Raw genomic sequence first — 55,925 nt, 5'->3', positions numbered from 1 at the left:
AGTCATAGAAAGATAAAATATGACAATTTAATATTTAAATACTAGTCATTTTTTTCCTTATTGCCTTCTATCAAACTTCGAATAAATACTAAAAACAAACCCAGTCCAATAAAACCAAAAGTAAAAGTTGCAAGAAAGCTAATCCCAATAATTAGTGTTTTAAAACCAGAGGCAATACTCTGGGCAAACGGTGAAGAATAATTAGGAGAATGAATAGAAAAATATATAACTATCTTTTTACTAATAAAAAGGCTTAAGAGGCTAAAAGACAAGCTTGTAATGGAACCTGAAAGAAAGCTTAAGGGGCCTTTCTTTGGTTGAGGACTAGAGGTATCTAAAGGACTTGATGAAGGATTAGCTAATTCATCAGATTCATTTTTAAACCCATTACTAGGTGAATTCATTTCTTAATTCAACTCCATTAGACATCATTGAACATGCCCAAGCTGATAAACCAGCCCTTTCAAATTCATTAACATGTTCTTTTAATACTCTATTTGCTTGGTCATAATTTTGAAACAAGGCAAAACAACTTGGACCAGAACCACTCATTGAAACGAGTCGGGAACAAGGTAACCGAGACAATAAATTCAATGACTTTTCAACCCCTGGTGTCATAGGGCGAACGCTTTTTTGTAAATCATTTTGTATTTCTTTACGATTATCGAAAATCGACTGATCAGACCAGTCATTAGATCTGATGAAGTTTCTCTTGATTTCAAAATCCCTATCATCTTCAAGATAGCTATCACCGTAATGTTCTTTATATGTTTTATATGCAACTGGAGTAGAGACTTGTATTGAAGGGTCTTTAACCAAAATAAGACCCAACTGAATCTGATCGAGTTGTAATTTTTCTAAAATCTCACCTCTACCAAAACATATCTGCCTTCCTCCTGATATGCAAAATGGGATATCTGATCCTATTTCTTCTGATAAGTGTTCTAATTCCTGAGTCTTAAGATTTAACTTCCATAGTTTATTTAATCCAAGCAATGTTGCGGCTGCGTCTGTAGATCCACCTGCCAACCCTGCTCCAATAGGGATGTTTTTTTCAAGTTCAATATCAACGCCTAAGTGATTATTTCCTACTTTATTTCTCAACAGCCTTGCAGCTTTTATTATTAGATTGTCATCACCATTACTAATCTCATTATTATTAGATTTAAGGTTAATATTATTATCTGCTCTTTTTATCATTTTCACTCGATCACTTAAATTAATACTTTGCATAACCATTGCTAATTCATGAAAGCCATCGCTCCTAATACCTAAAACCTCTAAATGTAGATTAATTTTTGCATGTGCTACTGCAATAAGAAAATCTTCATTTGATTTAGAAGGGACCATTTTCAATAACACAAGTTTCTTTTAATGTTTTTGCCAAGGCGAACCAGTTGGAAGGTGAAATTTCCTGTGGTCTTTGATCAAGACTAATACCTCTATAGGCAAGAAAATCCTTTATTTGATCGCTGGAAGTAACAAAACTTCCAATCGTGTTTCGTAATTTTTTTCTTCTACCAGCAAAAGCATGTTTCAAAAGTTTCTCTAATAAATTGCCTATCTCATAAAAATCTGGCTCAATAGATACAAAGGGCTTAATCATGACTACTTTGGAATCCACCTTAGGTGCTGGTTGAAAACATTTAGAAGGAACATCACATACGTCCTGACATTTAGCTAAGAGCTGGATCCGTACACTTAAAGCACTAAAATTACTGGTCCCAGGTCTAGCCAAAAGTCTTTGTGCAACTTCTTTTTGCATAAGTAAAACTAAAGTTTCAAAAGTATTGTCAGGTGCTTTTCTTAATTCACCAATAAATCTTTTTAATATTGGACCAGTGATGTTGTAAGGAATATTAGCTACAACTTTGTTGATAATGAGTCCATTCTCAGTTTCCAGTGGGACAGACAAAACATCTCCCTCTCTCAAACTAAATTTATCTTGATGACTAAATCGTTTTTTTAAACCAACGACTAAATCTCTATCTAGCTCAATTGCTTGGATGAATCTTGCTTTGGATTCAATTAATTTTTCAGTTAAAGCACCTTTACCTGGACCAACTTCTAATACGCAATCTTCAGGGTTCAATTCGGCCGCCTTGACTATTTGATCCAAAACACCCTGATCTTTCAACCAATGTTGTCCAAAGCGTTTTCTTGGGATGTGTCTAAAATCATTCAAAATGTTATTTCCCATACGCATAAACTACAAACCACATTAGAAACGATCACATATTTCACTCAAATAAAAATAAATTATTTAAAATATACTCACCAGAAGATCTTCAATCAATATACATTTTTCAAAATGACTTTTGATAGCCATAGCCTTGAGCGCCTAAAAGAGCTAGGACGAAAACTTCCAAAAGAGATATCAAAACCTCAATCAAATGAATTAAAAAATCTCAAAGAAACAAAAAATAAAAAATTACACCCTGTTGAGACCGAAACCAACCCTGAACAACTTTTTCGAGAGTTGATGGAAATAACTCCAGATGGAAACGTACCACCTCATTTATTAGAAAGACTAAAAAAACTTGAATCAAATAATGTTAAAATTTCTTCCAATTCAGATCCACAGACTTATGAAAATTCTGAAGATCTTTTAGCTGAAGATGCCCTAAACCTATATACACAATTTCAACAATTTTTACTCGAAGATGATATCGATTAGAAATATCTTTATGATTAATATTTCACACTATAAAATCATTGCTGTAGGAAAAATAAAAAAATTATGGATTCAAGAAGGTATAGAAATGTACCGAAAAAGATTACCTGGTTTAGAAATTGTAGAAATAAAGGAGAAGAACAAAAGAAAAGAAGAACATACAATTAAAGAAATCATTGGCAAAAATGAAACTCTCGTAACTCTTAATGAAAATGGTCAATCTTTTACATCAACACAGCTAGCGACAAAACTTCTTAATTCTTACAATCAAAAAATTTTTTTTGTTATTGGAGGTGCTTCGGGCCTTTCCCCTTCCATCAATAATTCCGCCTCTTGGCAATTAAGTCTTTCACCATTAACTTTTCCGCATGAAATTGCCCGCCTTTTACTAATAGAACAACTCTACCGGGCAAAAAACATTACCCAAGGAGGCCCTTACCACAAGGGATAAACAGATCCGAAGGACAAAGGTAGTTCAAATGTACTATACTGCATAGTACTGGTTTGGGTCTATGGGTTCAAATCGCTCTTGCTCTTTATCAAAGGAAGGTTTGTCGTCACTATTAATTCCATTAGTAAAAGAAACTATTTCTGCAGGTTTTCCTTCTCCTGCGGAAGACTACATAGAGCTCGGTATCGATCTAAACAAATACTTAATCAAGAATCCAATAAGTACGTTCTTTCTACGTGTAAGCGGCAATTCAATGAATAACGCAGGAATTTATAACAACGATTTATTAATAATAGATCGCAGTATAAACCCAAATCCTGGACATATTGTAGTTGCTCTCTTGGATGGAGAATTCACATTAAAAAGACTTATCAAAAAGCAAGATAGTTATTATCTAAAAGCAGATAAAGAAAATTATCCAGCAATAAACTTATATGAATATATAGATATACAAATATGGGGAGTAGCGATTTATTCGATACATGAATTACAGCAATCAAAAGTCTAATTATGTCCAAAGTAATACTTCAAATTGATGGGAATAATTTCTATGCTTCGTGTGAACAAATGATCGATCCTTCCGTAAAAGGAAAGGGATTAGTGGTACTTTCAAATAATGATGGATGCATAATAGCTCGCAGTTCAGAGGCTAGAAGAATGGGGATTCCTATGGGACAACCTTATTTCAAGTTAAAGAATAAATTAAATCAATTAAATATAAATGTGAGAAGTTCAAATTACGAACTGTACGGTGATACCAGTAATCGATTAATGCAGCTACTAAGAAAAAATTGTGAAGAACTGGAAATTTACTCTATAGATGAAGCATTTGGAACTATAAAACGTCCAAAAGAAAAGTGCTTATACAAATGGGGAAAAGATTTACGAGCTTTGGTTTATCAAAACATAGGAATACCAATATCTATTGGTATTGGTGAGACAAAAGTTCTATCAAAAATTTCTAATCATCTAGCAAAAAAGATACAAACGAATTCAGGTATATTTGATATAGGTCTTGTTGAAAATAAAGATCATTATCTTGATCTAATTAATGTAGATAAAGTTTGGGGTATCGGCAAAAGGATGTCTAAATGGCTAAAAGACAGAGGCATAGCTAATGCGAGAGAACTTAGAGATATGTCAAGCGAACAAATCAAAGGAAAGTATGGTGTAGTTGGTCTACGCATTCAAAATGAATTAAAAGGAAAGCTCTGTATCCCTATAAAAGAGACCTCATTAGATCGAAAAGAAATATGCGTAAGCAGGAGTTTTTCGTACCCCATAGATAGCTTAGATGATTTGAGCCAAGCAATTATTAAATACGTTTTAATCGCAAGTGCTAAGTTGCGAAAACATAATCAACTATCTTCAGCTATTACGGTTTTTACGAATACAAATACTCATTCAAAAGATTTTTTTAGGAGTGAAGCAACACAAAAAATAAGCGTTCCAACTTCTAACTCAAAGATCATGATTGAAAAAAGTCTATTACTAACAAAAGAAATTTTTAAACCATATAAGAAATTTATAAAAGCTGGTGTAATATTGCATAAACTTCAAAGCAATCAATATAAACAAAGCCTAATATTTGATGCACAGAATATTAAAGAAGAACTATATTTACAGAGGCTGGATAATGTAATAGATAATATTAATTCGAAAAATGGTATAGATACAATAAATTGGGGATCAACAATGATGGATAAAGAATGGACACCACGAAGAAAAAAACTATCTAGTATAAAAACAACAAATATGGAAAATATTCCAACTATACATGCTAATTAGGAGTTAGTATAATATTTAACAATGATGCTACATATTACAAATAAAGCATTAATTTATAGTAAATTAAAATGAATAATAATTGGAAAATATAAAGATAATGGAGTTCATAGATTTTTTAGATAAAATAGAAGTAGAAATACTACAAATAGTTGAAAAAGCAGGATATGAAACAGCAGAAAACACAAAACTGTGTTTATTAGGTAAAAACTATGCTGGTTTTTTAATTAAGAAAAAAAAAGAAATAGTCATTTGTACAAGTAACGCAAAAAAAAAAGAGGGGTATACAATTCTAAAAATGAACAAAAAGGATATTTATGAAAGGACAGCCTTACGTATAAAAAAAGCTTTCAGGCATGAATCTGTTCATGTTGCGCAAGAATGTAATGATGGAAACTTGTTAAAAATAGAAGGAAAACAATCAATCAACCCTTCGAAGATCAATGCTTTACATGGATCTATGAGAATATCTGGAGAGGAAGAAAAAGAAAGACAAGCATATATATTAGAAGATAAACCAAAATTAATAAAAAATGAATTGAGAAAATATTGTCTATAATATTTAAGTTATATCAATTTTCTCTAAGTAATTGAACAGAGTTTAATTTACTACTGAAAATCAAAACCATTCCTTGCTCCAAAGATGAAAGGCCAATATAAGTCTTAACAGCTTGAGAATTCACCAGAGCAGTTCCACATGTTTCAAGAATAAGGAGAGGTATAGTGGAGGTCGATCCCTGCATTCTCTGAAGATCGAGAGATTGTTGGACAGCTAAATTTGCTTTAATAAATCCAATTTTATTAATAAAATCCAACCAAAGATCATTAGATAAAGAACATTGATCAAAATTAAAAGATGTGATATTTTTCATTAATAAAAAAACATATATAATTATTTATAACATCGTTGTTGATCTAAATTTAATATATGTTTTCTCTCAGCGTAGTAAAGTTGCTGAAAATTTATAGCATCATTATTTAATTCTTCAAACATGTTAATAACCTTCTGCTCCATATCAGTTGAATCACTAGGCTCAGAATTTTCTCGAACAATAAGAGAGGCAATACAGTTTTCAAGAGTTTGTAAACGTTGAGTACTCCATGCATCAATCAAATGTCTACAACGTTTTAAAGATTTTTGCTTTTCAAGAGCGGCGAGAGCTCCACGAATGAAAGATTCGGGATCAATTAGTGTTGCCAAGCGAAGCTCATTAGCCTCTAGAAAAGGAGTAAGTTTAGGAAGATGTTCATTATTATTGGATAGAAAGCTATCTAACAAGTTTTTAATTAAATCAACATCAGCTAAAATATTATTAGAATCATTACAACGATTTATCTTCTCAACAATTTCAGTACCAAACTTATTTTCCTCAATGTTACTTATAGTAGACCATATTGCACGATGATGATTAATTGCAAAATCATCTAAGTCCCTTAGACGAAGTTCATAACGAATAAGAGATCTATAATTAGGACAATGTATATAAGTAAAAAGTATATCTGCCTCACTCCTTTCTCTAAGACTAATTTCTTGAGGTTTATCAATCTTCTTAGAGCGTCCGTGCCATCTCTGACCACTAATTTGATTACGTAAATCTTCCTCTAGTTGAAGAGCAAATCTAGCTTGACCTCCACTAAGACGCTGAGCAACCTTCTGCAGATAATGGGTTCTTATCGCCGTTTGAGGTAACTTTCCAAGAAGGCTTACCAAGTTGCTAACGGCTTCCTGAAATTGATCAGATTTACTTAAATCTAAATCCTTCATAGATTGATCAATTTGCCAATCCATCCAAAGAGGTGCTTTTGCCGCTAATGCTTCATATTCGGATGGAGAATTGTCCTTAAGGAACTCATCTGGATCTTTGCCTGAAGGTAATTGAAGGACTCTTAAATCTAGTTGACCTTGAATAGCAAGGTTTTCTACCTCGCTAATAGCTCTATTAGCTGCACGAATTCCAGCATTATCAGCGTCGAAATTTAAAAGGATCTTTTTCCCATCGGTAGCACGAGAGAGAAGCGTTAATTGATTTCGACTTAGTGCTGTTCCCAAAGAGGCGACAACATTAGTAATACCAGAATCATGGAGTGCCATCACATCAAAATATCCTTCTACTACAACTGCATAATCATTTTTCCTAATGGAAAGAGCTGATTTATCTAAACCAAAAAGATTTTTACCCTTTTCAAAGATTTCAGTCTCAGGTGAATTTAAATACTTGGGTTCTGAACCATCAAGACTTCTTCCTCCGAAACCAATAACTCTTTTTTGCCTGTCGTGAATAGGAACAATTATACGATTGCGAAATCTGTCGTAGAAACCATTCCCACCCTTTCGAGGAACAATTAATCCAGCAGATTCAAGAATTTCAACACTGACTTTTTCAATATCTACAAAATATTTGAGTAATGAGTCCCAATTATCTGGTGCAAATCCAAGCTCAAAATTGATTAAAGTACCATCACTCAAACGACGTTTTTTCTTAAGATAGTTAAGCGCATTTTCTCCACAGGGAGAATTTAATTGATTTCTAAACCAACCAGTAGCAATTTTCAAGATACGATAAAGGGTATCTCTACGTGAGAGCTGTTGCTTAAGTCTTTCTTGTTGAGGCCCTTCAACTGTGTCTATAGGTACTTGATATTTTTTAGCCAGTTCAAGAACAACATCGCTAAAACTTTGTCTCTGAAACTCCATTAAAAATTTAATGGCATTTCCACCAGCTCCACAGGAAAAACAATAATAAAATTGCTTTCCAGGAATTACTGACATTGAAGGTTTACTATCATCATGAAAAGGACATATTCCAACATATTCTTTACCTTTTTTCTTTAAGACAACATGTTCACCAACTACATCAACAATATCCACACGCTCTTTGACAGACTCAATTGTCCTAGGATGTAGTCGAGCAGAAGCCATATGATAATTTTAATTCATGTTTAAGTATTTAGTTAAGAGATTTAGAAATTGAGAAAAAAACTACTTATAGATAAATTTAAATTAGAAAAGAATTTAAAAGGTATCAGATTTTTAATAGGAAGTGGTTTGGCATTTAGCCTAATGAGTGTTTGTGTTAAGGCTATTGGAGGAAGAATACCTATTTCAGAACTTGTTTTGGCTAGGGCTACTATCAGTATAATAATAACAAGATTCTTCTTATATAAAAATAAAATCAACCCCTGGGGATATCAGAAAAGACTATTAATCATGAGGGGATTACTAGGCTCACTTGCACTATTTTGTATCTTCAAAGCCCTAGTAATATTACCCATAGCAACAGCAACAGTAATACAATACATTTATCCTACTTTTACAGTGATAAGTGCATACATAATATTAAAAGAATTTATATCAAGGAGAATAGTATATTCAATCATTATTGGTTGGATAGGAATTGTTTTAGTTAGTCAACCAGAATTAACAAGTAACAATAATATTAAAGAAACAATATTAGCAATAATCATTGCAATATTTGGCGCATTGATGACATCATTAGCTTATATATGTGTAAGAAAGCTTTCTTCAATAGAACACCCTCTTGTTATTATTTACTACTTTCCATTGGTTTCTATCCCTTTATCTATACCTTTTGTTATTAATGATTTTGTATTACCAACGGGAACAGATTGGTTTTGGATAATAGGTATTGGTATTTTTACACAGATTGGTCAACTTTTCATAACAGAGGGATTAACCCTGCTTCCTGCTGGTCAAGCAACTTCCCTAAATTATTCCCAAGTTATCTTTGCAAGTATATGGGGAGTGTTTATATTCCAAGAAACAATAACAAGTTCAGTTTACGTAGGTGGTTTTTGCGTCCTTATTTCCACTATTATTAGTATAAGTGCATCTAAAACGACACAAGCAAAAATATGAATTGTAAATCTCTAATTCTTTCAATAGTTTTTATTTGCACTGGATCAACATCGATACTTGCAGATGAGTTTCAGAGAGGTTACTCATCAAGTAGAACTTGTACGAGAAACGAATACAGAGAAGAATATATTCCAGGAACAAGAAATGATCCTGGATATGTCAAAAAATGGGAGGAAACGGTGGAAGTCCCATGCCCAGGTGAAGGGTCAATAATCAAATACAAAGAAGTTGATAAAAATGATTGCTCTGAAGGCAAAATTGCAGGAGGTATTTTAGGAGCTGGCTTTGCCACCGCCATATCCAGAGGAAAAGATCGTTGGTGGGCAATTCCTGCTGGTCTAGTAGGGGGTTCAATCGTTGGATGTGAGATTGATGGTGGTTGAGTATATTTTTAATACTCTGAAATTCAATCAAAATAAATAATGATTAGCTGGTTAAAAGGTGAAATAATTCATACTTGGAAAATATCCTCTAAAAAAGGAATTGTTCTAAATGTTGGTGGAGTTGGTTATGAAATACAATTATTACCAACACAATTATGTAAAGAAGAAGATTCTAATGAGATTGAATTATGGATTCACAAAATAGATCGTGATGATGGCACAAGTTTATATGGTTTTATAGATGTTAATCAAAGAGATTTATTTCGTGAGATTATCAGTGTAAATGGAATAGGTCCACAAATAGGAATGGCATTACTAGAAGACTTTGGGGTTACTCAATTAGTTAATGCAATAGAAAATAAAGAATCTAATTTATTAACTAAAACGCAAGGTATAGGTAAGCGAATCGCAGAGAGATTAATAGTTGAGCTAAGAAACAAACTTCAAAGATTTACAGATAACGATATTACAAGTCATTACGACAAAAAAGACATAGAGCCTAATCAATTTTCTAAATATATAGATGAAATATATTTAATTCTAAGTTCACTTGGATATGTAGATAATGAAATAAAAGATTCAATCAAAATAATAACAACAAACGAAAAAGAAAATTCTTCCTTATTAAATTCCCTAACTGCAGAAGAAAAGGCAGAGCAAATGGATAAACATCTCAAAGAGATTCTTATGAAATTGAGTGAAAAGAGTACTTGATAGAAGGTAAGGGATTAAATTACAATAGATATAAAAGAAAAGCTAAACAAATGTCACTTAGCACAGAAGAGAAACAAAATCTAATCAACACACATCAAGTACATCCAACTGATACTGGTTCAGTAGAAGTTCAAGTTGCGATGCTTACTACTAGGATCTCAAAATTAAGCACACATCTTCAGGGCAACATACATGATTTCTCCTCAAGACAAGGCTTGCTCAAAATGATTGGACAAAGAAAAAGACTTTTAGGTTACGTAAAAACCAAAAGTGAAAAAAGATATACAGAGCTCATAGAAAAATTAGCTATTAGAGGATAATTACTGTTATTAGACTACTTAAAGCTAATGAAAGGTTCGAAAAAGAACAAAAAGGACCAACCCAAAGAAGTCAAAATAGGTTTTTCCAGCAATAACTCGGCTCCAAAAATAGTTTCTAAAAAATTTGCAAAAAGTACTATCAAGAAATCAGGAATACCAAGCTATGTTGCAAATAGAATGGCAAGAAGAATAGCTTTTACCACAGGTATTCCAACGCTAAGTGGCATGGGCGTATTTATTGGGAGTTATTTTTTAATAAGCAAAGGTATTGCTGAAATATCTCCAACACTCACTCTTGTAAGTTCAGCGCTTTGTTTCCTTGTAGGCTTATTAGGGTTAAGTTATGGAATACTCTCAGCGAGTTGGGATTTAAATCCAGGAAGTTTTCTTGGCTTTGAAAACATAAAGCCAAACATAAAAAGGATGAAAGATGCATTCAAAACAAGTCAAGCAGATATTTCTAGTTAAAAATAAAATTTAAATCACAAGACTTTTACTTGATCTTGCAATGAAGGAATTCTTAGACAGTGAATCCAAAGCTCGATCAGTATCCTTAACGCAAAATTGATCACCCAATCTTACATACCTAGTACTATTATTGTCCTTGAGACATGCTACTACAGGGATTCGTACACCTAATTCATTTCTGTCAGGTCTGTTTTTTGAAAGGCATTCTCTTAATTTATGCTGAATATTGATATCTGTAGCTTGATCAGGACGAAGATCAATCAAAAGAAATCTTAAGTCATCAATTTCACGACAATCATCAATAAGCAATTGAACAGTTTCATCTCTCCTATCTACGCTGCCCCATATCAATAATCTCGTTTCAATCATCAAATGATCAGATAATCTTTCAAAACTTTTTGGAAAAACAACCGCTTCACAAGAACCAGTTAAATCTTCGAGCTTAATAATAGCCATCCTGTCACCTTTTCTAGTTGTGACTTCTCTTATCTCTGGAATCATTGCTATGACACTGACCTTGGACTTATCTTTCTGCTCTTCTAAAGAACCAAGGCTAATAGGAGCAATCAATTTTGCAGGTTCTGAAAGTTGCTTCAAAGGATGATCAGATAGATAGAAGCCAACATGCTCTTTTTCTAATTTAAGTTTGTCTGAAGGAAGATACTCGTTGACCTGCTTCGCCTTTGGAGCAGATAAATAATCATCAGTTGGAGATGATTCATTATTTGTTGAAGTAACAAGATCGAAAAGATTACCTTGGCCGCTTGTTCTATCTTTTGCTCTAGAAGAAGCCCATTCGATAGTTAAATCCAAATCAGCAATAAGCTGCGCGCGATTTGCATTTTCATCAAGACAATCAAGTGCTCCACTATGAATCAAAGCTTCGAGTCCTCTTCGATTAACAGAACTAAGTGAAATTCGATCACAGAAGTGTGCTAAAGAGGTAAATTCTCCATCTTCATCTCTAGAGGTAATAATCTTTCTAATTGCTCCATCTCCTAAATTTTTGACAGCTGAAAAACCAAAAAGAATTGAATTATCTTTTGGAGTGAAATCAACACCAGAAGTATTGATATTTGGAGGCATTACGTTTATGCCCATTGAATTGCAGTTGGAAATATATCTTTGAATCTTGTCAACCGAGCCAGCATTGACTGTAAGCAATGCCGCCATATAAGCAACAGGATAATGTGCTTTTAAATAAGCTGTCTGATAAGTAACCGCACCATAAGCAGTTGAATGACTTTTGTTAAAGCAATATTCAGCAAATAAAACCATTTGATCAAATAACTGTTCAGCGATGACATCTGTAACGCCATTTTTAACAGCTCCATCAACAAAGAGGGTTCTGTGGCGCTGCATTTCGGATACCTTTTTCTTACCCATCGCCCTTCTCAATAAATCTGCTTGCCCAAGTGAATATCCGGCTAAATCCTGAGCAATCTTCATGATCTGCTCTTGATAAACCATGATTCCATAAGTCTCACTTAAAATAGGTTCAAGTGAATGATGTTGAAAATCAATACTCTCCTTTCCATGTTTTCTATTTATAAATTTAGGAATCAATCCTGCATCAAGAGGACCTGGGCGATAAAGAGCAAGAATTGAAGAAATATCCTCAAGAGATGAGGGCTTTAAATCCTTTACTATCTGCCTCATTCCACTAGATTCAAGTTGGAAAATCCCTTCTAAATCTCCCCTAGAAAGTAGTTCGAATGTTTTTTCATCTGTGAAAGGCAAAGAATCAGGATCTAATCTCTTACCAATTGATTTCTCAACTAAATTGATTGTCTTTTCGATCATTGTAAGATTTCTAAGTCCTAAAAAGTCCATCTTCAAAAGACCAAGTGATTCAATATCTTCCATAAAATATTGAGTGATTATTTGTCCATCATTGTTTCTTTGAAGAGGAACTAAATTATCAAGTGAATTAGCCGCAATAACTACACCTGCTGCATGCACACCAAAAGTCTTATTTGTCCCTTCAATCCTCATTGCCATATCAACCCATTTCTTTACTTTTGAATCATTATTGTATTTTTCATAGAATTCTTTATTAGGAGAATCTTTTGAAATCATAGCTGACAATTTTGCAGGCTTACCCCTTACAACTGGAATTAATTTCGCTAAGCGGTCTGCATCCCCATAGGGAATATCAAGTACGCGAGCAACATCTTTCAAAACAGCCTTGGATGTCATTCTGTTAAATGTAATTATCTGTGCAACTTTATCTTCACCATACTTTTTAGTTACATAATCTATTACTTCGCCACGTCTTTCAATACAAAAATCAGTATCAATATCAGGCATTGACTTTCTCTCAGGATTGAGAAATCTTTCAAATAACAAACCATTTTCTACTGGGTCAATATTAGTTATATGAAGAGAAAAAGCGACTAAAGAGCCAGCTGCTGAACCCCTCCCAGGGCCTACAGGAATATTTTTATCTCTTGCAAATCTTATATAATCCCATACAACAAGAAAATATGTAGGAAAACCCATTTGGTCAATTACGCTTAACTCATAATCAAGTCTTTCTTTATAAGAGCTTGGAAAATTTTCAAACTTAGAAATATCTAAAATTTCTTTTAAACCGTTGATAGTTATCTCTTTAAGATATTCGATTGGTTTATAGCCATCAGGTATAGGAAAATTTGGCATCTTATAGTTCCCTAAGATCGTATATTCTTCTACTTTGTTTGATAGTTTGACTGTATTTTCTATTGCACTATTTATTACATTATTTTCTATATGATCAGTAAATAGACTTCTCATTTCCTGCTCAGACTTAATATATTCAGTACCTGTATATCTTAATCTTTTGTGATCACTTATTAATTTTCCAGTCAAAACACAAATCAATGCATCATGAGCTTCAATATCATTACTTGATACATAATGTGCATCATTAGTAGCAATAATTTGGATACCAAGTTCTTCAGATATTTTGACTATTTCACTATTAACAATTCTATCCTCAATTGATCCATGATCTTGAATTTCTAGATAAAAATCATCACCCAAAATTTCTTTGTACCAAGCGGCTACTTCTCTAGCAACATCATTTCTTCCTTTTAAAATAGCTTGTGGGATTTCTCCACCCAAGCAAGCTGTTGAGCAAATTAATCCCTCACTGTATTTTTTAAATAAAGACTTATCTATACATGGTCTTGAGAAGATCCCTCTTCCCCTAACACCATTTAAATGACTAAGTGTCGTTAATTTAACAAGATTTTCATAACCAATTTGATTTTTCGCAACAACAACAAGATGGTATCTTTTCTCTTTTTTGGGCTGAGGGTCATCAATTGAACCATTGATAACGTACATCTCATTCCCAATAATTGGCTTTATATTTTCGGCCTTACATAACTTCAATAATTCAATCGCGCCATACATTACTCCATGATCAGTCAGGGCTAGAGCTGGCATCCCCAATTCCTTTGCCCTTTGAACCATCAAAGGAAGCTGACTAGCTCCATCAAGAAGGCTGTAGTCACTATGGTTATGAATAGGAACAAAAGCCATTAATATCACACGAAACTACACTGCATATAGTGTAGCGACAATTATATCCTCCACATGAAGTGGATTAAAGTTTATAACGTGAAATCTGTATTAGGCCTCTTTTTATAAACCTCAGCAGCTTTCTCAAATTGACTAGCTACTTGAAGAAGCTTACCTTCTTCAAAAACATTACCGATTAGCTGTAACCCTATTGGCAGGCCAGAATTATCAAACCCACATGGCAGGCTAATAGCAGGCAAACCAGCTAAATTAGCTGGAATAGTTAACAAATCCGATAAGTACATAGCCATAGGGTTATCAATATTATCTCCAGAACCGAAAGCAGTGGTAGGAGCTGTTGGGGCCAGCAGAACATCTACCTTTTTGAAAGCATCATCAAAGTCTTTACGTATTAAAGTTCTAACTTGCTGGGCCTTCTTGTAGTAAGCCTCAACATAACCAGCGGAAAGCGCATAGGTTCCTATAAGAATTCTTCGTTTAACTTCACTTCCAAAACCAAGCGCTCGACTTTTGGTTGTCATTTCAATGAGAGATTGTTCATCTTCAGAGCGGAATCCATATTTGACACCGTCATATCTTGCTAAATTCGCCGAAGCTTCAGACGGGGCAATAACATAATAAGTAGCAATTCCATCATTGAAACGAGGACAAGAAACATTAACAATTTCTGCACCTAAGTGTTCTAGTAGCGAGGCAGAGCCAAGAACAGATTCTTTAACATCGGTGGCTAAACCTTCATGATCAAAGCAATTATCAATTAAACCTATTTTCATTCCCTTAATTGACTTAGAAAGGGTCTCCAAATAATTGGGAACAGGAATATCGACAGTAGTTGAATCAAAATCATCTTTGCCTGATATAACTTGCAAAATTTCAGCTGCATCAGAAACATTATTAGCAAATGGACCAACCTGATCTAAAGAACTAGCAAAAGCTATTAATCCCCATCTACTTACTCGTCCGTAAGTGGGCTTCATACCAACAACGCCACAAAATGAAGCTGGTTGTCGAATTGACCCGCCAGTATCAGAACCCAGAGATCCGTAACATAATCCGGCAGCAACAGAAGCTGCACTACCACCAGAACTTCCTCCAGGAACTTTAGTTATGTTCCATGGATTCAATGTAGGACCAAAGGCAGAGGTTTCTGTAGAGCTCCCCATCGCAAATTCATCCATATTTGTTTTGCCAATAAGTATTGCTCCTTCGTTCAAAAGCTTTTTAGTAACTGTTGACTCGTATGGGGGGACAAAGTTGTCCAAAATCTTGCTTGCACAAGTTGTCTTGATTCCTTTCGTACAAAGGTTGTCTTTTATCGCAATGGGTATTCCTGACAAAGGCGGTAAATGGTCGCCAGATGCTATTTGTTTATCGATATATTCAGCTTTGCTTAGCGCAAGCTCAGTGTTAACAGTTAAAAAGGTATTCAGAGTTGGATCTAATTCGTTTATTCGGTTTATTTTTTCTTGAACAAGCTCTTTGGAAGAAACCTCACCACTTTTCAATTTCTGGCGCAAGTCTTCAAAAGTCATTACTAAATTATAAAAAATATTTTTAAGCCTATGACGTTAGAGGCTCATTACGGCGACACCTAATTAAACTATGACTTATTTTTTGGGGAGACTCTGCGGAAAGATCCTCAACAAATCCATTTAAACTGACCTTCAAGCTGCGACGAGTCAGAAATGGACCAAACCAATATGTCACCTCAGGATGAAGAGTCTCAACCTTCGCCCACCAGGCCAAGCCAAAACTATTACCTAAGCTTCGAAGAGCCCTAATGGGACCCATAAGTAAACTGCGTTTAATTTACTATACTTTCTTAATCAGATATTTAACAAATAAATATGGAATATTATGTTCACTTGATGATGAAACATATATCAGAAGAGAAAGAATGTTGGGTATAAAAAGCTGTGAGTAATGTAATTAATAATCTAATTTGATTATGAAGTTATAAAGATACTAATACAACTATAAAAAATATACACTTGTTTAAGGTGTTATTTTTAAAAAGATTTAGTTATTATTTTCAGTTGAAATCTGAGGTTTCAATAATCTAGGTGAAGGGTCTTGTCCAGAAATTGAGCGCATCCATCTCGATCTAGCCACTTCATATAAGAAAATAGACGTAGCGACTGACGCATTAAGGCTTGTAGTGACTCCCTTAAGAGGAATCCTTACTAACTGATCACACAACCTTCTTGTTATTAGAGAAATTCCTTTGTCTTCAGACCCAACTACTACAACTAAAGGACCTTCAAATTTGATTTCAGACAAAGTAGATGTTCCCTCCTCAGCAAGGCCAACAACGGTATAACCTTCATCTTTCAATTTTTCTAAAGACCTATTTAAATTAACAACTCTTGCTACCGGCAAATGTTCCAGAGCTCCTGCGGCAACTTTTGCGACAGATCCTGTTAAACCTGCACTTCTTCTTTGTGGAAGGATTAAGCCTTGAGCACCGAGGGCTTCGGCAGATCGAATTATTGCCCCAAGATTCTGAGGATCAGTTAAGCCATCTAAAGCCAATAGCAATGATGAATCACCAAAAGCTTTGCAAGCATCAATTAAATTCTTTAAATCATGTGTTTTTGATGCGGCAATTTGTAAAACTATTCCTTGATGAACTGCGCCATTGGTGAGCTGACCAATCCTTGACCATGAAACTTCTTCAACTAAGACACCAGATGCTTTTTGATCTTTGAGAAGTTGAAAAAACTTTGGTGTACTTCGTAATTCAGAGGTACACCAAATCCTATGAATTGGCCTGCCGCCCATAAGCGCTGACTCAGTTGAATGACGGCCCCAAATCAGATCATCACTTAATGTTTTGGTATAGCTTTGAGAATATGAGAGAGGTTCTATGCTTTCTTCACTTCTATAACTGCTAGCTTCCTGAGAATTTTTATTCTTGTACGAAGCGTTGGTCGATTTTCTCTCAAATCGATTAGATCCTCTGTAATTATTGTTATCCTGAAAATTTTGATTTCTGTCTGAAGGGTTGGTCGATTTTCTCTCGAATCGATTATATGCTCTGTAATTGTTGGTTTCCTGAGAGTCTTGATTTCTGTACGAACGGTTGGCCGATTTCCTCTCGAATCGATTAGATCCTCTGTAAATATTGGTATCCTGAGAGTTTTGATTTCTGTTTGAAGGGTTGGTCGATTTTCTTTCGAATCGATTAGATCCTCTGTAGTTGGAATTTGTCTCGTTACGACTTCTTGATCTTTCAGAAGATTCTTTGTCTAATGAATATTGATTTAATGGATCTGAAGAAAGACGATTTGTTTTGTTATGGTTTCTTCTTCGATCATTGTAGTTTGAATTTTGGGAGTCATTATCTTGGCGAGAAAAATTACTACTTCGTTTATTAGATGAAGAGTTTTTTGAATTCCTTCTGTCTTTATTAAAGCGATAACTCATTTTATAAGAAATATTTTTTAGTTAATGGGTCGATCAAGAAGATCGAATAAATCTGCAAGACGATTTGGATTTTTCAAAAACAACCAACCAACAATAGTCTCAAATCCGGTCGCAATTGCATATGTGGCTGCATCTACATTTTTAGGACCTCTTCCAGCTTTGTTTCTACCTTTTCTAAGGAAATCCTTTTCAGTATCAGTGAGGAAAGGCTCTATTTTTGTGATTGCCTTAGCTTGACTGGATGCGTTTACCTCTTTAACAACGGCATTGTGCAGATCCTTAGAGCGCATTGGAATACTGCAATATCTCAACCTTTGATGCATTTCCCACACAGCATCTCCCAACCAAGCTAGTTGCAAAGGACCCAAGCCATCGGGAGAAATGGTTGATTTGTAAGAGCGAATCCAATCAGTCAAGCTGATAATCTACCAATTGCAGTATTTAGATCAGGTGCAACATGAAGGTATTCCTCTAAGCGAACAAGTTTAATTGTTTGAATAACTCTTGGATTTCCTACAACATTAAAGGATCTTTTTGAATTAGTACATTTCTTAGCAGCTTGAACCATTGCACCTAAGCCACAAGAATCAATGAAATCGATATTAGTTAAATCAATTACAACTGATAGTTGATTAGAAGCTAAAACTTCATTGATATAAGTTGTGAATTGTTTCTCTGAATAAGCATCTAGTTGACCAGTGAAATTAATCACTAAACAACCATTTTGCTGTTTAGAACCACCTCTAAGAGAAACAGTAAGTCTTTTTAATTCAGTTATGGGATTAGTCCCCTATGACTTCATGATGGAAGTGTAGTGATAGAAACCAAATTAATCCACGATTCTTCGTCGTTCTTCTATTAAGGTTACGAAATGATTAAAATGATGATCAGCATCATGCGGACCAGGGCTCGCTTCGGGGTGATACTGAACACCAAAGAAAGGCCTGTCAATTACAGAAATTGCAGCGACTGTTTGGTCATTTAAATTTAATCTGGTGATTTTTATTTTTTTGGAATTCAAAGATTCTGAATTCAAAGCAAATCCATGGTTTTGACTAGTAATTTCAACTTTTCCATTCAATCCACATGGATGATTTAGTCCTCTGTGTCCATAAGAAAGTTTAAAAGTTTTACCACCTAAAGCCAATCCAAGGATCTGATGGCCTAGGCAGATTCCAAAAACAGGTAGTTTTTTATATTCAATTAAATTTTTAGCAAGATTAATACCACTATCGACTGTGGATGGATCACCTGGACCATTTGAAAGAAAAACACCTTCAGGTGATAAAGCTAAAACATCGGCCATTTCAGCATTTGCAGGTAAGACAGTTACCTCACAACCATGAGCAACTAACCGGTCCAATATCGATTTCTTTATCCCAAAATCTATAGCAACAACTTTGTATGGAATAGTTTGAGTATTTTTAATTCTCATATCAAATGCAACAGGACAAGTTGAATTAGCTTGAAAAGCAGTTTTTGTAGTTACTTTATCGACAAGATTCAGACCACTCATTGAAGGAGATTTTTTTAAAAGTGAAAATAATTCAGCTATTGAATATTTGGACTCTGATGAAATAATTCCATTCAAAGAGCCAGACTCTCTTATATGTCTAACAAGTGATCTTGTATCTATTCCATGGATTCCAACAACATTTTCATCCTTTAACCAATTTTCAAACGAAATTTCATGTCTCCAGTTACTGGGAGTGTTTGATATTTGACGAGCAATAACACCTTTAACTGAAGGATGTGATGATTCATTATCCTCAAAATTGACTCCTGTATTACCAATCTCTGGATAGGTAAAAGTAATAAGTTGACCATAGTAACTTGGATCAGTTATGACCTCCTGATAACCTGTCATACCTGTATTAAATACGACTTCACCAGAAATAGTTCCAAGCGCACCAAAAGATAATCCTTCAAAATAGATCCCATCCTCTAATAACAAAATCGCAGAGCTATCAGTATCGAAAAACATAAGGAATAAGGCTTATCAGTTAAAAGGATTAAATGGCTAAAAAATCTCTTAATTGCTCGAAAAGGAGCCATGACTTATCTGTATTCAAACAAACTAATGCTCGTTTAACACCTGAAGATAAATCATCCTCAACTCCTGATACCCATAAAACAAGAGCAGTATTTAATGCTACGACTTCTTTGTGATATTTATTTCCTTCTCCATTAAGTAAAGACTTTAAGATTTGAGAATTAGTTTTCAAATCATCACCTTTCAATCTTTCATTGGAGATTTCAGTAAGTCCAAGATCACTAGGGTTAATAATTTCAGTTTTAATAACATCTTTGTCTAAGAACCTAAATTCATTAGCCCCAGCTAGTGAAGCCTCATCAAGACCACCTGCTCCATGAACAACTACAGCTCTTTTAAGTCCCATTCCTTTTAAAGCTAGCGACATTGGATCAAGCAAATCAGCTTTGGCTACTCCCAATACTTGAGACTTTGGTCTAAGTGGGTTAACTAATGGACCCAGTAAATTAAAGATGGTTCTAACTCCTAAGCTTTTTCTTAAAGGAGCAAGATTTACCAATGAAGGATGCCAAGAAGGAGCAAAAAGAAATGTAATACCTAACTTCTTTAAAGCTTCAAGAACTTTTCCGGAAGAAACATTTAAAGGTAATCCTAAATTTTCTAATACGTCTGCTGATCCAACCTTGCCGCTAGCACTTCGATTTCCATGTTTAGCGATTTTCACCCCTAAGGCCGCCGAGACAAAAGCAACTGCTGTAGAAATATTGAATGTGTTCGCTCCATCTCCACCAGTTCCGCATGTATCTACCAAATCAAAAGATGGTAGATCTGATGGTGTCGTTGAGGCATCTTGAAGAATTTTTGCCATTACCGAAAGTTCATTACCAGAAACCCCCTTTGCTCTAAAAGCTGCTAAGAATGCCCCTGTTTGAACTGGTTCAATTTTATTTTCGAGCCATGAATTCATTAAATAATTAGATTGCTCTTCAGTTAAATCATTGGAAGCAAGAAGTGATTCAAGAATTACTGGAAAAGTTATAGGATTTAGAATGGTCATTTATCAGAAAAAGTCCTAAGTGTTAAGCGTTCCAAGCAGAATATTTTTTATAACTTAATCATTAATATATCAACAATGGAAGTTGTTTAAATAAAAAAATAATTTCCTAACATTAAGATTCAGTGGAATCTGACGTATCAAATCCAGAACCGACGTTATCGGAACTTGAATGACTTGAAGGACGAAATCCCTCTGACCAAAGTTTCCTTGTTATTTCCTCTAATTTGTCACGATTAATGCTCCATTTTTTTAAAAGTTTTTCCATATCAGAATTAAGATCTTCAGCACCTCTGAAATCCTGATATCGAATTATTAATCTAGCTAGTTCAACAAAATTATTTGAGGTTGGAGAATCTATCGCACACAATCGATCAAGATTTTCACGATCTGTTGAATAAAGCGGATGATTTTGTGCCTCGTTCATAAATTAGTTAAATTGGATTTTGCTCACGTCCATGGGCTTATATTGCCTAGGTTAATGGGCATATTAATAAAAGAATGGCTGCATTAAGACTAGATCTAATAAAAAACTATTTGAGACCACATAAGAGGGATCTGATAATAGGTGCTTTCTGTCTGATTTTTGTAAATATTTTAAGCGTTGCTATTCCAATGGAAGTTAGAAATATCGTTGATGATCTAAAAGAAGGATTTACATTTTCATACGTCTTAAATAAGTCGACATGGTTAATACTTATGGCAACAGTGATGGGGGGAGCAAGATTGATATCTCGGCAGCTCGTGTTTGGGGTTGGAAGACAAGTAGAAGTTTCATTGAGACAAAAATTATTTGATCGAATGCTGGAACAAGACCCCGGATGGGTTCAAACCATAGGGACTGGAGAAGTCATAACAAGAGCTACTAGCGATTTAGAAAACATTCGAAGATTGCTAGGTTTTACGGTTCTTAGTCTTACAAACACATTATTGGCATACACCTTCACATTGCCAGCGATGCTGACAATTAATCCGCTATTAACCTTTTTTGCCATATCCGTCTATCCAGTTTTACTTGGCACCGTTGGATTGTTCGGTGGAAGAATGGTTAAACAAAGAAAGAGGCAACAACAAGCTTTATCCGAATTAAGTGAGTTAATTCAAGAAGATCTATCTGGCATTAGTGCCATTAAGATTTATGGTCAAGAACGAGCTGAACAAGAAGCATTCAAAAAATTAAACATCAGATACCGAGACGCCGCTATTAACCTTGCAAGAACTGCAAGTACTTTATTTCCACTACTTCAAGGTTTATCCTCAATATCTTTGCTTCTACTTATTGCAATTGGGAGTGGGCAACTTAGCAGCGGAAATCTTACTGTTGGAGGATTGGTAGCTTTAATTCTATATGTAGAAAGACTGGTTTTTCCAACAGCCTTATTAGGTTTTACACTTAATACTTTTCAATTGGGTCAAGTAAGTTTAGAGAGAGTAGAAGAGCTACTTAATCATGAACCAACAATCAAAGATAAAGATAATACTGTAAATATAACTAAACCTATTTCAGGAAAATTAGAAGCAAGAAATCTTTCAGTAAGTTATGAAGATTCTCATAGGAAAATACTAGATGAAATTTCTTTTAAAATAAACCCCGGAGAAATAGTCGCCTTGGTAGGTCCTGTAGGTTGCGGTAAAACGACCTTGGCAAGAGCTTTAGGGAGGATGATAAAAATTGATGAAGGATCTTTGTATTTAGACGATCATGATGTCATGGACTTAAAGCTGAAGCAGTTAAGAAGCAATATTGCTTTAGTACCTCAAGAGGGATATCTTTTCACAGAAACACTTTCAGAAAACATTAAATATGGGAATCCAAAAGCGTCCATAGATAAAGTCCAAGAATCAGCCTATGAAGCAAGAATGACAGATGATATAAAAGGTTTTCCTGATGGACTTAAAACACTTGTCGGAGAAAGAGGAATAACACTCAGCGGTGGACAAAGACAACGAACTGCTTTAAGTCGAGCATTATTGGTAGATTCAAAGATAATTGTTCTAGATGATGCTTTAGCAAGTGTGGACAATAAAACCGCGTCAGCAATACTTCAAACAATAAAAAATCAATATAGTAAAACAGTATTAATGATTAGTCATCAGCTTTCAGCTGCTGCTGCGTGTGACCGAATATTAGTAATGAATGATGGAAAAATTGTACAAGAAGGAAAACATCAATTCTTAATTAAGAAAGACGGTTTGTATAAAAGCATGTGGGAGAGAGAAAAAGCTAAAGAGCAAATTCAGTCAGATGATTAATCATTACTTATTGACTTTTTTTAATCAATTCAACCTGAATTAGATATAAGCTAAAAAAAACAATTATCTTAAATGAGATAATCATGAAATCATGAGCACATTAACAAAATATAAACTTATTTGCGACCTTGCATTTGGTGATATTTACATTCAAATCCTCGCATGGATGGGTGTAATTTTTGTAAGTCTAGCTGCAGGACTTGCACTAATGGGCTCATCAAGACCAGTTTTTGCTCTTTTAGGTGTAGGTTTAATACTTGTATTAAGCCTACCTTTCTTATTATTTGCATTTGTTACTACACTAATAAATCATATTAAAATAGAAACTATAAATTAAAGTTATGATTAAAAAGATAATTGAATATTTAACACTGATAATTGATAAGATATATTCTTATAAAAGTACAGAAAAACAAAAAAAGAAAGTGCAGCATACAATATTAAAAAATGATCTAACAGCAAAACCAAAAGATAATGAGCAAGAAGTACTTTTTGGATGTGGCTGTTTTTGGGGGGCAGAGAAAGGTTTCTGGAGGCTTCCAGGAGTTGTAACAACTGCAGTAGGGTATGCTGGCGGTGAGAAAGAAAAACCAAACTATAGGGAGGTATGTTCTGGCCTAACAGGTCATACCGAAGTAGTTAGAGTTGTTTGGAATAATAATGAAATTGATCTAAGCGACTTACTAAAATTATTTTGGGAATGCCATGACCCAACACAAGGCAATCGTCAGGGTAACGATAGCGGAAGCCAATACAGATCTGCAATTTATACGACAAGCAAAGAGCAACTAAGTAAAGCAATAGAAAGCAAAAATAGCTATCAAATAGAGCTACAAAATAATGGCTTTGGGTTAATTACTACAGAGATTGAGAACGATATTAAATTTTATTTTGCAGAGGACTATCACCAACAATATTTAGCGAAGCCTGGCAGTAGACCATATTGCTCTGCAATGCCGACAAAGGTAACATTTAAAAATTTTAGTGGGGCAAACTTTAAACTAAATGAAAAAATTTGGTCCAACTATAATTGGGACATAACTCATTGTATTCTTAGAGGAGATAATACACCTATTGAATCAAATTAATAATGAATGATCAATTACCAGATAGAACCATTTTGCTAATAATATTAGCTACTTTGCTATTAGTATTCTTTTTAGTGTTTAGTTTTAAATCTGAAAAAATTGAACAAGAAAAAACTATTCAATGGATGGATAGTTCTTTAAATACTGAATTAACCTATCCAAGTTAGAGAAAATATATTTTAACTTGGATTATACTTCTTAAAAAATATGAAAAATAATAAATTTGAAAAACATCTGGATAGAGCTCGGATAAACTTATACAATATTCTTGCAATTTTAATTGTAATTATTCCAGAATTCTTTGCTGAGTTAATCTACTCAATCGAATCATCACAACATAAAGCTATATTGCCAAATGAGGGAGAGGCCTGGGATAAAAATACTGAACTTAAACTTTCAAAGATGAATATTTACGAGTTAAGATTAATTGCTAAAAAGCTATCTATTCATGGATATTCTAATGAAGATAGGGATTCACTCATCAGACGTATAAATAGAAAATCTAAAAAAAGAATTAAATGGAAATCATTAAAAATTCAAAATATCAGCAAGCACTTGTGATAACTTTAAAATGCGGGACGTAGCGCAGTTTGGTAGCGCACCACTTTGGGGTAGTGGGGGTCGTGGGTTCAAATCCCGCCGTTCCGATAAAATTGAATTTATGACTAATCAGAGTCCTTTACTAAAGATTGGATTAATTTAGTTGTACTAATCAGAACTGCTAAAAAAACAAATACAGTTAGGAAAATAATTAACGCAAAGACTAATGGTGGTATATCAATCTCCCCAAAAGAAACAATAAATAAATCAACTAAAAAATTCATCAAAACCAAATAATTATCATAAAACTATACTAAACCAAAGAATATAGAAAAATAAGATTTATAAAGTTGTCAATATAAAAATGCCAAAAGCTAAACGATAATAAACAAAAACTAAAGTATTATTTTTAGATAGGAATTTAAGAAACAAATCAATAGAAAATATTGAAGAAAAGAAAGATGAAATGATGCCAATAATTATTGGTATAATCTCAACAACAGATAACACTCTAATTAAAGAAAATAGTTCTACAAGTCCTGAGATTGAAATAGCTGGAATACCAACTAGAAAAGAAAGTCTAGCTGCCGTTTTCCTCTCAATACCTGAAAACAAAGCAGAGGTTAGAGTTATACCAGATCTAGAAACTCCAGGGAATAAAGCCAAAGATTGAGCAAGGCCCAATTTAATAACATCATTTAAATTAATGTCCACAAATAACTTATTTCTTTTACCAAAAAATTCCGCAAGAGCTAGCAATAGTGCCATAACAATAGAAGTGATCGCTATGGAAAATAAATCTCTGAGATTCGAATCGGAATAGTTGGGCCAATATAGTTTAATAAGTAAGCCAAAAACTAATATTGGAATACTCGCTACAAAGATATAGATAAATAGTCTAGAATTTTCATCTTTGATACCTTTAGAAGGGTTAAACGTTGACAAGAAAGATTTAATAATTGAACTAATCTGATTTCGAAAATAATAAATGATAGCTAATGCGCTTCCTAATTGTATAGAAGCGGAAAAAGACACACCAAGATCATTCCAACCAAAAAGGTAAGGTACAACTTTTAAATGGGCAGTACTGCTAATTGGAAGAAATTCAGTAAAACCTTGAATAACACCTAAGAAAAATGATTTAAAGCAAATAAATAGATATTGACTAATTTCTTCAGGCATATTTAGAAGATAATAAAAACACAAGCTGGCTAAATATATAGAAATTTTCAATTAGTATAGATATGATTTCAAAAATAAAAATAAATCATGGGAAAAAAAATTATATTCTCATTAATTATTGCTCTAACCTCCTTGGCGGGTATACAAGGAAAGGCTGTAGCAGATTACTGGTTAGTAATAGGTAGCTATAGACAGGGACCTGGAGGAAAACCACAAGTAAGTGGCATTACAAGTCCATCATTATTTGCTATTCCAATTGGGACGAAAAAGATGTGTATGGAAGCTGGGAAAACAATTGAAAATGAAATCTACAAGCCTGTCTGGCAATTTGATAGCAAATGGACATGCATCAAAAATTCAAGCAATTAAAAGATACTTATATGTATAGCCAAAGGTCGATTGGAGAAAATTATCACCTCTGAACGTCATGAGCGCAACCATCTCCCTCATAGTCATCACTATTGTAATATCCATTCTTAGTGCCAAAAAATACTGTTGAAACGACAAAAGGCAGTGCAACAAAAATCAAAAAGCTAGATAAATTCAAATCAGATTAAATTTACAGTATTTATATAATCTAACAATTAAATCAAATCTATGTAAGAAACATTATGTATAAATCATTAATATATTTAATCAAAGAAAAGTAAGGATTAGGTAAACCGACTTAGAACAGGGTCTACAGCAAACTCAATAATAAAATAAGTCAATAAAATCCAAGAACACATAAAGAATACAAATAAAATTGGTCCCTTGAGAAAAGGTTGAAAATAATTATTCGGCCCATCTCCTTCTAGAAGAGTTCTGCATTCTTTTACTTGTGAGTTTGCAAGTCGATAATAATCTGAGCCAGGTAATCTATTATCAACATATATTTTCCTTATATTTTTAATCAGTGGTTCAGGGTTATCCGTATTTAGAAATGCAACCAATTCTCCTGGTCTTAAATTAATTCTTGTTCGTTCAAGGTTGTCTGTAAAACCAATATTGAATAAATCACCATTCTGAATCAAATAAACATATGAAGCCATTTTATAGGCATGTGAAAGATTAATATTTAATAATGATAGAGTGTAAATAGAAAAAAAGATAAAAGTTTAACAAAAGATAAAACAAACAACAAGAGGTATAATTTTTGATTAGTGTTAAGAATACAAAAAATTGTATTCTCTAGTCTTTAGAAAATTAATCCTACGATCTTGATTAATTCCAACTGTCGTATCTGAATTAATAAATGATAAAGATTGCTGTGGTATAGAGGTTTGAATCATTCGAATAAAATTACTTAAATTATTACCTTTAAGTCCTGAACCTTTTAATTTAATCATTTCTCCTTCTTGCTGTGATTTCCACAGAATTGTATTATCAAATTGAGAAGACTTAAGATGCCAAATCTTATCAAACTTGTTCCAAATTTTAGTATATTCAAAGAGTGATTCTTGAATCAAAATTCGATAATCTTTTTCACTCTGACTCAATGACAAATTAAATTCGTCCTCAGCCAAGTAATCTATTTTCGATAAATCTGAAAGAGGTTCACAACCTACGAACCATCCCTCCAAAATCAAAACTCTAGGTTCTGAATCACACCATCCAGATCTATCTCCTTTCCCATCTCTTAAAGACTTATCAAAAGTCGGACTATTTAAAACACCAGTTTTTAAGAAGACGTCTAATGATTGATTTAATAAATCTAAAGAGTGACTACCTGGAAAACCTCTAGGAACACTCCATGGATTATCAGTCATTGCGACGTCCATTTCTTGGCCAGGTAAATAAAAATCATCTAAAGATATAACCTTAATTTCTAAAGATAGTTCTCTCGCCACATTATCAACCCAAAGTCCAAGAGTAGATTTTCCAGAGCCAGGAAGACCTGAAAAACCAATTATTACTGGTTTATTAAAAGTATTTATATAATTTTCTAAAAGAGAAAAAAATGGAAATGCTAACGACCATTTCCAATCTGATTTTTGATTTGGTTTCCAATATTTATCAACAATTGATTGCACATTAACGTCAGACCATTTTTGATAAAAGAGCGTAGGGTTAATAGACAATCCCTCAAGAAATAGGCGATAACTATCAAGAGAAAAAAGGAAATCATCCCTTATATCCTCTGGGAAAATATGATAGAAATCATTATTAATATCATTATCTTTCATAATTCCTTAAATTCGTTAATAACATCCTCAACGCTATTTGCCCACCCCTCTGCGTGAGGAGCATTTGCTAGTCTAAAAGAGCCGTTATCAATACCATTCTGTAAATACTTATTTGGTCCATTTATGCCAGGAATAACAATAGATATGTCGGCATATTCAAGTAAAGGGAGATCATTTTGCGAATCCCCAAGTGCAATAATCTTTACATCATTATTCTGTAGATAAACCTTTAACTTATTAACAGCTTTACCTTTATGACTTTCACTGGAAAGCAAATGACTCATTCTATTTCCTTTAAAAACATGAACATTGTAGTAATCACAAATAAGTTTTACATTCTCAAAAATATCATCAGGAGGATTTAAGAAAGGAACACTCCAGCACCTATCTAGAGCTCTAGTAATACCTTGATCAGATAATCCAGTAAGTTCAAATATTTGATTTTTGCTTAAATCATTTAATGGGGTTAAGTGGTAGTTAACTTTTTTAGAGATATTAAATAATATAGTTTTTAATTCAATATAACTTTTTCCTAAGATCAATTCCCATTCCGACGAATTTTGTTCATAGCACCCATAAATAGCCGCTCCATTTTCGACAATAAAAGGATCTGACAATGCATTCTCTTTTCTAAAATGTCTAACTTCAGAAGCAGTTTTACTAGTACAAGGTATTACAGGAATATTCAATTCTGCCAATGTCTTTAAGGTTTTTTTGGCAGGAGTTATATCGTAATCTTCGTCCATTAAAGTTCCATCTAGATCTGTAACTATCCAATATTTAGAATTATTTTTCATAAGGCTAATCAGCTAATGTAAGCCAAACTACTTGATAAGGATTAAGCTTGAAAGTATCAGTATTCAAATAAGAACCTGTAATATTATCTAATAAACGTTTTTCAGGGATTAATTCTAATGAATTGATTTGATTTAATGGAGAAATACTTAAAATTTTATTAGACATATTACAAATAACATATACGCTATCTTCATCCAAACCTCTTTGAAGAATTACACAATTAGCTATATTCGTAGAGATACATTTCATACTCGCCTCCGGATGAAAAGCTTTAAGTCTTGACCTGACTTTAACTATATGAGTGAGGTATGAAATATTTTTACTAGCGGGTGAATCAAAGTTCTTAAGTACATCAAGTAATTGAGTAGCTTCAAATTTTTCTCGATTTAAATCTCTTCTTTGCCCTGTTTTCCTAAAAGAATCAATATCATTAGGAGAAGCTAATATAGATGGAAGATAAAAAGCTGGAACACCTTTTATAGATAAAGTAAAAAGTTGACTTAATAGAAAACGCTCAAATTGAAATACCGTATTATCAGAGCCAGTGTTTGACATCGCACTCCACCAACTAATGTTTAATTCATAAGGTTGATCTTCTCCATTTGACAGGCGACGATGACTAACTAATCCTCCTCGTTTCTCTGATTCAACTAAGAGATTATGTATTCTCTGATCGTCCATAATGCCTTCTAGTGCACGTAATCCAATACCATCGTGTGAAGAAGTGAAGTTGAGCAAAGAAGTGTGCCTTGGCAACTCATTCCACGTAGACAACCAACTCTTCAATAAATCGGTTTTACCGGTATAAATAGCTTCTAATAATAAAGGAGGTAGAGTAAAATTATAAGCAAGATTAGCTTCATTTCCTTCAATCAAATAAGAAAGGTTTTCTTCCTCTGGTACATTAGTCTCGGTAATTAATATTGCTGAAGGTTTTATAATCTTCAAACATTTATTTAACAGCTTAACTATTGAGTGTACTGGGTCTAAATGTAAACAAGTAGTATATGGCTCCTTCCAAATAAATGCAATTGCGTCAAGTCGAATCCAGTCAGCTCCATTAGTTGTGTATCTAACCAATAATTTTAAAAACTCTAAAAAGATATGTGGATTTCTCCAATCAACATCAATCTGATCTGGTCCAAAGGTTGTCCAAACACTCTTAAAGCCTTGTTTAGTATTGATATTGGTAAAGAGTGATGTATTTCTGGGTCTTGTCACATTTTCCCAAACATTAGTCTCAGAGGGAGAAACAATGTAAGACGAACCTGGATCCTCTGATTTTATAAATTGATGCACCCATGGATGAGAAGACGAGACATGATTTAAAACTAGATCTGCCATTATTTTGTGCTTACTTGATAAATCCTTTAAATCATTCCAATTGCCAAAGGTATCATCGATTTTTTCATGATTAGAAACAGCGAATCCTCCATCACTTGTAGAAGGAAGAAATGGTAAAACATGTATGACTGATGAAAGGCCACCTAATCTATTTTTTACGAATTCAGTTAATGTTTTTAAAGTTGATTCATCTTTCCTATAAATTGAATCAGGGTAAGTAATCAAAACAACACTTGAAGAATCCCAAATTGATTCGATCTCTAATTCATCAGTGCCCTTGTTAACACAAAATGGATCGAGAATCTGCAACAATTGCGACCACACTGAATTGATTTCTTGTTCAGAGTGCCCAGGATAAATTTCTCTGAGAGACAATCTCAGTTCGTCTAATTCACTATCCAACTCAGACACTCTTTAAAGAAAAACGATCATCTCTACCTCATCGTAGCTCCCACCTTGAATCTGTAAAACTTTTTTCTTGAATGGACTTTCAGCAGGGTTTAATCACAACTATTCATGAGTACGGATTAGCAAAAGATCCAGTATCTCAATTAAATAAAGACCTATTAAAACGGCCAACATCAATACTTATTCCATGCCTATTCGATGAGTTCAGTAGGCCAGCATTAAAACTTATAAGAAGCACTTTAAAAGAATTAAAAAATTTAAATCAACTAGTCATAGCCTTATCTGCAAGTAACAGTGAGGAGGTGGCCAAAGCAAGGGATTTCTTTAAAGAAATGCCATATCCAGTTCACGTCCAATGGACTAATAGTCCAGCGGTTATTGAATTGCTAAAAGACCAAGAGAAGAATGGACTAGATCTCTTAGGTGTGCCAGGGAAAGGATGGGCAGTATGGCAAGGAGTTGGTGTGGCAACAAAAAGCTCAGAGGTAGTAGCTCTTTTCGATGCTGATATCAGAACATTTAACTCCAATTATCCAGCAAGAATGTTGGGACCTTTATTAGAAAAATCAAATGGGATTTCTTATGTAAAAGCTTTTTACAGCCGCCTATCTCTGGAGACAAATGCTCTTCAAGGTAGAGCTACAAGATTATTTGTAGGTCCTCTTCTATCAAGTTTGGAGCAATTGATAGGTAATGCGCCATTCCTCCGATATTTACAATCTTTTCGATATCCATTAGCTGGAGAATTTGCTTTTACTACAGACTTAGCAATGAATTTAAGAATCCCATGTGACTGGGGGTTAGAGATAGGGCTACTCTCTGAGGTTTATAAAAACGTAAGGATATCAAGAATCGCACAAGTGGATCTCGGTATTTTCGACCACAAACACAAAGAAATTGGTTCAAAGCCTAATGAGGGCCTCCAAAAAATGTCTACAGAAATTCTATCCAGTGTTTTAAGAGGGTTAATGGAACATGAAGCAAGAACACTTACAAGTGCTCAATTAGCAAACTTGGAGGTTTTATATAGAAGAGCAGGAGAAGATAGAGTTAAACAATTTAGCTTAGATTCCTCAGTTAATGAATTACCTTACAGTAGACATAAAGAAGAACTGGCAGTTCATACTTTTGGAAAACTATTAAGGCCTGCCATCAATAAATTCCTTGAATCACCCGTAAAGCAGCAATTACCATGTTGGGCAAGAGTTCTAGACTGTGAGAGTAAATTACAAGATGATTTAGAAAAAGCAGGCTGCTCATAAAAAGCCTTTAACTAGTAATGAAATTCCAACAGAAAAAGAGACTAATTCAAAAACTACTTTAATAAACTTGGTCCCTTTAATTATTGAGAACTTAGCTCCTAGGTATCCACCTAAAAGAGAACCTAAAATCAATACGGGTAGATATTCCCAAATAATATTCCCAGTCATTCCTAAGGAGAAAGCTCCTATACCATTCCAAAAAATTCCAACAAAAATTAAGGTATAAGCAACAGCAACAGAAAAGGATAAATCAAATATAATTATCATCCAAATCGTCACAAATAATCCAGTACCAGAGGATAGATAACCATTAAGAAACCCAATTAAAAAAAGACCAAATGAGCCAACAAGTATCCTTAACTTATTAATTGATAATTTTTGATTTGAACTTCCAAGATTTTTCTTCTTTATAGAATAAAAACTAAGAAATAAAGTAAATAAGCCTAATAAAGTAGTAGAAAAACTACTAGGCAAAATGGATGACGTATAGGCACCTAATAAAACACCTGGTATGCCGGAAATTAATATCAAAAAAGCATAGTTAATTTTTAATCTACTTCGTTTTAGATGAGGAATGGAAGCACCTAAGCCTAGTGCAACGCTTGCAACCTTATGAGTTGCCAATGCTTTAGAGAACGGTAATCCTAAAAACAAAAGAGCTGGAAGTTGTATTAAACCTGAGCCTCCTCCAGATAAAGCAGAAAGAAAATTGGAGAAAAAAGATATAATTCCCAAAACGATTTGAGAAAAAATATCAATATTTAACATATAAATTAAACTGATTTATTTGTTAGAAAGTTTATTAATTATAAACTAATCTAGATATTCTTAATCATTTCTCTTCTTATTAGATCAATGCAATTTGGATGCTCATGAATGTATCTATTAAATTCCATTGCAAGTAATCTGGCTTCATATGCATCACAGGCATAAAAGCAATTCTCAAGACGTTGATTATCACAGCTTCTATAATGAACTGTGTAAGGCCTTAAACTTGAAAGTGGGATTTTAAATTGAGTTTGATTCATTTTCAATTTATATTCCTATTTCAGTTATGCATCCATTTGAAAAAATTATCTACGGATGTCTTGTAACCAATATAAATTAAAATTGATTTAAAACTTGAGTTTTGATTTAAACTTCGATTCATAACAGCTTAATTTAATTAGTAATGATTATTTTTATATCCAAAATATCTGAAATAGATCTAGGTTCAGCAGTCTTATCAACTTGTATCTTGGCTGGATACATAGCCACCGCTTTTGTCATTGTAAGAATAACGATAATTGGAATTAACTATATAAAAATAAATTTTTCAAAAGAAGAACGAGAGGATAGGGAGAAAAAGATAACAAAAAGTGAAACCAAAGGATTTTAATTAATCATGTAAATCCAAAATTCAAAAACAGGTTTCTAACGGATAAACAATTCTAGGCGATGAATAGTTAATTCATAGATACGTAAAATATGTTAATTTAGAAGAAAAAAGGCTAATCATAATGAAGATCAATCCTCTAATACCAGTTGGGTCAAGGATAAAAGTTGAAAAGTCTAAAATAGAAAGTGTACTCCCTGAAAAAATGTTAGATGATTTGCCTCAACTGATTAATGGAGAGGTTATTGATTATAAAATGACTGATGGAATGGATATTGGCTACGTATTAATAACTGAAGATAATAAAAAAATTTGGATTTTTACTAACGAATTAAATGAGAAAACAAAAAGGGAGTACAAAATAGAGGGTTCAAATAAAGCAACAAATTTAATAACTAAAGACCTTTTATCACGAGTAGATAAATTTGAATATGAGCTAAATGGTAACAGCAGTATTAAAAAATTAGCTAATCCCTTTAATCTAATTAGTTGGTTAATATTTACGCTAAAAGATATTTTATAAAATATTAATCAACTTGCCGTTTCATGATAAGAAATAACATTTCACCAATTTCTATTGTTTCAGAAAACTCCCATCTATCCAGTCCCTTTTTATTTAGAAATTTACTTAGTTGAATAGCAGGATGCTCGGAACCTTCATTTTCCTGATATTGATCCGGAAATTGATCTTTTAGAAAATCTGGACTAAGTGAACCTTTAAGTTTTTCACTTGCAGCCTCAGGATTGCTAGCTTCTTCACTTTTACTTGACGAATCGTCTACGTTGAGGTGGATTACTTGGTACTCCCACTTCATAAATATGATTTAAGGTAATATTTATTATACATAATTCAACTATAAGGAATATTGATGTATTCAGATTTCAAAAAAGTAATGAATCAGTAATTGAATCCAAAAAATATTAAAATGTATAAAAATGAATTTAAATTATCGTGGAAGGATTTGATCCGGCTATAAATTATGGTCCAAATGATGCAGGAATATCCGCAATAACAATATTTTTAGGAATTGTTGGTCTTATTGCTATTTCATGGCTATTTGGAAAATTATATGAACAATTAGCTAAATTATTTGAAGCTAATAAAAACAACGAATCTTAGATAAAGAATATTAAAGACATATATATCTATAAATTAAAATTATTTGAACGTAATTTATTTTGAATAATTTAATAATTCTATAAAGTTGTGAATTATTGCGAACTAAAATAACAAAACAATATTAGATGTAGTATTTTGCTAATTAATTATTAATCTTAACTTATGTTAGCTTCATTGATGGTTCATGATTGGGCGACACCATTAAATCTATCAGCCCCAATCGCTGGCATACTAACTATAGGTGGCTTTATGGGCTACTACAGTTTATCTAGGAAGTTTTAAAAGTCATCCCTTAAAGAGTGAAGAAAGATATTCATAACCTAAAAATGAATAAGTTAAGCTGGATAGAATTTGATGAATGCATAAATTCAATATATAAGCAATGCAAAAATAAAAATTTCGAAGGGGTTTATGGATTCCCTCGAGGTGGTTTATGCCTTGCAGTTGCATTAAGTCATTCGCTTGAGCTGCCATTATTAGACGAACCTAAAAACAATTCACTCATAATTGATGATATTTATGATACTGGTTATACACTTGAGAAAATAAAACATATAAAAGGTTCAGAGACTCATGTATGGGTGAGCAAAAAAAAACCCACCTGGTGGAATTCCTATAGATATATAGAAGATAACGAATGGATTATTTTCCCTTGGGAGTGTATAAATGCAGCAAAAAAAGATAGAGATTTATATTATAAATCTAGACCATAATCAATTTTTACCACATTAAATCATTAGAATTCTCTAGTCTGAATATCGAATCATCTGGCCTAAAACTCAATAATCCATCTAATTTAGTAGCGAATTCAAAGATATCACCTTTCAATCCTATATTAATATAATTATTATTTTTTTTTAATTTTTTTCTTAAATTTAATAAACCTATATATTTTTTCCATAGAAGTTTATTGCTATAATTATATGCCCATAGATCAAAGATATCCTCAATGAGGTTAATAGGAATCTCGGAAGAATAACCTGTATTGTAATTATCTAATTTATATTGATCATATTTTGAATCTAAACAAAGGATATCTAATGTTGTATTAATTGCAGCCTTAACCTCAATTGCCCCGTCAAGACCAAATAATTCTTTTCTATAGCACTCGAGTAATTTACTACTATGAGAATTAAAAATATTATCCTCCTCTGTAAAGTTAATAACCCAAAAACCAACACCTTCACTTACACCTGATGCCAAATATAGATTAACAGATTTAGTCATTAATTAAATTCTATAAAAGCTAGGCAATAAATAGGAGAGAGATAGGCTAATTTAATAAAAAGATAGCTATAAATAAAATAATAATCTTTATGTACTTAAATTGAAAAAAATATTTTTATTGCAAAAATAAAAATAACTTCCCAAATCAATGGAAAAAATAGTCTCGAGTAAATCCATCGGTTATCGAAAAAGCCTTGGCCCTGGAATCCTTTTAGCTGCGGCATGCATAGGCGGATCACATCTAATGTCATCGACTACAGCTGGAGCTAAATTTGGATTTTCGCTTATTGGCCTTATTTTATTGACAAATCTAGTTAAATATCCATTTTTACTTGTCGGAACAAGATTTACAGCTGTTACTGGATTATCACTTTTAGAGGGATTTCAAAAACGTAATAAATTTTATTTGCCTATATATTTAATTGTTGGATTGATTACTGGGACCTTTACTATTTCTGCCGTTAGTTTTGTTACAGGTCTCCTTTTAAAAAATATAGTAATATTTTCATCCTTCCCTCCTCTAGATTTAGCTATAGGTATATTAATAGTCTGTTCATTAATATTATTTATAGGCCAATATAAAGCTCTTGATAGGATATCTAAAATTCTTGTGTTTTTACTTACAGTACTAACATTTTTTGCTGTTATATCTTTACTTATTAAAGGCCCTGCTGGAGATGTCAATATTTCATTCTTTAATAGCAGTCCATCTCCCTGGACTCTCTCAAACCTTGGTTTTCTAATTCCTCTAATGGGTTGGATGCCTGGTCCAGTGGAGCTTTGTATATGGCCATCACTATGGATGTTTTCAAGAGCCAAAGACACGGATCACACCGCTACGTTAAAAGAAGCAGAATTCGATTTCAATCTTGGATATTTCATCACTGTTTTAACTGCAATTTTCTTTCTAATTCTTGGTGCATACACAATGTATGGCACTGGAGATGAAATGCTTACAGGATCAGGAGTTACTTTTGCTCAGAATTTAATCCGCTTGTATACAGAATCCATTGGTGGGTGGGCAAAGTGGATAATTGTACCTGCAGCTTTTGCTGCAATGTTTAGCACCACGCTTACATGTCTAGACGCATACCCCAGGAGTATCTCATCAGCTCATGGTTTGATAGCTCGCTCAGACAAGGGAAATAGCTCTACTTTGAGTGAAAAAAAACGTCTCAAAAAATGGATCATTTTTCATGTTTTTGCATCACTATGTGCACTTCTTATTGCCAAATCTGGAGGAATTGGAGTTAAAGACTATGTCTTCGGTGCTATGACCGGTAGTTTCCTGACAGCTCCTTTGTTTGCCTGGATGGCTATGGATACTATGAATAGCTCATTAGTAAAAAGTCAATTTCGTTATGGAATTGTTCTAAAAACAGTTTGCTGGTTTGGGATTTCATTCCTCTCAGTCTTTAGTTTATTATTCATATTTAACTCATTCTTTGGTATTGGCCAATAAGCTAATAATTTATAATTTCGTTAAAATAAAAAATAGTTAATGAAATTAATTAAATAATTAACTTGAGGCAGAAGTATAATGTTTAAGAGCAAATTTCCAGAAGAGTCTGCTAAAAATAAAAAATAAACTACTTAATATTAGGCCAAAAAATAAAATATTAAATTTTAGTTCTCCAAGAATTGCCTCAGCAGGAAAAGTGGTTAAAAAAGCTACAGGTAAAACCAAAGTAAATATAAATCTCAAAATCACAGGATAAGCTGAAATAGGGTATCTACCTGCAGCTAACAAAGCTCTAAGAACTTCTGTAGCATTCCATGTCTTAACAAACCAAATACTTGATGCAGCAATTAGAAACCAAACAGAATAAAGAATAATAAAACCAATCAATAAGGAAATAATGAATACAAATAATGAGTAAATTGAAAAAGTTGAACCTGATTGGATAGCTGCCCAAAAAACAATTGAAAGTCCTAAAATAATTTCAGGCAATCCTGCAAAAGAAAACTTTTTAACTGATAGCCAAAATTGACTATCAATTGGTTTTAATAAAACATAATCGAGAGTACCCTCTCTAACGTAATTAACGATTTCGGTTAAATTTGGTCGTAAAAGAGCATTCGTTAAACCATCAAGAAATGTATAAACACCCTGAATAACTAAGGCTGATTCCCAAGTCCAATCTCCTAATTGCCTTCCTCCAGTAAAAAAAAGGGATAATATAAATACACTTCCCAAAAGAGTTCCCAACATAGCTAGCAACTCAATCAAAAAATTTAATTGATATTCAAGTTGAGAAGCAAATGCTGTAGACCAAAATAATCTGATTGTTTTTAAGTAACGCTGCATATTAGGCTCCCATTGCTGTATATCTTTTTACACCAAGTTTCCAAAGAATATTTACAGAAGGTACCAGTATTGAGATCCACAAAAGCTGAGCTAAAAAGCCGTTAAAAATATCAACTGGCATCCCTGATAAAATCTTTGCTGGAAAATTAATTAGATAGGGAAATGGTGTTAGCTTTGCTATTTTTAGAACGTTAGAAGGAAAGGCTGATAAGGGGACTAATAAACCAGAGAGAAAAAGATATGGAACAAATATTAATCTCTCAAGAGCACTAGATTTTTCAGTCCAAAAGCAAAGTGCAGCGACTAAACTTTGAAGCAGAAAAGCAATCGTAAACGCAAAGTGAGTTGATAAGTACGCAAAAAACAATTGAGGTAGTGAGGGAAGCCAAAAAGATGATGGGTTTAATATAAAAAAAGTAATAGCTATGGCTATTGCGAAAGGAAGTCTTGTTGCCTGCTCTGCCAAATGAGAAGCTACATATCTAAATAGAGGGTGCAAAGGCTGCAGCAAATATGGAGATAATCGTCCAGAAAGAGAATCTTCCTCAAACGAGAAGACAACCCAAACAACTGAAAATTGCCTAACTAGAAAAGCACTTAAAAAATATCTTGCCAACCCTATATCATTTAGACCAAATGAATTGCCAACATCATTTTGACTCCAAAGAGAAAACATAATAAATGGTAGAACTCCAGAAAGAGCCCACAAAGCTATTTCGATGCGATATTCCAACATGTATGCATATTGCGTTGTAAGTAAGGTCTTAATAACCTTGAAAGACAATCCAAATATTCTCAATTGACTTCACCTTTAATAAATAATTCTCCAATTAATTGATCAATAGGAGGATCACTAATCTCTAAATCGATAATATCGAAATCAGTTAATAGATTACTTACTACATCTGTCAATTTGTCCCTTGAAACTAATAAACATACAAAACGATCATTTAAATCTTGAATCTCACCATATTTTTCAAATTGTTCACTTTCACATGGATTTTTCAATTCAACTTTTACCTCTCTTGAGGGAGATAATGAATTAGCTAGGGAATCAAGGTCACCATCATAAAAAAGCTTTCCTTTATGAATACAAATAACTCTTGGACATAATGCTGTTATGTCAGCCATGTAATGACTAGTCAGCAATATTGTCGCTCCAGTTCTTTTGTTGTATTCAGATAAAAAACTACGAACTCTAGCTTGAGCATTTACATCTAGACCAAGAGTAGGTTCATCTAAAAAAAGGACAGATGGTTTATGCAATAAGGCAGCAAGAATTTCAGATTTCATTCGTTGTCCTAACGACAACTTTCTTACAGGTCTTGTGAGTTCTTCTCCTAATTCAAGCATTTCTGCCAGTTCATTAATTCTTACTTTTGCTTCGTGGTCAGACAAACCATATACAGCTGCGTTTACATACAAAGAGTCCATGGGAGGAAGGTCCCAAATCAACTGCTGCTTTTGCCCCATAACCAAAGTTATCTCCTTAAGAAAAGCCGTTTGCCTTCTTTGAGGAGAGAAACCACCAACATCAACTAACCCTGTCGATGGATGAATAAGACCACACATCATTTTCAATAATGTGGTCTTACCAGCTCCATTAGCCCCAAGAAATCCGACTACCTCTCCCGGTGAGATTTTAAAACTAATATCAGTAACGGCAGGGACGTCATAAGTCTTTCGGTCGAAAAAATGTTTAAGAGTACCCTTAAACCCAGGCTGTTTGTTTGCAACTCGATAATATTTACTCAGCTGATCTACAACGATCAAGTCACTAGGATTATTGTGCAATTAATTTTCAAATGCTTCAACATTAAGATAAAACATTTTTGCCTACATAGTCGATAAAATCAAAGTAGTTAAAAATCTATAGGTTTTTAAAAATAATGGATGAACAAAAATATGTAATAGCGATAGCTCTTGCAGAGCAAAATAATAAAAGATTAATGCCTCTTGGAGGAAAGACTTTTTCTGGAGTTGATACTTTAAGTCAATCGTCTAAAAAAGAAGTCGAAAAGATAATACTTGATTTATTACTAAGGATATTTCAAAGAACTACTGAAGGTAGTCTTAAAATATCAAACGATGAAACTGGATTATTACTAGCAGAAATTAGTTTTGAAAGTATGCATAATAATATTCCAGTAATTAAATCAAATTGGATTAATAGTGGAGATACAGATACTTTATTAGAAAAATTAAAATCAATATGTTCAAATCTTTGGAGTATTGAATTTAAAAAACATGACGGAATAATATTCAACAACCTAAAAAATAAAAATTAGCTAGAAATTTTCATTTGAGTTTTTTCGGCTTTACGTATAATCTTCTTTGCCTCATCGCGAGAAAGACAAGACTCAGCTTTGCTTTGTAACTTTATTAATTTTGCATGTTGCTTTCCTAGCTTCATAACTTAACCTAAATAATTTTTAGCTTTTTTTTTAACTTAGCATATAGTTATCAATTTGTAAACAAATGAGTTATATAAATCTAATATTAGCAGTAATTCTAGCCTTCTTTTTTTGCTCCAGAGATGTATCTATGCAGTACCGAAACATCTAATTCACCTAACCCAGCCTGCATTAATCTTTGCTCAATCTCTTTTACTTTAGAAGCTATGGGTAAATCAATATTTATAGATTTAGCCAGATCAATAGCAATAGTTAAATCCTTATGATGCAACTCTAATTTGAATCCCAAGGGATGTTTATCAATCAACATAGCTTTTGATCTATTTTCTAATGGCCATGAATTAGCTGCTCCAACTTTTAAAGCAGCAACCACATTATCCATGGGCAAATCAAGCAATTTCCCTAATTCCATTGCCTCGGCTACTGCTGCATATGTCCCTGCGACTAATATTTGATTAAGAGCTTTGACTTGTTGACCTTTACCTACGCCATTAAAGTAATTAATTGATTTGCCTAGGACTTCAAATATATGTTCAAAAGATAAACACTCTTTTTTGCTTGCACCAATAAACAAAGACAGTGTACCTTTATGAGCTCCCTCTGTCCCCCCTGAAACTGGACAGTCAACATAAAAGATATTTTTTTTGGACAATCTCTTATGTATAGAGATTGATTTATTAGGACTTATTGTAGAGAAATCAATCACAAAAGATTTAGGCTTTAGTGAGTCTGCTACTCCATTATCACCAAATAGAACAGATTCAACCGCATTATCATCAGTAACGCAAATCAAGAGTCCATCGCAGTCAGTAACAGCCTCTATAGGGTCAACAAAATATTTTTTTTGATCATTATTCTTTAGTTTATCTCTCTTATATATATTCAAATCATATCCATTATCAATAAGACGCTCAGACATAGGCTTCCCGATAGCGCCAAGACCAATAAAAGCTAGTTTCATTAAAATCAGATTTCTATTCAAAACGAATTAAGAGTAATAAGTACAACAAAGGTTTGAACTATTACTATAAAAAATTAATATGCTGCCAAAAGAACAAAATATGATGCGATAATTAACTCATTGAATACTTAAGAAATTGACTAATTTTACAGATTCCAAGAATGCAACTCATCATTGGTATCCATTCTTGAAGTATCAAGAGGAATGTGAAGCCGCTGGCAAGGAAGCTAGTGTTAATGATTGGATGAGAGCTTCAGGACAACTACAAAACAGAATTGATTTTGAAGAAGCTAAGAAAGCAGCAGAAGCTGAGGCTCTAAAAGCAAAAGCTGAGGCACCCAAAAAAGAGGCTTAAATAATTAATTATCAATTTAGAAAAGCCTTATATATAGACCTTTTAAATAATTAGGAATATTACTTACAGATAATCAAGAAAATCTTGTGAAGATCTATCAAACAATTTCCGTCTACGTAATTCCTTTTACTAAAGTTATTTGATTAAGGTCCTAGGAAATATCACGCCTAAGATCAAGACCATTTTTGATTCTTAAATAATGTCGGAGACCAAAACCCTAAATGTTCTTCTAGCCCCAGAAGGTCAATTACAGGGTAATGGACAATTAAGAGAATCCTTTCATGAGAGAAGGAGTCGCAAAGGTGCGGACTATCCTATGTGGTTCTTAAATTCTTTATTAGTTAATAAATTCAAAATCACTGAAGAAGAAGGCTATGAAGCTGTTATAGCGGAAGATTCAACAACGATTGCTTGGTTAAAACTTCGATTTGGTGGGGAAAGGTTAACTAAAACATTAGATATTGAAGAGCTTTGGCAACATGCAAGTCAGCCCCCTGAACCTCCAGAAAGAAGAGATATAACACCGCCGAAATAGATATTCAATGAAACCAATTCACCAGATAACTATTCATCATAAACAGGAGGGAAAAACATATACCTTTGATGTACCTGAAGGTGAGTATATATTGAGAAATTTTGAATCAAAAGATGAAAATGGACAAATTATTGGAGACACATTGCCATTCTCCTGCAGAAATGGATGTTGTTCTGAGTGCGCAGTTAAAATAATTTCAGGACAAATGGATCAACAAGCTTGTATTGGTCTATCTAAAGAGATGAGGGACAAGGGATACGGATTGTTATGTGTTTCAAAAGCTATTGGACCATTGGAATGCGAGACTCAAGATGAGGACGAAGTATATAACGCACAATTTGGAAAATATTTTAAAGGATTAGACACACAAGCTGGTAATCCTTTTGATATTTAATTTATCCAAATAGTCTTATTTATCTGTCCAAAAATTCAAAATATCCTGACCTGTAAAATTCACGTTTTTATCATATCTCAATGCATTTGTCTTCTCCATTGGGAGTGCAAATTGCTTAAAAATCAAAGTAGCGAATTTCACAAATTTAACTGGCTTTGTTAAACCTTTAGCACCTACAAAAGCTCTGAAAGATTCGATAATTTTGTTTCTCAAATCCCAAAACTTATTGTCATCAAGATTAAAAACCCAAGGGAAGGCATTTTTAGATGTGTGGTTTGTTCTTTTTATCACTTCCTCATCAAATTCCTTTGGATCAATACCAAGTAATTCATAAAACTCGCCTCTTTCGCAAACTGTCAAAGTGTGAGTAAGGAAAACGCTCCACAAGAAGAAACGACTTAATAACTTACCTCTAAATCCTTTGGTAATTCCAGGCCAACATCTCATCATTACTGTAAAGCAATCGCCATGTCTGTTCTCGTCTTGACACCATGGCTCAAAGAAATCAAAAAGAGGAGCAAAAGCCTGATCTGGATTAGCCTTAAGGTGCCTATCCATCAAGATATATCTCCAATAACCAATCTTTTCTGAGAGATACACAGAATAAATAACCCAACTAATGGGGAACCAAGTAGCTGCCCTTTTCCCTCCTAAATGAGGAAGATCAACTTCAATACCCTCTGCAACTAATGCTCTGCTTAGAAAGCCTGCATGTCTAGCTTCGTCTCTAGCTAAGAACTGAAATAGTTTTCCAAGATCCCTATTTCCCTCTTTCTTTAAACGATTTGAAATCTCTTTAAATAGCAGGAATCCAGAAAACTCTGAGATAACTGATCTAACTAAATAACTCTCGTAAGTCTCTTTAGCCTTCTGAGGCAATTCTTGCAATCTATCTAGACTTGCCTTTCTATCAAAATGAGTACAGTTATAGTCTGCTTTCATTTCTGAAAGCATTGCTTCAAACTCTTCGCGGGCATCAGTTAATTCTGTCTTAGCTGCTTTTTTAAATTCAGTTACGTAAAAACGAGGGGTTAAAAGGTTTTCATCTAAATGAGGCGGCAATTCATTTGTTCCGCGTGTATCAACTCTTAGTTTTGGTGAAGAAGCTGTTGCGGTCATCCCTAAGTATCAAGCAAGAACATAATTGTATGTCTTTATTCGAAAAAAAGGTGGATTTTTAATCAGGTAGTAATAGAGCTTTGCTTAAAACGACTAAAAATGAGCTAAAAAATAATTTTTAAAATTTATATTTAATAATTTAGAAAAACCAGATTTAAAAAATTAATATTAATTTTAATAGATATCTGAGAGAAATTGGATTAGATAATAAGCAAAAAGATGTTTAGGAATGAATATCTTGCAAAGCTGAAACAGATAAAATTTGGTTCTGCAATGCTTCTATACCTTTTACAGCAGCACTAGCGCCCTTTAAGGTTGTTAAAGTTGGCACAGAGTAGTCTAGAGCAGCTTTTCTAAGATATTTATCATCATAAATTGCTTGACGACCAATTGGGGTATTAATCACCAACTGAACCTTTCCAGATCGAATCATATCCTCAATATTTGGTCTACCTTCGTGAACCTTAAGGACCCTTTCTACATTTAAATCAAATCTCTCGAGATAGTTGGAAGTGCCAGATGTTGCCAGAACTGAAAAACCTAGTTCAATTAATTTCTTTGCTACTGGAATCAATGCAGGTTTATCTCGGTCATGAGTAGATAAGAAAACAAAACCAGAAGTAGGCAATCCTTCTCCGGCCGCGAGTTCGGATTTTGCATAGGCCATTCCAAAAGTTTTTGCAGATCCCATTACTTCACCAGTTGAACGCATTTCTGGTCCTAAAAGACTGTCTGAGCCAGGAAAACGTTTAAAAGGCATAACAGCCTCTTTAATTGCCTGAAGTGGAGGAATTGGTTCTTGATTTAATCCAATATGTTTTAGTGTTTTACCTAAAAGTAACTGCGTTGCAATTTTCGCTAGAGGGACTCCAGTGGCTTTAGAAACGAAAGGAACTGTTCTTGAAGCCCTTGGATTTGCCTCAATAATGTAAACAATCTCATTACCCTCATCATCTCTTTTGACAGCAAATTGAAGGTTAATTAGACCAACCACATCAAGTTCAATAGCTAAAGATTTTGTCCAATGCTTAATTGTTTTAATTGATTCTGCAGAGAGCGTTATGGAAGGAAGGCAACAGGCTGAATCGCCAGAATGAATACCAGCGGGCTCTATATGCTCCATCAATCCTCCAATCACAACATTTTTGCTTACATCACACAAAGCATCAACATCAACCTCAATTGCATTCTCTAAATATTGATCGATAAGGATTGGATGATCTGGCTCAACGTTTACAGCTTCCTTTATGTATCTTTCCAATTCATCTTGCTTATAAACAATTTCCATCGCTCTACCACCGAGAACATATGAAGGCCTAACAACCAATGGGTAGCCAACTTTATTAGCTACATTCAAAGATTCATCAAAAGTTCTAGCAAGACCATTTTTGGGTTGCCTAATATCTAATCTCCTCAAAACCTTGTCAAATTGCTCTCTATCTTCTGCCAAATCTATAGAGATAGGGGATGTACCTAAAACCTTGGTTCGTAATTTTGAGTTTTCCGATTTCACTAACCAATTGACTATTGGTAAGGAGAGTTTCAAAGGAGTTTGCCCTCCAAATTGAACTACTATTCCATAAGGTTCCTCAAATTCAATAACATTTAGAACATCTTCAAGAGTTAAAGGTTCAAAGTAAAGTATGTCGCTAGTGTCATAATCAGTAGAAACGGTTTCAGGGTTACTATTTATCATTATTGTTGTAAAATCATCCTCTTGAGCTTGATAAGAAGCATGACAACAACAATAATCAAATTCGATACCTTGTCCAATACGATTTGGACCTCCACCCAAAATTAAAATTTTATTTTTATTATCATTTTTTATTTCATTAAGATTAATGTTCTTGAGTATATTCCCATCGTTATCAATCCTGTAGGCTGGTCTTTCATATGTAGAATAATGATAAGGTGTATTCGAGGAAAATTCAGAAGCACAAGTGTCAACTGTTTTATAAACAGGTAATATTTTAAGGTAGTTTCTTCTAGATCTAATTGTTAATTCATCAGTATTTAGCGCAAAGGCAATCTGACGATCAGAGAATCCAAGTTGTTTTAGTTTAAAGAAAAAATTAGGCTCTAATTGAGTAATATTTTTATAATTAAGTAATTGATCCTCTGCTTCTACTATGTTTCTGAGTTTTGATAAGAACCAAGGGTCTATTTTAGAAAAAGAAAAAATTTCATTATCGCTACGGCCATTTTTCATTGCTAATCGAACATGCATTATTCTCTCTGGAGAAGGCGTCCTTAATAGTCTTTCTAATTCAATAGAGGATACATTTTGATCAACTCGGTCACATCCCCAACCACTTAGTCCTGTTTCTAAAGATCGTATTGCCTTTTGGAAAGATTCTTCAAAACATCTTCCAATTGCCATGGCCTCACCAACTGACTTCATAGAAGTAGTAAGAATTGAAGAACTTCCTGAAAACTTTTCAAATGCAAAACGAGGTATTTTAGTAACTACGTAATCAATTGAAGGTTCAAAACTCGCAGGAGTCTTACCAGTAATATCGTTAATAATCTCATCTAGTCTATAACCAACAGCTAAAAGAGCGGCAATTTTTGCAATAGGAAAACCTGTAGCTTTACTTGCTAAAGCTGATGATCTACTAACACGAGGATTCATCTCAATTACTATTATTTCACCATTATTAGGATTAATTGCAAATTGGATATTGCTTCCACCAGTTGCTACTCCAATTTCTCTAATTATTGAAATTGAATAGTCTCTTAAACGTTGATATTCTCTATCAGTTAGAGTTTGCGCAGGAGCTACTGTAATGGAATCTCCAGTGTGAACTCCCATAGGATCAACATTTTCAATACTGCATATAATTACAACATTATCTGATAAATCCCTCATAACTTCTAACTCAAATTCTTTCCAACCTAAAAGGGATTTTTCGATGAGTATTTGAGAAACAGGACTAGCATCTAAGCCTGTTTTACATAATTCCAAAAATTCATCCTGGTTATAAGCTATTCCACCTCCGCTGCCTCCTAATGTGAAAGCAGGACGAATGATTTTTGGGAATGAAGAAATTTCATTTCCAACTATTTCAGCTTCTTGAAGATTGGAAGCAATACCAGAGGGACATACATCAACTCCAATATTTTCCATCGCTATTTTAAATAAATTTCTATCCTCAGCCTTTTTTATTGCATGAAGATCAGCACCAATTAATTCGATATTATATTTTTCTAAAATTCCAGATTCTGCCAATTCTACTGAAATATTCAAAGCAGTTTGCCCACCCATTGTGGGCAAAAGAGCATCAGGTCTTTCTCTTTCAATAATTTGTTCAACAACTTGAGCCGTTAATGGTTCAACATAGGTCCTGTTTGCCGTTTCAGGATCGGTCATTATTGAAGCTGGATTAGAGTTAACTAAAATGACTTCAAAACCTTCGCTTCTAAGCGCTTTGCATGCTTGGGTACCGGAATAGTCGAATTCACAGGCCTGTCCAATAACAATTGGGCCAGACCCTAGTATCAAAATCCGACGTATATCTTTACGCCGTGGCATTTGAATTTCTTGTAAACTTCATTTATGTCACGCATTCTAGGTATCTGTTTATCATCTACTGTCTAGATCGGCAAACTACCATTAAAGTTTAACTAACTTTCCGAATAAGAAACAAAGAGTATGAGCGAACTACAGCGCCTAAAAGGGCTGCTGCCACCAGAGAACCAAAGCTGGGTATTCATTGAAGCCGCAGCAGCAATAGATCCTCCTCTCATCACGCTTGAAGAAATTGGGCGAGATGAGGTAGAGATTCAGGTTGACCTTGAGCAATGGGACTATTTAGCTCAAGATCATAGAAATCTATTGTTTTGGCATGAGGTGGGACGCATTCAAAATGACACTATTCCAAGAGATGGCTGGGAAATGGCTGCTCTTGCAATAGGTTTGGGTGGCGCTATTGGAGAATTATGGGTTCAAGACGGATTGCTCCTTTTAATGGCACTTGGATTGTCAGGTTTTGCAGGTTATAGGCTTTACTTAAAAAATAATTCAGAAAAACGATTACAAGATGCCATATCCGCTGATGAGAGGGCTATAGATTTGGCATGCAGATTTGGATATAGCGTTCCAAATGCTTACAAGAGTCTTGGTGGTGCATTAAAAGATTTAGTTGAAAAATCTAGGAAGAAAAAAAAGCGTACATTCTATGAAGATAGATTAGAAGCACTAAGAAAGAGTGCTGAAAGAGCTCGCGCAGAAATGGCATCTCAAGAAGGATCTCAAAAGTCAGTTACAAGTGAAAATGTTTATGGATAGCAATAGGTTAATTGAACTAGCTGCTGTTGCTTGCGATGATAGAAAAGCTGGCGATATAAAACTTTTAAAAGTTGATGAAGTATCAAGTATTGCTGATTGGATATTAATTACTGAAGGACTTTCAGATGTTCAAGTAAGGGCAATAGTTAATAATGTAGAAAAGACACTCAGAGAGGAAGCAGATCTACTACCTCTTCGAAAGGAAGGAATAAATGAGGCGAAATGGGCTTTATTAGATTATGGAGATCTAATAATTAATGTTTTTCAACCTAATGAAAGAAAATTTTATGATTTAGAGTCATTCTGGAGCAATGGCATTATTCATAATCTTATAAATAATAAATTAATAGCGTTAATGGATGAATAAAACAATATGCCCTGTGCCTCTAAACCAAAGACCACTAAATGAATTTAATAGTATTAGAAATTCATGGATAATCTCCTGGCCTTTTTTAGAAAGAAATATTTTTTACAGGAAATTAATATTTAGTTGGTTATTAATTATACCAGTTTGTTTAACGATTTCTTATGGAAGTGATTACCTTAAAAACAACCTTTTTGAACTTATTTTTGTAAGCCTTACTGCATCTATTGCTTTTCCTATATTATTACTAATCAGGCAATGGTTAAGTTGGGTATACATATATAAACGCCTTAATTCTGAAAACATTGAATATGAAGAATCTGGTTGGTATGATGGACAGACTTGGGAAAAGCCAATTGATTGGAGAGCAAAAGATTTACTCATAGCTCAATACCAAATTAAACCAGTTATAAATCATTTAGAAGTAATTATAGTACTATTAATATCAATTATCATATCTTCAATTTTATTTATACTTTTAGAAATGAATTAATAGATGAATTTACAAAACAATTATTCAAATCTCAGCAACAATTCTTTGAAGGTTCTAGTAAAAAGAGGTTCAAGTGTTGAATCCATTCACAGAGCCCACGCTTCAATTTGTGATAAGAAAGGAAGGACATTAATGAAAGCAGGGTTATGTGAATATGAAACTTTCATACGATCAGCATTAAAACCTTTCCAAGCAATGCCTTTCATTACAAGTGGTGCATTCGAAAAATATAATTTTGACAATAAGACCTTAGCGCTGGCATGTGGTTCTCATAGTGGCTCATCAGTTCAAGCTAGAACAGCATTCAAGCTCCTTTGGAATGCAGATATAGATGTAAAAGAGCTTAAATGCCCAATACCTCAAAATAGAGAAAGCAAACTTCAACACAATTGCTCAGGAAAGCATTCAGCATTTCTAGCAACATGCAAAAAAATGAACTGGGATCGCGATAGCTATCTAATGGGACATCATCCACTGCAGAAAGAAATTTTCAGGCTAGTTGCCGAGTTATTAAAAATACCTGCCGAAGAATTAATTGCCGAAAGAGATGACTGTGGTGCTCCAACGTTACTTTTGCGTTTATCTCAAATGGCGGTTTTATATGCTCATTTGTCTAAGTCTGACCAACCTGAATTTAAAAAAATAACTTCTGCTATGACAAAAAATCCAGACCTGATTGCTGGCGAAGGATATTTTGATTCTGAATTAATAAAAAGAGGTCACAATCAAATTATCAGCAAAGGTGGAAGTGAAGGGATCCAATGTATTGGTCTTCTGGGGGAAGGAATTGGACTCTCAATAAAGGTTGAGGATGGATCAAAAAGAGCAAAGCATGCAGTGGCAATACATCTTCTTCGACAACTCGAATGGATCACTCCATCAGCAATTGAAGAGCTTGATGAAATCATCCTTCAGAAAAAGCCAGGTATTTATATAGAAGTTGAAGGAGAATTAAAGATCCCCTAACCCAAACAAACGATTAATTCACGTCACATAAAGATGTATGATTTTAAAGCTTCGCGGGGTAGAGCAGTCTGGTAGCTCGTCGGGCTCATAACCCGAAGGTCGCAAGTTCAAATCTTGCCCCCGCCACCAATTCCCGAAAAGCCTGCTATCACAGGCTTTTTTTATGCTTTTATAACACTATTAAAGCAATTAAATGTAAACAACCATACTCACTTTGCAGAAAAAAGAATAGTGATTAATCAGGCAAGAACTATTCCAGTGATTGGATTAATCAGAAATCAACAAAAATGATCATCTCGTCGGGCTCACAACCCGAAGGTCGCAAGTTCAATTCTTGCCCCCGCAACCAATTAAAAACTTAGCCCTCAGGTGTTTTTTTATGCATTTTTTTTAGGAAGTTACTTAAATAAACAGTAAAAGATAATAAATACCAGCAATGAATTTCCCATTGAAAAATCTGAAGGATTTTGGCTATGTATAACCTTCTGGATTATTTCTCTGCCAATTCCAACCATCTATGCAAATTTGCTTTAAAGATCTTTTTGGAGACCATCCAAGTAAACGCTCGGCCTTTGAAATATCAGCATAATATTCAGCAACATCACCATCTCTTCTCCCTTCAATTAAAAAAGGGATTTCACAACCTGTAGACAGCTCAAATTCACGAATAATCTGAAATACAGAGTATCCTTTTCCAGAACCCAAATTAATACTTTCGTAAATGGATTTTTTTGATTTTAAAAAACCTATTGCGTCTATATGACCTTCAGATAAATCCATTATATGAATATAATCTCTAACTCCCGAACCATCTTCAGTATTCCAATTATCACCAAATACCTTTAAAAGATTTATTCTTCGTATGGCAACCTGAGTGATATATGGAAATAGATTACTTGGTATTCCAATTGGATCTTCCCCCATCAAACCTGATGGATGAGCACCAACTGGATTAAAATAACGTAATGAACAAATTTTCCATAAGTTCATATTAGATTTGAACAAATCACATAACATATTTTCGATAGCTACTTTTGTTTTTCCATAAGGATTCATAGGTGAAACGGTTTGATCTTCACTGATAGGCACGGCATTTGTTAAGCCATAGATAGTTGCACTACTACTAAAAACTATTGAGTAACATTCATTATCTTTCATGATTTCTAAAAGATTTTTAGTTCCACATACATTCACATCCCAATACTTTAGAGGATATTTTACTGATTCAGCAACTGATTTCAAACCAGCAAAATGTATAACTGCTTGTATTGCATTTCCCTCTTTAATAGAATCTTTAAAGATTTTTTCCAAGGAACTTTTATCTCTAATATCACCTTTTATTGTTTTTAATTTATAATCAATTCCATCAGAATCCAAATAAGATTTTATTACATTAATTACTTTATAAGAGGAATTAACAAAAGAGTCATAGATTATTACATCATACCCTCTCTGAAGCAATAACAAAGACGTATGAGAACCAATAAAACCTGCTCCGCCGGTAAGTAGTAATCTCATAATATCTAATTTTCTCTTTTAAGAAATTTAAGATACTGCAAAAGGCTTTGAAAAAATAAAAGATAGATTATAAATAATCATTATAAAAAATAATAGCATCTGACTGAAGTCAAGTTAAAACTGTTGAAACGTAAAGTGACATTTTCATAGAAAAACGGCAATATTTTTATTAAATTCAGATTTATTGGCGAATTCTTTTATATTCACAAACTCAGTCATTCAATAATTTATCAAAGTTAGCATTCAGAAAGGTTCAAAATAATTAAGTAAACATCAAATCAATGAATAAACTATTATAATAAATAAATAATTTTATAAATCAGGAACTATATAAATGAAAAAAGACAATCTAAAGAGAATTATCAAACAATTTGAAACTTTGATAGAAGAGTTGAAGAGCGAGGTCTACTCAGATAAAGAATCATATGTTCATCCATGGGACGAACATGTCAAGAATACCCCTAGAATAATCAATAGAGAAGATGATGATGGATACGCGGATTAGTTATCTCATTTGGGCCTATAAAAAATAAAGAAAAGCAAAAGACATTAAAAACTTAACTGTTTTCGTAAATATACTCATTGCAATTTATCGATTTAATAAGCAACTTAGAAAAAAGTAATTTGTTAATGACTACTTTACCTCAACTAGTTAAAGCCACCCCTCAGGGAGGTACCATTCATAGATATCAACTTTCAGGCGGAAAAACTTCCTTCATGAGATACCTAGGATGCTATCTAGGAACATGTAAGTTTTGCAATGACATAAACGAAGCATCAGAATTTGTATCAAGCATTGAGTTCTCTCCTAAAACCCTTTAAAAAAGGGATTTTTAAACGTTAATAATGACTTAAACAAATTGATTTCAACGTGGAAAAAACTTTGAAGTTTTTTTATGTAAATTTAATCGATACTGGAAGGCATTAGGTGCTATTTTTTTGAGACTTTAAACATATCATGAGAATACTCTTTAGATGAGCCAAATTTTTTCTCACTAAAAGAGCTGATTGGCTATGAACGAAGAAAATGGAAAAAATAATAAATCATTTGAATATGAGACTAATAACCTCATTAGATCTACTCTTAATGAGAAAGAAAGTGTAAAAGATTTAGAGAATATTGCTCCCAAGCCATCTAATCAACTAACAAATGGACTACTAGGTTGGTATTCGGTATCAAGCAGCGAGTCAATAAAGGAGGGTAAATTAAATCACTTCACAATTTATAATGAGCCACTTGTTTTGTATCGCGATAGAGAAGGTATTGTTAAATGCGTAAAAGATGTATGTCCTCACAGAGGAGCTTCATTTCTAGGCGGTGAAGTGATTAACGGACAACTTGTTTGTCCTTATCACGGAGCAAGGTTTTCATCTCAAGGAAGTTGCACAAATTTAGATAGAATAACCTGTCAACATATTATTGATTCCAATTACGATAATTATGCAAAAAGTATAAAACTCTTTCAATATCCATGTGTAGAGAAAGAAGGATATATTTATATTTATTATACAGGGACACCATTAGCAAACATTGAAGACTTTCAAATTAAATCTTCAATCAATAGCCTTCTTCCTGATTCCTATGGATTTCCATCTTTAGAATATGAATATGAAGAAGTTTATGTAGATTTCAAAGCAGATTGGGCAAGAATTATAGAAAATCATCTGGATATATTGCATGTATTCTGGATGCACGGAGACACCATCCCCGACAAGAATGTAAGTAGGGAAACAATAACTAGTTTCAATCAAAAAATAAAAAGAGATAATAGGCAAATAGAAAGTATATATTCATATAAAACAAATGGGCAAGAAGAGTTTATTAGAATAAAATTCGTACCTCCTGGAAGAATTTTTATATATAAAGGCTCACCTGAAAGTACAAGATATATTCAAGTTCTTGATCATATTCCACTAGGAAATAATAAGGCAAGGGTCATTGTAAGGCATTATAGAAAATTCCTTAAAAATAAATTGTTTACAAATCTAGTTTTATTTAGTCATCTACAAAGAAGAACATTTTATAAGATTTTTAGTGAAGATTATTTAGTCCTAAAAACTCAAACTTTTAATGATCAAATGGGCTACATACAAAAAGATAATGTAAAACTATTAGGAGAAGATAAAATGGTTCAATATTACTGGGATTGGCTTCAAAATGCTTTAAATAAAGAAAAGCCATGGGACATACATCCCACTAATTCATTGACCAACTCAGTTCATGACGATAGAGGAATGCAATATCCTCCGGAGAATCCTAATATGGCTATAAAGAATAATAGAAAGATAATTATAAAACTCTTAACTAGATTATTGTTCCCAATAAGTTTTATTCTGCTATTAATATAATTAAAATAGATTATAAATTTAAATAATTACATAAATGGTTAATGAATCTCGTACAGATGAAATAAACTGGGCTAGTTTAAAAAATTTAAATGTATATGTTGATCAGAATAAAATCCTATCAAATATAAATATAAATCTTCGTTATGGAGAAAATATAGTGATATTAGGACCAAATGGATCTGGTAAATCAACCTTTCTAAAGTTATTGAACAGGTCAATTTATCCAATCAACTCTTGTGATAGTTCATTTAAGTTGTTTAACAAAGAAAACATAAATATTTGGGACTTAAGGAAAAAGATTGGATTTCTATTTAAAGAAATGGAGCAAAGGGTAAATAATGGAGTCAATTTATATGATGTAATTAGTTCAGGATTCTCAGGTATATTTAATTCTAAATATACAAACCTACTTTCAGAAAGAGAAAAAATTAAAATCAATACTCTAATAAACGAATGGGGCCTAAGTAATATTATTTACAATAACTTTCATTCATTATCAGATGGTCAAAAAAGAAGAGCATTAATAGCTAGAGCTTTAGTTTACGAGCCTAATATACTAGTACTTGATGAACCTTTTTGTAATTTAGACATAAAATCAAATTACATTCTAAATCAAAACCTAAACAAATTAATCAAGCAATCAGTAAATATAATTTATGTCACACATAATCTTGAATCTATTTTACCTAAAACCAATAGAGTTCTTCTAATAAAAGAAGGTAAAATATTAAATGATGGAAGCCCTTATGAACTAATTAATAGCAAAACACTTAGCGATCTCTATAATATATCAATCAAAGTAATAGAACAAGAGGGGTTCTGGAGAATGCTCCCATTAAATAACTAAACAACTACAAGAATAAAGGCAAGTATTAATATACATATAAAGAGAAAGTATTTATTATTAAATGATAACCTACTATAAGTAGTTGTTTTATTTTTTACTCGTCTACCAACTCCAAAAGGGGTTCCACATGAATTGCATACCAATCGTCCAGATAATGCTCGATCAGCTCTCAGATTAGAGCTTCCACATACTAGGCATTTATTTCCAATCATGAGAGTTGAATTAATTCAAAAAATCATCTAAGAATGATAAAGGTTCACTCATTTTACTTGCATACCCTAGAAGACTCTCAGAAATAAATTCATATAAGACCTCATCTTTTTCATTTAATAGTATTGTTGCTCCTCTTTGCGTTATGAATGCGGAATCAGGAACATAAGTATTCCAATTAGAAAGAATTTCAATCATATTCATAAGTCTCCTAGTAGCAAGCTCAAAAGGGCGTAAATTTTTATTTTTTGAAAAAATATCAAACATATTTCCCTTCAACAAAAAGAATGGCCCTAAATTTATATCTTCATCGAAAGCGAATAAACTCTTTGCATTTTTGTCCCCAAAATAACCTCTTAAAACTTCCTTGATAGTACCTCTTGAATTTATACCTGTGCACATAATCAATAGATTGATAATTGCAGGCATTTTTGTGACAAGTCCAGCATTCAGATTTAGTTTTTTATGAAGGTCAGCATTCCTTACCGCAATAACATTTTTAATATCAATCTTATTGAACTTACAAAAAGATTCTTTAGACTTTTCACTCCCAATACCTATCAAAATCAAATCAACTGAGTGCTTTGCCAACCTGTTTGATTGAACTGCTAATTGTTGTGCGTATTCAAAACTATCAAAATCAGCAAAAGAACCAAGCAAAACTATTAGGCTTTTTCTTTGATCGAGAAAAATTCTCTCTTTTACAAAAAACTCTTTAATGACATTTTTATAATTCATTAATTTATTATGATTTGTTTTCAAAATAACAAAGTCAAAACGAGGAAGATGAGCTTTCACTTTGAGTAATACCTAATATAGTAGTCATTCCAATGGCTTTAAGGAGAAGAAATCCCCCTAACACGAAGATCATATTAAGTAGCAGATGTTCGAGAAATATGTACAAAACCTACAATTTCAATAAGCAATGTGAAGGGATATGGAACTTACAGACCTATAAATATATCCTCTTACTGTTCTTTGTTTATTTCTCGTGCAGACCTACGGGAATCCTAGCGTTACCTATGACTGGTACGCGGGTAATTCAGGGACGGCCAATCGCTCCGGAAAATTCATCGCTGCGCATGCTGCCCATGCTGGTTTGATGATGTTCTGGGCAGGTGCGTTCACTTTATTTGAGCTAGCTCGTTATGACTCATCCGTTGCGATGGGTAATCAAAACTTGATCTGCTTGCCTCACCTTGCACAACTTGGAATAGGTGGAATTGAAAACGGAGTAATAACTGAGCCTTACGGTTGCACAGTTATTGCTGTACTTCACCTAATTTTCTCTGGTGTTCTTGGTGCTGGTGGAATTCTTCACTCAACAAGATATGACGGAGATTTAGGAAACTATCCTGAAGGAAGTCGT

68 protein-coding genes and 2 tRNA genes (1 of these 70 only partly in view) are annotated in these 55,925 nt (G+C 33.4%); 37 read left to right on the top strand and 33 right to left on the bottom strand.

The window, feature by feature from the left end; all coding sequences use genetic code 11:
* Nucleotides 1-41: 41 nt before the first annotated feature.
* Genes EW15_RS04510 through rsmA form a run of 3 tightly spaced genes read right to left on the bottom strand, consistent with a single transcriptional unit; the run spans nt 42 to nt 2,200 of the window.
* Nucleotides 42-404, bottom strand: coding sequence for a DUF3082 domain-containing protein (locus EW15_RS04510; RefSeq protein WP_038652469.1), 363 nt, complete (start codon nt 402-404; stop codon nt 42-44).
* Complete coding sequence (gene ispE / locus EW15_RS04505) at nt 391-1,350, bottom strand: 4-(cytidine 5'-diphospho)-2-C-methyl-D-erythritol kinase (protein WP_038652466.1); 960 nt, start codon at nt 1,348-1,350, stop codon at nt 391-393. The genes EW15_RS04510 and ispE overlap by 14 nt, the downstream gene beginning before the upstream one ends.
* Entirely contained in the window at nt 1,337-2,200 is an 864-nt protein-coding gene (gene rsmA / locus EW15_RS04500) for a 16S rRNA (adenine(1518)-N(6)/adenine(1519)-N(6))-dimethyltransferase RsmA (protein ID WP_052041168.1), read from the bottom strand. The genes ispE and rsmA overlap by 14 nt, the downstream gene beginning before the upstream one ends.
* 111 nt (nt 2,201-2,311) lie before the next feature.
* On the opposite strand from rsmA, the gene EW15_RS04495 reads away from it, so the two are divergent.
* The 5 genes from EW15_RS04495 to EW15_RS04475 all read left to right on the top strand — a co-directional run bounded on the left by EW15_RS04495 (nt 2,312) and on the right by EW15_RS04475 (nt 5,469).
* Complete coding sequence (locus tag EW15_RS04495; protein ID WP_038652463.1) at nt 2,312-2,677, top strand: hypothetical protein; 366 nt, start codon at nt 2,312-2,314, stop codon at nt 2,675-2,677.
* A 10-nt stretch (nt 2,678-2,687) separates the two neighbouring features.
* Nucleotides 2,688-3,125 carry a 23S rRNA (pseudouridine(1915)-N(3))-methyltransferase RlmH gene (locus tag EW15_RS04490; protein ID WP_038652460.1) on the top strand — a complete coding sequence of 146 codons (438 nt, stop codon included), beginning with the start codon at nt 2,688-2,690 and terminating at the stop codon, nt 3,123-3,125.
* A 61-nt stretch (nt 3,126-3,186) separates the two neighbouring features.
* The gene (locus EW15_RS04485; RefSeq protein ID WP_038652457.1) at nt 3,187-3,633 is read left to right on the top strand and encodes a LexA family transcriptional regulator; all 447 of its coding nucleotides are present in this window, start codon (nt 3,187-3,189) and stop codon (nt 3,631-3,633) included.
* A gap of 2 nt (nt 3,634-3,635) precedes the next feature.
* Entirely contained in the window at nt 3,636-4,913 is a 1,278-nt protein-coding gene (locus EW15_RS04480; protein WP_038652454.1) for a Y-family DNA polymerase, read from the top strand.
* Nucleotides 4,914-4,992: 79 nt separating this feature from the next.
* Nucleotides 4,993-5,469, top strand: a complete 477-nt coding sequence (locus tag EW15_RS04475) for a serine hydroxymethyltransferase (protein ID WP_225866607.1) — start codon at nt 4,993-4,995, stop codon at nt 5,467-5,469.
* A 13-nt stretch (nt 5,470-5,482) separates the two neighbouring features.
* Here EW15_RS04475 and EW15_RS04470 read toward each other — a convergent pair whose 3' ends face one another.
* Nucleotides 5,483-5,782, bottom strand: a complete 300-nt coding sequence (locus EW15_RS04470) for a hypothetical protein (protein WP_038652448.1) — start codon at nt 5,780-5,782, stop codon at nt 5,483-5,485.
* Between the two features lie 20 nt (nt 5,783-5,802).
* Nucleotides 5,803-7,830 carry a DNA primase gene (dnaG, locus tag EW15_RS04465; RefSeq protein WP_038652445.1) on the bottom strand — a complete coding sequence of 676 codons (2,028 nt, stop codon included), beginning with the start codon at nt 7,828-7,830 and terminating at the stop codon, nt 5,803-5,805.
* A gap of 48 nt (nt 7,831-7,878) precedes the next feature.
* On the opposite strand from dnaG, the gene EW15_RS04460 reads away from it, so the two are divergent.
* The 5 genes from EW15_RS04460 to EW15_RS04440 are packed head-to-tail and all read left to right on the top strand — an operon-like array spanning nt 7,879 to nt 10,672.
* Nucleotides 7,879-8,787, top strand: coding sequence for a DMT family transporter (locus EW15_RS04460; protein ID WP_038652442.1), 909 nt, complete (start codon nt 7,879-7,881; stop codon nt 8,785-8,787).
* A complete protein-coding gene (locus tag EW15_RS04455) occupies nt 8,784-9,170 on the top strand; it encodes a cAMP phosphodiesterase (RefSeq protein ID WP_038652439.1) in 387 nt (128 codons plus the stop codon). Before EW15_RS04460 ends, EW15_RS04455 begins: the two co-directional genes overlap by 4 nt.
* A 39-nt stretch (nt 9,171-9,209) precedes the next feature.
* The gene (ruvA, locus tag EW15_RS04450) at nt 9,210-9,884 is read left to right on the top strand and encodes a Holliday junction branch migration protein RuvA (RefSeq protein WP_038652436.1); all 675 of its coding nucleotides are present in this window, start codon (nt 9,210-9,212) and stop codon (nt 9,882-9,884) included.
* A gap of 50 nt (nt 9,885-9,934) precedes the next feature.
* The gene (rpsO, locus tag EW15_RS04445) at nt 9,935-10,204 is read left to right on the top strand and encodes a 30S ribosomal protein S15 (RefSeq protein ID WP_038655174.1); all 270 of its coding nucleotides are present in this window, start codon (nt 9,935-9,937) and stop codon (nt 10,202-10,204) included.
* A 27-nt stretch (nt 10,205-10,231) separates the two neighbouring features.
* The gene (locus tag EW15_RS04440) at nt 10,232-10,672 is read left to right on the top strand and encodes a PAM68 family protein (RefSeq protein WP_038652433.1); all 441 of its coding nucleotides are present in this window, start codon (nt 10,232-10,234) and stop codon (nt 10,670-10,672) included.
* A 9-nt stretch (nt 10,673-10,681) separates the two neighbouring features.
* Here the strand turns inward: EW15_RS04440 and EW15_RS04435 are convergent, their stop codons facing one another.
* The 9 genes from EW15_RS04435 to EW15_RS04395 all read right to left on the bottom strand — a co-directional run bounded on the left by EW15_RS04435 (nt 10,682) and on the right by EW15_RS04395 (nt 21,100).
* On the bottom strand, nt 10,682-14,200 hold the full coding sequence (locus EW15_RS04435; RefSeq protein ID WP_038652430.1) for a DNA polymerase III subunit alpha: 3,519 nt from the start codon (nt 14,198-14,200) through the stop codon (nt 10,682-10,684).
* Between the two features lie 71 nt (nt 14,201-14,271).
* The gene (gene gatA, locus EW15_RS04430) at nt 14,272-15,732 is read right to left on the bottom strand and encodes an Asp-tRNA(Asn)/Glu-tRNA(Gln) amidotransferase subunit GatA (RefSeq protein WP_038652427.1); all 1,461 of its coding nucleotides are present in this window, start codon (nt 15,730-15,732) and stop codon (nt 14,272-14,274) included.
* Between the two features lie 28 nt (nt 15,733-15,760).
* Entirely contained in the window at nt 15,761-15,991 is a 231-nt protein-coding gene (locus EW15_RS04425; protein ID WP_038652425.1) for a DUF1816 domain-containing protein, read from the bottom strand.
* A 228-nt stretch (nt 15,992-16,219) separates the two neighbouring features.
* Nucleotides 16,220-17,626 carry a 23S rRNA (guanosine(2251)-2'-O)-methyltransferase RlmB gene (gene rlmB / locus EW15_RS04420; RefSeq protein WP_038652422.1) on the bottom strand — a complete coding sequence of 469 codons (1,407 nt, stop codon included), beginning with the start codon at nt 17,624-17,626 and terminating at the stop codon, nt 16,220-16,222.
* A gap of 17 nt (nt 17,627-17,643) precedes the next feature.
* The gene (locus EW15_RS04415; RefSeq protein WP_038652419.1) at nt 17,644-18,042 is read right to left on the bottom strand and encodes a Mini-ribonuclease 3; all 399 of its coding nucleotides are present in this window, start codon (nt 18,040-18,042) and stop codon (nt 17,644-17,646) included.
* Nucleotides 18,039-18,404, bottom strand: coding sequence for an STAS domain-containing protein (locus EW15_RS04410; RefSeq protein WP_071841044.1), 366 nt, complete (start codon nt 18,402-18,404; stop codon nt 18,039-18,041). The genes EW15_RS04415 and EW15_RS04410 overlap by 4 nt, the downstream gene beginning before the upstream one ends.
* A 51-nt stretch (nt 18,405-18,455) precedes the next feature.
* Entirely contained in the window at nt 18,456-19,610 is a 1,155-nt protein-coding gene (gene carA / locus EW15_RS04405) for a glutamine-hydrolyzing carbamoyl-phosphate synthase small subunit (protein ID WP_038652413.1), read from the bottom strand.
* Between the two features lie 28 nt (nt 19,611-19,638).
* Nucleotides 19,639-20,676 carry an anthranilate phosphoribosyltransferase gene (trpD, locus tag EW15_RS04400; RefSeq protein WP_038652410.1) on the bottom strand — a complete coding sequence of 346 codons (1,038 nt, stop codon included), beginning with the start codon at nt 20,674-20,676 and terminating at the stop codon, nt 19,639-19,641.
* A gap of 112 nt (nt 20,677-20,788) precedes the next feature.
* A complete protein-coding gene (locus tag EW15_RS04395; RefSeq protein WP_038652407.1) occupies nt 20,789-21,100 on the bottom strand; it encodes a DUF3288 family protein in 312 nt (103 codons plus the stop codon).
* A gap of 74 nt (nt 21,101-21,174) precedes the next feature.
* Between EW15_RS04395 and EW15_RS04390 the strand changes: the two genes are divergently transcribed.
* From EW15_RS04390 to EW15_RS04370, 6 genes are all read left to right on the top strand, one after another.
* A complete protein-coding gene (locus EW15_RS04390; RefSeq protein WP_038652404.1) occupies nt 21,175-22,926 on the top strand; it encodes an ABC transporter ATP-binding protein in 1,752 nt (583 codons plus the stop codon).
* Between the two features lie 91 nt (nt 22,927-23,017).
* Nucleotides 23,018-23,263 (top strand): hypothetical protein, encoded by a 246-nt coding sequence (locus EW15_RS04385; protein WP_038652401.1) that lies wholly within the window; start codon nt 23,018-23,020, stop codon nt 23,261-23,263.
* A gap of 4 nt (nt 23,264-23,267) precedes the next feature.
* Nucleotides 23,268-24,014, top strand: a complete 747-nt coding sequence (gene msrA / locus EW15_RS04380; RefSeq protein WP_038652398.1) for a peptide-methionine (S)-S-oxide reductase MsrA — start codon at nt 23,268-23,270, stop codon at nt 24,012-24,014.
* Nucleotides 24,015-24,016: 2 nt separating this feature from the next.
* Nucleotides 24,017-24,181 carry a hypothetical protein gene (locus EW15_RS11060; protein ID WP_197049703.1) on the top strand — a complete coding sequence of 55 codons (165 nt, stop codon included), beginning with the start codon at nt 24,017-24,019 and terminating at the stop codon, nt 24,179-24,181.
* Between the two features lie 40 nt (nt 24,182-24,221).
* Entirely contained in the window at nt 24,222-24,575 is a 354-nt protein-coding gene (locus EW15_RS04375) for a hypothetical protein (RefSeq protein ID WP_038652395.1), read from the top strand.
* 13 nt (nt 24,576-24,588) lie between these two features.
* Nucleotides 24,589-24,662 (top strand) — tRNA-Pro (locus EW15_RS04370).
* 234 nt (nt 24,663-24,896) lie between these two features.
* Here the strand turns inward: EW15_RS04370 and EW15_RS04365 are convergent.
* Entirely contained in the window at nt 24,897-25,736 is an 840-nt protein-coding gene (locus EW15_RS04365) for an undecaprenyl-diphosphate phosphatase (protein WP_038652392.1), read from the bottom strand.
* Between the two features lie 87 nt (nt 25,737-25,823).
* Between EW15_RS04365 and EW15_RS04360 the strand changes: the two genes are divergently transcribed.
* On the top strand, nt 25,824-26,105 hold the full coding sequence (locus tag EW15_RS04360; RefSeq protein ID WP_038652389.1) for a hypothetical protein: 282 nt from the start codon (nt 25,824-25,826) through the stop codon (nt 26,103-26,105).
* A 43-nt stretch (nt 26,106-26,148) separates the two neighbouring features.
* Here the strand turns inward: EW15_RS04360 and EW15_RS11550 are convergent, their stop codons facing one another.
* From EW15_RS11550 to EW15_RS04340, 5 genes are all read right to left on the bottom strand, one after another.
* Nucleotides 26,149-26,283 carry a hypothetical protein gene (locus tag EW15_RS11550; RefSeq protein ID WP_011823614.1) on the bottom strand — a complete coding sequence of 45 codons (135 nt, stop codon included), beginning with the start codon at nt 26,281-26,283 and terminating at the stop codon, nt 26,149-26,151.
* 106 nt (nt 26,284-26,389) lie between these two features.
* On the bottom strand, nt 26,390-26,767 hold the full coding sequence (locus EW15_RS04355) for a GIY-YIG nuclease family protein (protein WP_038652386.1): 378 nt from the start codon (nt 26,765-26,767) through the stop codon (nt 26,390-26,392).
* A gap of 114 nt (nt 26,768-26,881) precedes the next feature.
* Nucleotides 26,882-27,901 (bottom strand): uridine kinase, encoded by a 1,020-nt coding sequence (locus tag EW15_RS04350; protein WP_038652383.1) that lies wholly within the window; start codon nt 27,899-27,901, stop codon nt 26,882-26,884.
* On the bottom strand, nt 27,898-28,698 hold the full coding sequence (locus EW15_RS04345; protein ID WP_038652380.1) for an HAD-IIB family hydrolase: 801 nt from the start codon (nt 28,696-28,698) through the stop codon (nt 27,898-27,900). Before EW15_RS04345 ends, EW15_RS04350 begins: the two co-directional genes overlap by 4 nt.
* A 4-nt stretch (nt 28,699-28,702) precedes the next feature.
* On the bottom strand, nt 28,703-30,454 hold the full coding sequence (locus tag EW15_RS04340; protein WP_038652378.1) for a sugar phosphorylase: 1,752 nt from the start codon (nt 30,452-30,454) through the stop codon (nt 28,703-28,705).
* A 71-nt stretch (nt 30,455-30,525) separates the two neighbouring features.
* Here EW15_RS04340 and EW15_RS04335 point away from each other — a divergent pair, with 71 nt between their 5' ends.
* Nucleotides 30,526-31,713: a glycosyl transferase gene (locus tag EW15_RS04335; protein ID WP_038652375.1), complete on the top strand. Its 1,188-nt coding sequence runs from the start codon at nt 30,526-30,528 to the stop codon at nt 31,711-31,713.
* Here EW15_RS04335 and EW15_RS04330 read toward each other — a convergent pair.
* Both EW15_RS04330 and EW15_RS04325 read right to left on the bottom strand, forming a co-directional pair.
* Nucleotides 31,708-32,481, bottom strand: a complete 774-nt coding sequence (locus EW15_RS04330) for a sulfite exporter TauE/SafE family protein (protein ID WP_038652372.1) — start codon at nt 32,479-32,481, stop codon at nt 31,708-31,710. The two genes, EW15_RS04335 and EW15_RS04330, sit on opposite strands and share 6 nt — an antisense overlap.
* Before the next feature lie 50 nt (nt 32,482-32,531).
* On the bottom strand, nt 32,532-32,741 hold the full coding sequence (locus EW15_RS04325; protein ID WP_038652369.1) for a hypothetical protein: 210 nt from the start codon (nt 32,739-32,741) through the stop codon (nt 32,532-32,534).
* A 471-nt stretch (nt 32,742-33,212) separates the two neighbouring features.
* Between EW15_RS04325 and EW15_RS04315 the strand changes: the two genes are divergently transcribed.
* On the top strand, nt 33,213-33,611 hold the full coding sequence (locus tag EW15_RS04315) for a cytochrome b6f subunit family protein (protein ID WP_038652363.1): 399 nt from the start codon (nt 33,213-33,215) through the stop codon (nt 33,609-33,611).
* 4 nt (nt 33,612-33,615) lie between these two features.
* On the opposite strand, the gene EW15_RS04310 is transcribed toward EW15_RS04315, so the two are convergent.
* On the bottom strand, nt 33,616-33,903 hold the full coding sequence (locus EW15_RS04310; protein ID WP_038652360.1) for a hypothetical protein: 288 nt from the start codon (nt 33,901-33,903) through the stop codon (nt 33,616-33,618).
* A gap of 137 nt (nt 33,904-34,040) precedes the next feature.
* Here EW15_RS04310 and EW15_RS11055 point away from each other — a divergent pair, with 137 nt between their 5' ends.
* Together EW15_RS11055 and EW15_RS04305 are read left to right on the top strand one after the other, a co-directional pair.
* Nucleotides 34,041-34,208: a hypothetical protein gene (locus EW15_RS11055; RefSeq protein WP_197049702.1), complete on the top strand. Its 168-nt coding sequence runs from the start codon at nt 34,041-34,043 to the stop codon at nt 34,206-34,208.
* 326 nt (nt 34,209-34,534) lie between these two features.
* On the top strand, nt 34,535-34,921 hold the full coding sequence (locus EW15_RS04305) for a phosphoribosyltransferase (RefSeq protein ID WP_038655171.1): 387 nt from the start codon (nt 34,535-34,537) through the stop codon (nt 34,919-34,921).
* Nucleotides 34,922-34,928: 7 nt separating this feature from the next.
* Here the strand turns inward: EW15_RS04305 and EW15_RS04300 are convergent, their stop codons facing one another.
* Nucleotides 34,929-35,435: a hypothetical protein gene (locus EW15_RS04300; protein ID WP_038652357.1), complete on the bottom strand. Its 507-nt coding sequence runs from the start codon at nt 35,433-35,435 to the stop codon at nt 34,929-34,931.
* A gap of 148 nt (nt 35,436-35,583) precedes the next feature.
* On the opposite strand from EW15_RS04300, the gene EW15_RS04295 reads away from it, so the two are divergent.
* Nucleotides 35,584-36,897: an NRAMP family divalent metal transporter gene (locus EW15_RS04295; protein ID WP_038652354.1), complete on the top strand. Its 1,314-nt coding sequence runs from the start codon at nt 35,584-35,586 to the stop codon at nt 36,895-36,897.
* Nucleotides 36,898-36,954: 57 nt separating this feature from the next.
* Here the strand turns inward: EW15_RS04295 and EW15_RS04290 are convergent, their stop codons facing one another.
* The 3 genes from EW15_RS04290 to EW15_RS04280 are packed head-to-tail and all read right to left on the bottom strand — an operon-like array spanning nt 36,955 to nt 39,537.
* Nucleotides 36,955-37,743: an ABC transporter permease gene (locus EW15_RS04290; protein ID WP_038652351.1), complete on the bottom strand. Its 789-nt coding sequence runs from the start codon at nt 37,741-37,743 to the stop codon at nt 36,955-36,957.
* 1 nt (nt 37,744) lies between these two features.
* Complete coding sequence (locus EW15_RS04285) at nt 37,745-38,542, bottom strand: ABC-2 family transporter protein (protein ID WP_038652348.1); 798 nt, start codon at nt 38,540-38,542, stop codon at nt 37,745-37,747.
* On the bottom strand, nt 38,539-39,537 hold the full coding sequence (locus EW15_RS04280; protein WP_038652345.1) for an ATP-binding cassette domain-containing protein: 999 nt from the start codon (nt 39,535-39,537) through the stop codon (nt 38,539-38,541). The genes EW15_RS04285 and EW15_RS04280 overlap by 4 nt, the downstream gene beginning before the upstream one ends.
* Before the next feature lie 95 nt (nt 39,538-39,632).
* On the opposite strand from EW15_RS04280, the gene EW15_RS04275 reads away from it, so the two are divergent.
* Nucleotides 39,633-40,031: a hypothetical protein gene (locus EW15_RS04275; RefSeq protein WP_038652342.1), complete on the top strand. Its 399-nt coding sequence runs from the start codon at nt 39,633-39,635 to the stop codon at nt 40,029-40,031.
* 223 nt (nt 40,032-40,254) lie between these two features.
* Here EW15_RS04275 and EW15_RS04270 read toward each other — a convergent pair whose 3' ends face one another.
* The gene (locus EW15_RS04270; protein ID WP_038652339.1) at nt 40,255-41,118 is read right to left on the bottom strand and encodes an NAD(P)-dependent oxidoreductase; all 864 of its coding nucleotides are present in this window, start codon (nt 41,116-41,118) and stop codon (nt 40,255-40,257) included.
* 136 nt (nt 41,119-41,254) lie between these two features.
* Here EW15_RS04270 and EW15_RS04265 point away from each other — a divergent pair, with 136 nt between their 5' ends.
* The 3 genes from EW15_RS04265 to EW15_RS04255 all read left to right on the top strand — a co-directional run bounded on the left by EW15_RS04265 (nt 41,255) and on the right by EW15_RS04255 (nt 42,402).
* Nucleotides 41,255-41,473 carry a hypothetical protein gene (locus tag EW15_RS04265; protein WP_036907367.1) on the top strand — a complete coding sequence of 73 codons (219 nt, stop codon included), beginning with the start codon at nt 41,255-41,257 and terminating at the stop codon, nt 41,471-41,473.
* 199 nt (nt 41,474-41,672) lie between these two features.
* The gene (locus EW15_RS04260; protein WP_011293763.1) at nt 41,673-42,008 is read left to right on the top strand and encodes a hypothetical protein; all 336 of its coding nucleotides are present in this window, start codon (nt 41,673-41,675) and stop codon (nt 42,006-42,008) included.
* A gap of 7 nt (nt 42,009-42,015) precedes the next feature.
* A complete protein-coding gene (locus EW15_RS04255) occupies nt 42,016-42,402 on the top strand; it encodes a 2Fe-2S iron-sulfur cluster-binding protein (RefSeq protein WP_011293762.1) in 387 nt (128 codons plus the stop codon).
* A 15-nt stretch (nt 42,403-42,417) separates the two neighbouring features.
* Here the strand turns inward: EW15_RS04255 and acsF are convergent, their stop codons facing one another.
* Both acsF and carB read right to left on the bottom strand, forming a co-directional pair.
* Nucleotides 42,418-43,521 carry a magnesium-protoporphyrin IX monomethyl ester (oxidative) cyclase gene (gene acsF, locus EW15_RS04250; RefSeq protein WP_011823595.1) on the bottom strand — a complete coding sequence of 368 codons (1,104 nt, stop codon included), beginning with the start codon at nt 43,519-43,521 and terminating at the stop codon, nt 42,418-42,420.
* 223 nt (nt 43,522-43,744) lie between these two features.
* Complete coding sequence (gene carB, locus EW15_RS04245) at nt 43,745-47,053, bottom strand: carbamoyl-phosphate synthase large subunit (RefSeq protein WP_038652333.1); 3,309 nt, start codon at nt 47,051-47,053, stop codon at nt 43,745-43,747.
* Between the two features lie 120 nt (nt 47,054-47,173).
* Here carB and EW15_RS04240 point away from each other — a divergent pair, with 120 nt between their 5' ends.
* The 6 genes from EW15_RS04240 (at nt 47,174) to EW15_RS10790 (ending at nt 49,923) form a co-directional block, all read left to right on the top strand.
* Nucleotides 47,174-47,809, top strand: a complete 636-nt coding sequence (locus tag EW15_RS04240; RefSeq protein WP_011293759.1) for a DUF3318 domain-containing protein — start codon at nt 47,174-47,176, stop codon at nt 47,807-47,809.
* Nucleotides 47,802-48,176, top strand: a complete 375-nt coding sequence (gene rsfS, locus EW15_RS04235) for a ribosome silencing factor (protein WP_038652329.1) — start codon at nt 47,802-47,804, stop codon at nt 48,174-48,176. The genes EW15_RS04240 and rsfS overlap by 8 nt, the downstream gene beginning before the upstream one ends.
* Nucleotides 48,169-48,666, top strand: a complete 498-nt coding sequence (locus EW15_RS04230) for a CGLD27 family protein (RefSeq protein WP_038652325.1) — start codon at nt 48,169-48,171, stop codon at nt 48,664-48,666. The genes rsfS and EW15_RS04230 overlap by 8 nt, the downstream gene beginning before the upstream one ends.
* Before the next feature lie 3 nt (nt 48,667-48,669).
* Complete coding sequence (locus tag EW15_RS04225; RefSeq protein WP_038652322.1) at nt 48,670-49,632, top strand: asparaginase; 963 nt, start codon at nt 48,670-48,672, stop codon at nt 49,630-49,632.
* A gap of 52 nt (nt 49,633-49,684) precedes the next feature.
* A tRNA-Met gene (locus EW15_RS04220) sits at nt 49,685-49,761 on the top strand.
* On the top strand, nt 49,747-49,923 hold the full coding sequence (locus tag EW15_RS10790) for a hypothetical protein (RefSeq protein WP_156095732.1): 177 nt from the start codon (nt 49,747-49,749) through the stop codon (nt 49,921-49,923). The genes EW15_RS04220 and EW15_RS10790 overlap by 15 nt, the downstream gene beginning before the upstream one ends.
* Before the next feature lie 180 nt (nt 49,924-50,103).
* Here the strand turns inward: EW15_RS10790 and galE are convergent, their stop codons facing one another.
* Nucleotides 50,104-51,150: a UDP-glucose 4-epimerase GalE gene (gene galE, locus EW15_RS04215; protein ID WP_038652320.1), complete on the bottom strand. Its 1,047-nt coding sequence runs from the start codon at nt 51,148-51,150 to the stop codon at nt 50,104-50,106.
* A 334-nt stretch (nt 51,151-51,484) separates the two neighbouring features.
* Between galE and EW15_RS11050 the strand changes: the two genes are divergently transcribed.
* From EW15_RS11050 to EW15_RS04200, 4 genes are all read left to right on the top strand, one after another.
* The gene (locus EW15_RS11050; protein WP_197049701.1) at nt 51,485-51,655 is read left to right on the top strand and encodes a hypothetical protein; all 171 of its coding nucleotides are present in this window, start codon (nt 51,485-51,487) and stop codon (nt 51,653-51,655) included.
* A 125-nt stretch (nt 51,656-51,780) separates the two neighbouring features.
* Nucleotides 51,781-51,972: a hypothetical protein gene (locus EW15_RS04210; protein WP_038655168.1), complete on the top strand. Its 192-nt coding sequence runs from the start codon at nt 51,781-51,783 to the stop codon at nt 51,970-51,972.
* Between the two features lie 192 nt (nt 51,973-52,164).
* A complete protein-coding gene (locus tag EW15_RS04205) occupies nt 52,165-53,499 on the top strand; it encodes a Rieske 2Fe-2S domain-containing protein (RefSeq protein ID WP_038652317.1) in 1,335 nt (444 codons plus the stop codon).
* Nucleotides 53,500-53,533: 34 nt separating this feature from the next.
* Complete coding sequence (locus EW15_RS04200; RefSeq protein ID WP_038652314.1) at nt 53,534-54,346, top strand: ABC transporter ATP-binding protein; 813 nt, start codon at nt 53,534-53,536, stop codon at nt 54,344-54,346.
* On the opposite strand, the gene EW15_RS04195 is transcribed toward EW15_RS04200, so the two are convergent.
* Both EW15_RS04195 and EW15_RS04190 read right to left on the bottom strand, forming a co-directional pair.
* The gene (locus EW15_RS04195) at nt 54,343-54,558 is read right to left on the bottom strand and encodes a hypothetical protein (protein ID WP_038652310.1); all 216 of its coding nucleotides are present in this window, start codon (nt 54,556-54,558) and stop codon (nt 54,343-54,345) included. The genes EW15_RS04200 and EW15_RS04195 overlap by 4 nt on opposite strands.
* A gap of 10 nt (nt 54,559-54,568) precedes the next feature.
* Nucleotides 54,569-55,294 carry an AhpC/TSA family protein gene (locus tag EW15_RS04190; protein WP_038655166.1) on the bottom strand — a complete coding sequence of 242 codons (726 nt, stop codon included), beginning with the start codon at nt 55,292-55,294 and terminating at the stop codon, nt 54,569-54,571.
* A gap of 253 nt (nt 55,295-55,547) precedes the next feature.
* Between EW15_RS04190 and EW15_RS04185 the strand changes: the two genes are divergently transcribed.
* Nucleotides 55,548-55,925 carry the 5' end (the start) of a chlorophyll a/b binding light-harvesting protein gene (locus EW15_RS04185; protein WP_038652308.1) on the top strand. Its footprint extends 681 nt past the window's final position, so the window shows 378 of its 1,059 coding nt (coding positions 1-378); its start codon is at nt 55,548-55,550; the stop codon falls past the right edge of the window.

It is taken from the genome of Prochlorococcus sp. MIT 0801 (assembly GCF_000757865.1).
In the GTDB taxonomy this organism is placed as follows: Bacteria; Cyanobacteriota; Cyanobacteriia; order PCC-6307; family Cyanobiaceae; genus Prochlorococcus_B.
The sequence above is the reverse complement of the archived record's forward strand: the minus strand, read 5'-3'. Positions and strand labels throughout refer to the sequence as shown.

Excerpts from the sequence above, each read along its gene's own strand:
- EW15_RS04510 (WP_038652469.1), bottom strand. The coding sequence starts at position 404 with ATGAATTCACCTAGTAATGGGTTTAAAAATGAATCTGATGAATTAGCT.
- ispE (WP_038652466.1), bottom strand. The coding sequence starts at position 1,350 with ATGGTCCCTTCTAAATCAAATGAAGATTTTCTTATTGCAGTAGCACAT.
- rsmA (WP_052041168.1), bottom strand. The coding sequence starts at position 2,200 with ATGGGAAATAACATTTTGAATGATTTTAGACACATCCCAAGAAAACGC.
- EW15_RS04495 (WP_038652463.1), top strand. The coding sequence starts at position 2,312 with ATGACTTTTGATAGCCATAGCCTTGAGCGCCTAAAAGAGCTAGGACGA.
- EW15_RS04490 (WP_038652460.1), top strand. The coding sequence starts at position 2,688 with ATGATTAATATTTCACACTATAAAATCATTGCTGTAGGAAAAATAAAA.
- EW15_RS04485 (WP_038652457.1), top strand. The coding sequence starts at position 3,187 with ATGGGTTCAAATCGCTCTTGCTCTTTATCAAAGGAAGGTTTGTCGTCA.
- EW15_RS04480 (WP_038652454.1), top strand. The coding sequence starts at position 3,636 with ATGTCCAAAGTAATACTTCAAATTGATGGGAATAATTTCTATGCTTCG.
- EW15_RS04470 (WP_038652448.1), bottom strand. The coding sequence starts at position 5,782 with ATGAAAAATATCACATCTTTTAATTTTGATCAATGTTCTTTATCTAAT.
- dnaG (WP_038652445.1), bottom strand. The coding sequence starts at position 7,830 with ATGGCTTCTGCTCGACTACATCCTAGGACAATTGAGTCTGTCAAAGAG.
- EW15_RS04455 (WP_038652439.1), top strand. The coding sequence starts at position 8,784 with ATGAATTGTAAATCTCTAATTCTTTCAATAGTTTTTATTTGCACTGGA.
- ruvA (WP_038652436.1), top strand. The coding sequence starts at position 9,210 with ATGATTAGCTGGTTAAAAGGTGAAATAATTCATACTTGGAAAATATCC.
- rpsO (WP_038655174.1), top strand. The coding sequence starts at position 9,935 with ATGTCACTTAGCACAGAAGAGAAACAAAATCTAATCAACACACATCAA.
- EW15_RS04440 (WP_038652433.1), top strand. The coding sequence starts at position 10,232 with ATGAAAGGTTCGAAAAAGAACAAAAAGGACCAACCCAAAGAAGTCAAA.
- EW15_RS04435 (WP_038652430.1), bottom strand. The coding sequence starts at position 14,200 with ATGGCTTTTGTTCCTATTCATAACCATAGTGACTACAGCCTTCTTGAT.
- gatA (WP_038652427.1), bottom strand. The coding sequence starts at position 15,732 with ATGACTTTTGAAGACTTGCGCCAGAAATTGAAAAGTGGTGAGGTTTCT.
- EW15_RS04425 (WP_038652425.1), bottom strand. The coding sequence starts at position 15,991 with ATGGGTCCCATTAGGGCTCTTCGAAGCTTAGGTAATAGTTTTGGCTTG.
- rlmB (WP_038652422.1), bottom strand. The coding sequence starts at position 17,626 with ATGAGTTATCGCTTTAATAAAGACAGAAGGAATTCAAAAAACTCTTCA.
- carA (WP_038652413.1), bottom strand. The coding sequence starts at position 19,610 with ATGTTTTTCGATACTGATAGCTCTGCGATTTTGTTATTAGAGGATGGG.
- trpD (WP_038652410.1), bottom strand. The coding sequence starts at position 20,676 with ATGACCATTCTAAATCCTATAACTTTTCCAGTAATTCTTGAATCACTT.
- EW15_RS04395 (WP_038652407.1), bottom strand. The coding sequence starts at position 21,100 with ATGAACGAGGCACAAAATCATCCGCTTTATTCAACAGATCGTGAAAAT.
- EW15_RS04390 (WP_038652404.1), top strand. The coding sequence starts at position 21,175 with ATGGCTGCATTAAGACTAGATCTAATAAAAAACTATTTGAGACCACAT.
- EW15_RS04385 (WP_038652401.1), top strand. The coding sequence starts at position 23,018 with ATGAGCACATTAACAAAATATAAACTTATTTGCGACCTTGCATTTGGT.
- msrA (WP_038652398.1), top strand. The coding sequence starts at position 23,268 with ATGATTAAAAAGATAATTGAATATTTAACACTGATAATTGATAAGATA.
- EW15_RS11060 (WP_197049703.1), top strand. The coding sequence starts at position 24,017 with ATGAATGATCAATTACCAGATAGAACCATTTTGCTAATAATATTAGCT.
- EW15_RS04375 (WP_038652395.1), top strand. The coding sequence starts at position 24,222 with ATGAAAAATAATAAATTTGAAAAACATCTGGATAGAGCTCGGATAAAC.
- EW15_RS04365 (WP_038652392.1), bottom strand. The coding sequence starts at position 25,736 with ATGCCTGAAGAAATTAGTCAATATCTATTTATTTGCTTTAAATCATTT.
- EW15_RS04360 (WP_038652389.1), top strand. The coding sequence starts at position 25,824 with ATGGGAAAAAAAATTATATTCTCATTAATTATTGCTCTAACCTCCTTG.
- EW15_RS04355 (WP_038652386.1), bottom strand. The coding sequence starts at position 26,767 with ATGGCTTCATATGTTTATTTGATTCAGAATGGTGATTTATTCAATATT.
- EW15_RS04350 (WP_038652383.1), bottom strand. The coding sequence starts at position 27,901 with ATGAAAGATAATGATATTAATAATGATTTCTATCATATTTTCCCAGAG.
- EW15_RS04345 (WP_038652380.1), bottom strand. The coding sequence starts at position 28,698 with ATGAAAAATAATTCTAAATATTGGATAGTTACAGATCTAGATGGAACT.
- EW15_RS04335 (WP_038652375.1), top strand. The coding sequence starts at position 30,526 with ATGGACTTTCAGCAGGGTTTAATCACAACTATTCATGAGTACGGATTA.
- EW15_RS04330 (WP_038652372.1), bottom strand. The coding sequence starts at position 32,481 with ATGTTAAATATTGATATTTTTTCTCAAATCGTTTTGGGAATTATATCT.
- EW15_RS04325 (WP_038652369.1), bottom strand. The coding sequence starts at position 32,741 with ATGAATCAAACTCAATTTAAAATCCCACTTTCAAGTTTAAGGCCTTAC.
- EW15_RS04315 (WP_038652363.1), top strand. The coding sequence starts at position 33,213 with ATGAAGATCAATCCTCTAATACCAGTTGGGTCAAGGATAAAAGTTGAA.
- EW15_RS04310 (WP_038652360.1), bottom strand. The coding sequence starts at position 33,903 with ATGAAGTGGGAGTACCAAGTAATCCACCTCAACGTAGACGATTCGTCA.
- EW15_RS04305 (WP_038655171.1), top strand. The coding sequence starts at position 34,535 with ATGAATAAGTTAAGCTGGATAGAATTTGATGAATGCATAAATTCAATA.
- EW15_RS04300 (WP_038652357.1), bottom strand. The coding sequence starts at position 35,435 with ATGACTAAATCTGTTAATCTATATTTGGCATCAGGTGTAAGTGAAGGT.
- EW15_RS04295 (WP_038652354.1), top strand. The coding sequence starts at position 35,584 with ATGGAAAAAATAGTCTCGAGTAAATCCATCGGTTATCGAAAAAGCCTT.
- EW15_RS04290 (WP_038652351.1), bottom strand. The coding sequence starts at position 37,743 with ATGCAGCGTTACTTAAAAACAATCAGATTATTTTGGTCTACAGCATTT.
- EW15_RS04275 (WP_038652342.1), top strand. The coding sequence starts at position 39,633 with ATGGATGAACAAAAATATGTAATAGCGATAGCTCTTGCAGAGCAAAAT.
- EW15_RS04270 (WP_038652339.1), bottom strand. The coding sequence starts at position 41,118 with ATGAAACTAGCTTTTATTGGTCTTGGCGCTATCGGGAAGCCTATGTCT.
- EW15_RS04260 (WP_011293763.1), top strand. The coding sequence starts at position 41,673 with ATGTCGGAGACCAAAACCCTAAATGTTCTTCTAGCCCCAGAAGGTCAA.
- EW15_RS04255 (WP_011293762.1), top strand. The coding sequence starts at position 42,016 with ATGAAACCAATTCACCAGATAACTATTCATCATAAACAGGAGGGAAAA.
- acsF (WP_011823595.1), bottom strand. The coding sequence starts at position 43,521 with ATGACCGCAACAGCTTCTTCACCAAAACTAAGAGTTGATACACGCGGA.
- carB (WP_038652333.1), bottom strand. The coding sequence starts at position 47,053 with ATGCCACGGCGTAAAGATATACGTCGGATTTTGATACTAGGGTCTGGC.
- EW15_RS04240 (WP_011293759.1), top strand. The coding sequence starts at position 47,174 with ATGAGCGAACTACAGCGCCTAAAAGGGCTGCTGCCACCAGAGAACCAA.
- rsfS (WP_038652329.1), top strand. The coding sequence starts at position 47,802 with ATGGATAGCAATAGGTTAATTGAACTAGCTGCTGTTGCTTGCGATGAT.
- EW15_RS04230 (WP_038652325.1), top strand. The coding sequence starts at position 48,169 with ATGAATAAAACAATATGCCCTGTGCCTCTAAACCAAAGACCACTAAAT.
- EW15_RS04225 (WP_038652322.1), top strand. The coding sequence starts at position 48,670 with ATGAATTTACAAAACAATTATTCAAATCTCAGCAACAATTCTTTGAAG.
- galE (WP_038652320.1), bottom strand. The coding sequence starts at position 51,150 with ATGAGATTACTACTTACCGGCGGAGCAGGTTTTATTGGTTCTCATACG.
- EW15_RS11050 (WP_197049701.1), top strand. The coding sequence starts at position 51,485 with ATGAAAAAAGACAATCTAAAGAGAATTATCAAACAATTTGAAACTTTG.
- EW15_RS04210 (WP_038655168.1), top strand. The coding sequence starts at position 51,781 with ATGACTACTTTACCTCAACTAGTTAAAGCCACCCCTCAGGGAGGTACC.
- EW15_RS04205 (WP_038652317.1), top strand. The coding sequence starts at position 52,165 with ATGAACGAAGAAAATGGAAAAAATAATAAATCATTTGAATATGAGACT.
- EW15_RS04200 (WP_038652314.1), top strand. The coding sequence starts at position 53,534 with ATGGTTAATGAATCTCGTACAGATGAAATAAACTGGGCTAGTTTAAAA.
- EW15_RS04195 (WP_038652310.1), bottom strand. The coding sequence starts at position 54,558 with ATGATTGGAAATAAATGCCTAGTATGTGGAAGCTCTAATCTGAGAGCT.
- EW15_RS04190 (WP_038655166.1), bottom strand. The coding sequence starts at position 55,294 with ATGAATTATAAAAATGTCATTAAAGAGTTTTTTGTAAAAGAGAGAATT.